Source organism: Flavobacterium sp. 1, assembly GCF_002797935.1.
In the GTDB taxonomy this organism is placed as follows: Bacteria; Bacteroidota; Bacteroidia; order Flavobacteriales; family Flavobacteriaceae; genus Flavobacterium.
In genome coordinates, this window is sequence record NZ_PGER01000001.1 from 4,094,664 (window position 1) to 4,152,334 (window position 57,671).

General features: G+C 37.0%; 30 protein-coding genes (2 of these 30 cut by a window edge). 18 read left to right on the plus strand and 12 right to left on the minus strand.

Annotated features, from left to right (window positions below; genetic code table 11):
* The 5 genes from CLU83_RS16535 to CLU83_RS16555 all read right to left on the minus strand — a co-directional run.
* Positions 1 to 23,659 carry the 5' portion of a T9SS type B sorting domain-containing protein gene (locus CLU83_RS16535; RefSeq protein WP_198512307.1) on the minus strand. Its footprint begins 9,770 nt before the window's first position, so 23,659 of the gene's 33,429 nt are visible here — the first part of the coding sequence; it begins with the start codon at positions 23,657 to 23,659; its stop codon lies beyond the left edge, outside the window.
* A gap of 400 nt (positions 23,660 to 24,059) precedes the next feature.
* The gene (locus CLU83_RS16540; RefSeq protein ID WP_100432621.1) at positions 24,060 to 27,686 is read right to left on the minus strand and encodes a type IX secretion system membrane protein PorP/SprF; all 3,627 of its coding nucleotides are present in this window, start codon (positions 27,684 to 27,686) and stop codon (positions 24,060 to 24,062) included.
* A gap of 1 nt (position 27,687) precedes the next feature.
* Positions 27,688 to 29,205, minus strand: coding sequence for a gliding motility-associated C-terminal domain-containing protein (locus tag CLU83_RS16545; protein WP_157802128.1), 1,518 nt, complete (start codon positions 29,203 to 29,205; stop codon positions 27,688 to 27,690).
* 207 nt (positions 29,206 to 29,412) lie between these two features.
* Entirely contained in the window at positions 29,413 to 30,702 is a 1,290-nt protein-coding gene (locus CLU83_RS16550) for a hypothetical protein (RefSeq protein ID WP_100433783.1), read from the minus strand.
* Positions 30,703 to 30,804: 102 nt separating this feature from the next.
* Positions 30,805 to 31,254, minus strand: coding sequence for a hypothetical protein (locus tag CLU83_RS16555; RefSeq protein WP_100432623.1), 450 nt, complete (start codon positions 31,252 to 31,254; stop codon positions 30,805 to 30,807).
* Positions 31,255 to 31,659: 405 nt separating this feature from the next.
* Here CLU83_RS16555 and CLU83_RS16560 point away from each other — a divergent pair, with 405 nt between their 5' ends.
* From CLU83_RS16560 to recA, 4 genes are all read left to right on the plus strand, one after another.
* The gene (locus CLU83_RS16560; protein ID WP_100432624.1) at positions 31,660 to 32,796 is read left to right on the plus strand and encodes a hypothetical protein; all 1,137 of its coding nucleotides are present in this window, start codon (positions 31,660 to 31,662) and stop codon (positions 32,794 to 32,796) included.
* A 6-nt stretch (positions 32,797 to 32,802) separates the two neighbouring features.
* Positions 32,803 to 33,186, plus strand: coding sequence for a DoxX family protein (locus CLU83_RS16565; protein WP_100432625.1), 384 nt, complete (start codon positions 32,803 to 32,805; stop codon positions 33,184 to 33,186).
* 104 nt (positions 33,187 to 33,290) lie between these two features.
* Positions 33,291 to 33,800 (plus strand): acyl-CoA thioesterase, encoded by a 510-nt coding sequence (locus CLU83_RS16570; RefSeq protein ID WP_100432626.1) that lies wholly within the window; start codon positions 33,291 to 33,293, stop codon positions 33,798 to 33,800.
* Positions 33,801 to 34,174: 374 nt separating this feature from the next.
* Positions 34,175 to 35,209: a recombinase RecA gene (gene recA / locus CLU83_RS16575; protein ID WP_100432627.1), complete on the plus strand. Its 1,035-nt coding sequence runs from the start codon at positions 34,175 to 34,177 to the stop codon at positions 35,207 to 35,209.
* A 152-nt stretch (positions 35,210 to 35,361) separates the two neighbouring features.
* Here recA and CLU83_RS16580 read toward each other — a convergent pair whose 3' ends face one another.
* Complete coding sequence (locus CLU83_RS16580) at positions 35,362 to 36,123, minus strand: 1-acyl-sn-glycerol-3-phosphate acyltransferase (protein WP_100432628.1); 762 nt, start codon at positions 36,121 to 36,123, stop codon at positions 35,362 to 35,364.
* Between the two features lie 192 nt (positions 36,124 to 36,315).
* Between CLU83_RS16580 and trpS the strand changes: the two genes are divergently transcribed.
* Positions 36,316 to 37,290 carry a tryptophan--tRNA ligase gene (gene trpS / locus CLU83_RS16585; protein WP_100432629.1) on the plus strand — a complete coding sequence of 325 codons (975 nt, stop codon included), beginning with the start codon at positions 36,316 to 36,318 and terminating at the stop codon, positions 37,288 to 37,290.
* 92 nt (positions 37,291 to 37,382) lie between these two features.
* Here the strand turns inward: trpS and CLU83_RS16590 are convergent, their stop codons facing one another.
* A complete protein-coding gene (locus CLU83_RS16590; protein ID WP_232727149.1) occupies positions 37,383 to 37,946 on the minus strand; it encodes an Lrp/AsnC family transcriptional regulator in 564 nt (187 codons plus the stop codon).
* A 97-nt stretch (positions 37,947 to 38,043) separates the two neighbouring features.
* Here CLU83_RS16590 and CLU83_RS16595 point away from each other — a divergent pair, with 97 nt between their 5' ends.
* The 7 genes from CLU83_RS16595 to CLU83_RS16625 all read left to right on the plus strand — a co-directional run bounded on the left by CLU83_RS16595 (position 38,044) and on the right by CLU83_RS16625 (position 46,892).
* Positions 38,044 to 38,853: a DUF1338 domain-containing protein gene (locus CLU83_RS16595; protein WP_100432630.1), complete on the plus strand. Its 810-nt coding sequence runs from the start codon at positions 38,044 to 38,046 to the stop codon at positions 38,851 to 38,853.
* A gap of 328 nt (positions 38,854 to 39,181) precedes the next feature.
* Entirely contained in the window at positions 39,182 to 41,077 is a 1,896-nt protein-coding gene (gene serA, locus CLU83_RS16600; RefSeq protein WP_100432631.1) for a phosphoglycerate dehydrogenase, read from the plus strand.
* A 94-nt stretch (positions 41,078 to 41,171) separates the two neighbouring features.
* Positions 41,172 to 44,090 (plus strand): FAD-binding and (Fe-S)-binding domain-containing protein, encoded by a 2,919-nt coding sequence (locus tag CLU83_RS16605; protein WP_100432632.1) that lies wholly within the window; start codon positions 41,172 to 41,174, stop codon positions 44,088 to 44,090.
* 205 nt (positions 44,091 to 44,295) lie between these two features.
* The gene (locus CLU83_RS16610; protein WP_100432633.1) at positions 44,296 to 45,729 is read left to right on the plus strand and encodes a hypothetical protein; all 1,434 of its coding nucleotides are present in this window, start codon (positions 44,296 to 44,298) and stop codon (positions 45,727 to 45,729) included.
* A 12-nt stretch (positions 45,730 to 45,741) separates the two neighbouring features.
* Positions 45,742 to 46,002: a hypothetical protein gene (locus CLU83_RS16615; protein ID WP_100432634.1), complete on the plus strand. Its 261-nt coding sequence runs from the start codon at positions 45,742 to 45,744 to the stop codon at positions 46,000 to 46,002.
* 32 nt (positions 46,003 to 46,034) lie between these two features.
* Positions 46,035 to 46,391, plus strand: coding sequence for an MmcQ/YjbR family DNA-binding protein (locus CLU83_RS16620; protein WP_100432635.1), 357 nt, complete (start codon positions 46,035 to 46,037; stop codon positions 46,389 to 46,391).
* A 27-nt stretch (positions 46,392 to 46,418) separates the two neighbouring features.
* Positions 46,419 to 46,892: a GyrI-like domain-containing protein gene (locus CLU83_RS16625; protein WP_100432636.1), complete on the plus strand. Its 474-nt coding sequence runs from the start codon at positions 46,419 to 46,421 to the stop codon at positions 46,890 to 46,892.
* Between the two features lie 32 nt (positions 46,893 to 46,924).
* Here the strand turns inward: CLU83_RS16625 and CLU83_RS16630 are convergent, their stop codons facing one another.
* Together CLU83_RS16630 and CLU83_RS16635 are read right to left on the minus strand one after the other, a co-directional pair.
* The gene (locus CLU83_RS16630) at positions 46,925 to 48,094 is read right to left on the minus strand and encodes a DUF1501 domain-containing protein (RefSeq protein WP_100432637.1); all 1,170 of its coding nucleotides are present in this window, start codon (positions 48,092 to 48,094) and stop codon (positions 46,925 to 46,927) included.
* A 78-nt stretch (positions 48,095 to 48,172) separates the two neighbouring features.
* Positions 48,173 to 49,567: a DUF1800 domain-containing protein gene (locus tag CLU83_RS16635; RefSeq protein WP_100432638.1), complete on the minus strand. Its 1,395-nt coding sequence runs from the start codon at positions 49,565 to 49,567 to the stop codon at positions 48,173 to 48,175.
* Positions 49,568 to 49,962: 395 nt separating this feature from the next.
* Between CLU83_RS16635 and CLU83_RS16640 the strand changes: the two genes are divergently transcribed.
* The gene (locus CLU83_RS16640) at positions 49,963 to 50,409 is read left to right on the plus strand and encodes a hypothetical protein (RefSeq protein WP_100432639.1); all 447 of its coding nucleotides are present in this window, start codon (positions 49,963 to 49,965) and stop codon (positions 50,407 to 50,409) included.
* Entirely contained in the window at positions 50,393 to 50,593 is a 201-nt protein-coding gene (locus tag CLU83_RS16645; protein WP_100432640.1) for a hypothetical protein, read from the plus strand. The genes CLU83_RS16640 and CLU83_RS16645 overlap by 17 nt, the downstream gene beginning before the upstream one ends.
* A gap of 68 nt (positions 50,594 to 50,661) precedes the next feature.
* On the opposite strand, the gene CLU83_RS16650 is transcribed toward CLU83_RS16645, so the two are convergent.
* Both CLU83_RS16650 and CLU83_RS16655 read right to left on the minus strand, forming a co-directional pair.
* Positions 50,662 to 51,495, minus strand: coding sequence for a hypothetical protein (locus tag CLU83_RS16650; RefSeq protein WP_100432641.1), 834 nt, complete (start codon positions 51,493 to 51,495; stop codon positions 50,662 to 50,664).
* A gap of 73 nt (positions 51,496 to 51,568) precedes the next feature.
* Positions 51,569 to 52,405, minus strand: a complete 837-nt coding sequence (locus CLU83_RS16655) for a hypothetical protein (RefSeq protein ID WP_100432642.1) — start codon at positions 52,403 to 52,405, stop codon at positions 51,569 to 51,571.
* Between the two features lie 103 nt (positions 52,406 to 52,508).
* Here CLU83_RS16655 and CLU83_RS16660 point away from each other — a divergent pair, with 103 nt between their 5' ends.
* The 3 genes from CLU83_RS16660 to CLU83_RS16670 all read left to right on the plus strand — a co-directional run bounded on the left by CLU83_RS16660 (position 52,509) and on the right by CLU83_RS16670 (position 55,494).
* Positions 52,509 to 52,796 (plus strand): hypothetical protein, encoded by a 288-nt coding sequence (locus CLU83_RS16660; RefSeq protein WP_100432643.1) that lies wholly within the window; start codon positions 52,509 to 52,511, stop codon positions 52,794 to 52,796.
* Positions 52,797 to 53,008: 212 nt separating this feature from the next.
* On the plus strand, positions 53,009 to 55,123 hold the full coding sequence (locus tag CLU83_RS16665; RefSeq protein ID WP_100432644.1) for an Hsp70 family protein: 2,115 nt from the start codon (positions 53,009 to 53,011) through the stop codon (positions 55,121 to 55,123).
* A complete protein-coding gene (locus CLU83_RS16670; protein ID WP_100432645.1) occupies positions 55,078 to 55,494 on the plus strand; it encodes a hypothetical protein in 417 nt (138 codons plus the stop codon). Before CLU83_RS16665 ends, CLU83_RS16670 begins: the two co-directional genes overlap by 46 nt.
* 88 nt (positions 55,495 to 55,582) lie before the next feature.
* Here CLU83_RS16670 and dprA read toward each other — a convergent pair whose 3' ends face one another.
* Entirely contained in the window at positions 55,583 to 56,683 is a 1,101-nt protein-coding gene (dprA, locus tag CLU83_RS16675) for a DNA-processing protein DprA (RefSeq protein WP_100432646.1), read from the minus strand.
* 213 nt (positions 56,684 to 56,896) lie between these two features.
* Here dprA and CLU83_RS16680 point away from each other — a divergent pair, with 213 nt between their 5' ends.
* Positions 56,897 to 57,671, plus strand: partial view of an SPOR domain-containing protein gene (locus CLU83_RS16680; protein ID WP_100432647.1) — the 5' portion only. It continues 209 nt past the right edge of the window; 775 of the gene's 984 nt are visible here — the first part of the coding sequence; it begins with the start codon at positions 56,897 to 56,899; its stop codon lies off the right edge, out of view.

Below are 57,671 nucleotides of genomic sequence, written 5' to 3' on the forward strand. Positions count from 1 at the left end.
TGAACACCGTTGTACTTCCTGTAACAATACAGCCGTTGCCGTCTTTAACAGAATAAGCAACTAACTGGTCGGATCCATTATCATTAACCGTAATGTTATCCGTTGTGCTGTAACCAGTGCCGAAATCATAATAATACGGTAAAGTACCGCCAGTGGCAAGAACTTTTACATCGGTAGCAACATCACAGTTGGTTTTTACTGCAAATCCAGCTACTGAGGCTGATAAAACTGCCGGATTAGAAATAACTATTGCCGCTGCTGCTAATGAAGTACATCCCTTAGCATCTGTAACTGTAACTGTATAAGAACCTATTGGCAATCCTGTATAGATTCCTGAAGCATCTCCTGTATGGTTCGTTCCTGATAATGCATAAGTATAAGGCGCAATTCCGTTAGAAGCTGTGATAGTCAAACTTGCATCTGTGCTTCCTATACAGCTTACATTAACTTGTGCCGTTGTGAAAGCTGGAACTGTTTTTGGCGTTACAATAACATCATTGGATTCCGCCTGACAGCCCTGACTGTCTGTTACCCTGAATTTATAAGTACCTGCCAAAGCATAAGTGTTTGGAGAACTTGCAGCAACATAAGGATTTCCATTGTAGGAAACCTCATAAGCCGTATAAGAACTGCTGCCGTCTTTAGCCGTAAAACTAATAACTGCATCTGCAATACATGTCAGATCGCTTACCAGAACAGCATCAATCTGAAGCTGTGGATTTACTGTATAAGGAGTCGTAACTGTACAGCCGTTGGCATCTCTTACTCCAAAAACATAAGTGCCAGAGGCATTTAATACTGCATTTGAACCTGCTATATCTGATCCGTTTACGGTATAAACGGCTCCGCCTGCCGGGATATCAAAATAAGGGGAAAGGTCAACTGTCAATGGAGAACCAACAAAACATTGTGTCGCTATTGGTAAAGCTTTAACCGCTGGTGCCAAATCAAATGGAACTGCAATCGTTTTTATCTCAATACATCCATTAGCATCTTTTACATAAACATCCCAAGATAAATCAGCAAGATTCGTATCTGCTGAAAGTACTGGATTGTTACTATAGGCGATTGGTGCTGGTGCTGCTGATTTTACAACTGCATAAGTATAAACTCCTGTGCCGCCGCTTACACCGCTTACAGTAATTTGTGAAATATCCTGTGTACAGTATACTTTGGATGCTCCAGCCGTATAAGCAATTGCTGCCGGTTCTGATAACGTCACCGAGGCAAAGCTGGTACAAAGCGTAGTTTCATCGGTAACAGTCACTACATAAGTGCCTGCTCCAAGTGATGATAAATTAATTGTAGAGGCTGTCTGTCCTGTCGTTACCGCTCCTCCATTAATATCATACTTATAGGTAGACGATGCAGATACTCCTGTAACTGTAAATGCTGCCGAACCATTAGTGTTGGTCCCATTAGATGCATTACATGAAATTGCATTGGTTACTCCGCCCACTATAGCAATAGGCGTCACCGCTTTCACTGTGTATAATTCTTGATATGAACAGCCATTAGCGTCCGTTACCTGGAAGGTGTAATCACCTACTGATAAGCCTGCAAACTGATTTCCTGTCTGTACAACTCCTGTTGGAACAGATGGCAGTATAGTATAAGTCAAAGTCCCTACTCCTGTACCTGCTGCTGCATTTACTGTTACTGTACTTGTGGTACTGGCCAATGGTGCACAATAAATCGGTGTAGCTGTCATACTGCCTGATGCTGGCGGATTTAATTTGAACACCGTTGTATTTCCTGTAACAATACAGCCGTTGCCGTCTTTAACAGAATAAGCAACTAACTGGTCGGATCCATTATCATTAACCGTAATACTATCAGCGGTGCTGTAACCAGTGCCGAAATCATAATAATACGGTAAAGTACCGCCAGTGGCAAGAACTTTTACATCCGTAGCAACATCACAGTTGGTTTTTACTGCAAATCCAGCTACTGAGGCTGATAAAACTGCCGGATTAGAAATAACTATTGCCGCTGCTGCTAATGAAGTACATCCCTTAGCATCTGTAACTGTAACTGTATAAGAACCTATTGGCAATCCTGTATAGATTCCTGAAGCATCTCCTGTATGGTTCGTTCCTGATAATGCATAAGTATAAGGCGCAATTCCGTTAGAAGCTGTGATAGTCAAACTTGCATCTGTGCTTCCTATACAGCTTACATTAACTTGTGCCGTTGTGAAAGCTGGAACTGTTTTTGGCGTTACAATAACATCATTGGATTCCGCCTGACAGCCCTGACTGTCTGTTACCCTGAATTTATAAGTACCTGCCAAAGCATAAGTGTTTGGAGAACTTGCAGCAACATAAGGATTTCCATTGTAGGAAACCTCATAAGCCGTATAAGAACTGCTGCCGTCTTTAGCCGTAAAACTAATAACTGCATCTGCAATACATGTCAGATCGCTTACCAGAACAGCATCAATCTGAAGCTGTGGATTTACTGTATAAGGAGTCGTAACTGTACAGCCGTTGGCATCTCTTACTCCAAAAACATAAGTGCCAGAGGCATTTAATACTGCATTTGAACCTGCTATATCTGATCCGTTTACGGTATAAACGGCTCCGCCTGCCGGGATATCAAAATAAGGGGAAAGGTCAACTGTCAATGGAGAACCAACAAAACATTGTGTCGCTATTGGTAAAGCTTTAACCGCTGGTGCCAAATCAAATGGAACTGCAATCGTTTTTATCTCAATACATCCATTAGCATCTTTTACATAAACATCCCAAGATAAATCAGCAAGATTCGTATCTGCTGAAAGTACTGGATTGTTACTATAGGCGATTGGTGCTGGTGCTGCTGATTTTACAACTGCATAAGTATAAACTCCTGTGCCGCCGCTTACACCGCTTACAGTAATTTGTGAAATATCCTGTGTACAGTATACTTTGGATGCTCCAGCCGTATAAGCAATTGCTGCCGGTTCTGATAACGTCACCGAGGCAAAGCTGGTACAAAGCGTAGTTTCATCGGTAACAGTCACTACATAAGTGCCTGCTCCAAGTGATGATAAATTAATTGTAGAGGCTGTCTGTCCTGTCGTTACCGCTCCTCCATTAATATCATACTTATAGGTAGACGATGCAGATACTCCTGTAACTGTAAATGCTGCCGAACCATTAGTGTTGGTCCCATTAGATGCATTACATGAAATTGCATTGGTTACTCCGCCCACTATAGCAATAGGCGTCACCGCTTTCACTGTGTATAATTCTTGATATGAACAGCCATTAGCGTCCGTTACCTGGAAGGTGTAATCACCTACTGATAAGCCTGCAAACTGATTTCCTGTCTGTACAACTCCTGTTGGAACAGATGGCAGTATAGTATAAGTCAAAGTCCCTACTCCTGTACCTGCTGCTGCATTTACTGTTACTGTACTTGTGGTACTGGCCAATGGTGCACAATAAATCGGTGTAGCCGTTATACTGCCTGATGCTGGAGGATTTAATTTGAACACCGTTGTACTTCCTGTAACAATACAGCCGTTGCCGTCTTTAACAGAATAAGCAACTAACTGGTCGGATCCATTATCATTAACCGTAATGTTATCCGTTGTGCTGTAACCAGTACCGAAATCATAATAATACGGTAAAGTACCGCCAGTGGCAAGAACTTTTACATCGGTAGCAACATCACAGTTGGTTTTTACTGCAAATCCAGCTACTGAGGCTGATAAAACTGCCGGCTCTGTTATTACTTTTGTAGCAATCGCAGAAATACATCCAATTGCATCTGCAATTTTAATATCATAAGAACCAGCAACTAATCCTGCGAATACATTATTTGAAACTTGTACTATCGGGATGCCAGCAATTGGTGCTGTTTGCGTAACTGTATAAGTATAGGGACCAACTCCTATCAATGAATTTATATTTACCTGCATCGTTGCACTTCCTCCTGTACACAATATTGGTAGAATAATTGGAGTTGAAACGATTACAGGCGGCAGTGGTGTTGATACATTAAACACTTCACTAGTTACACTACAAGTATTGCTATCAGTAACTTTGAAAACATACGTTCCAATAGTACTTGTTGTATAAGGTGAAGTAATTGGATTAAATCCTCCTCCATTAATATTTACTGCGTAAGTGTACGCTGGATTTCCATCAGCACCAGTCAAAGTAAATTGAGCACCTGTGATAGGCATAGCCGCACAAGTGATATCCTTATCTTGAACAACATTTAGAGTCAAAGGTTTATATACTGTAGTTGAAGTTGCACTTGTTGCTGTACAACCATTTCCATCTTTTATAGTAACAGTATAAACTTCTGAAGCCAATGTTGGTACTGGAACCGTAAATGTGTATGTTGTACCTGCGCTAGCAAAGAAATTAGTCCCATCAATGCTAAAACTTAATGGTGCTACTCCAGTTCCTGTAGCAGTAAAACTATAGTTTCCATTAGCTGTACATTGATTACTAGCCAAAGTTGGTATTGTTACTGTTGGAGTATCATCTTTGGTTATAGTAATTGTGGTCATCGCAGTACAATTATTTGCGTCTTTGATGTGTACATCAACCAACCAAGTCATTCCTAATCCTGCTACTACACCATTAGTTAAAGTGGTAGTGTCTATAGAGGCTACATTAGAATAAGTACCAACTCCAGTACCATTCTGAACAATAGAATATGTATAACTTGGTGTTCCTCCTACTGGAGACATAGTAAGTAGAGAAACGCCATCAATACAATTTACATTACTTGCTATAGCACTAATACCTAACGATGCTGGTTCAGTAATAGTGACCGATTTAGTTATCTCACAAAATGTTGTGTTATCAATAATTTTTACATCATATTGCCCTTTTACAAGACCTGTTAAGGTAACAACATCACCTGCAGTCGTTTTCGTGAATGGTAAAACTCCTGGACTTGTTGCAACAGTAGATGTAAATGCTCCCGAAGCAAATAAATCACTTACAGTAAATGTAGCACTACCATTTGTACCACCAATACAGCTTACGTTAGCAACAACTTGCTCAAGTAATTGTAAAGTTGGTAATTTTGGTACGGTATACAATTCTTCATCAATACAACCATTATTGTCAGTTATACTGAACACATAATCACCAGCAGATAATCCTGAATATACACCAGAAGTATCACCAGAAGTATTTATTGTAGGTCCAGACACAATTTTAAATGCTAATGGAGCAATACCATTAGTATGATTTACAGTTACATCGCTTAACAATGTAGGGCAAGTCATTTGCGTATGACTAAATCCAGTAATTACTGGTGGATCTAATGCATCAATAACTTTAGATTGCATTGGTGTTGCACAACCATTGGCATCTTTTACAATAATATTATAAGTAGCCGCGATTGTTGTAGTATAAATGTTGTTTGATGAATAGTTTGCACCATTATCAAAACTATACTCTAATGCTCCTGTGCCTCCACTTGCAGTAACCGTTATGGTAGCTGTATTTGGAATATTTCCTAAGCCACAAGACATTTGGACAGCAGCAATACCTGATATCACAATTGGAGCAGGATCATTTATATCAATATTTTTTGTAGCAGAGCAATTATTTGAATCCGTTACAGTAACATTATAATTACCGGCTGGTAAGGCAAGCGGTGTTGCAGAATAATCAACGGAAGTACCTGTATTTACAATTGTATAAGGATTATAAACCCCTGTTCCTCCAGTAGTTGACATAGTAACTGTTCCGTTTGAAGCGCCCACACATAAAGCATCGGTTGGAGTAACAGTTAAGTTAATAGGAACTAGAACATCAACATGCATAATTGTTGTAGCTGTACAAGTTCCATCAGTAACTTCAAAAGTATAATTTCCAGCATCTAACCCAGTAAAAATACCAGATGCTGCACCTGTTGTATTTATAGTTGTACCTGCTGTAATTGTGTAGGCGTAAGTAGCAGGAAGAACAGTATTACCACCCGTTGCTTTAACTGTAACTGCTGCATTAGGTGAAGCCGTGATACAATCAAGTCCTTTTGTTAATGTTGGAGTCAGAGTTAATTGATCTTTTACTATATATGGACTTGAAGCCGTACAACCATTACCGTCTTTAACATTCAAAGTATAAGAACCTGGAGTCAAAGCAAATGAAGCAGAATTACCATAAGATCCAATACTTGCGCCATTATCTACACTATACGTTACAGGACCCAAAATAGTAGGATTTGTTGCAATAGTTACAGTAATAGCTGTTCCTGTATAACATGCAGATGAAGGCGTCACAGATGTAATTGCAGGAACTACGTCTGAATCTAAAGTAATATCAAAATACTTAACACAACCATACGCATCTTTTGCATAAACAGTATAATTACCAGCATTTCTATTGAACGTGTTAGTAGTTAACCAGCCTCCAGAAAGTGCTGTTGGCACAGATGCAGGTGCTACTGGAGCTGATAATAATTGGTAAGTATATGGTCCTGTACCATCTTTGGCGGCTGCACTTATAACACCTGAAGCAGGATTACAATTTGCTTTTTTAACCACAGTGGCAGATACTGATAATAAATTTAATGATTCTGCAATACTAAATTTTGGAGTCGTTATACTACAACCTGCATTAGTTGCACCTGCAGCCTCTTTTATTAAAACATAATAAGTTCCTACAGGCAAATTACCAATATTATTTATTGGTAAATTGCCAGTTGCAGGCACAGTACCTGTCCCTGTAATTGCAGGAATAAGAGACTTTAAGGTAATAGCGTCAAATATCTCATAAGTAATATCTGTAGAAGCTGGATACGTGCTTGTTACAACAAACGAAACGGTTCCGTTAGTATCTCCTTTACACGGGATATTATTAGAGCTCGAAATACTGCTCGTTAAAGTTGAATTAGTTGGTATTAAAGAAGTTGAAGGACTTGTAAAATAACAACCTGTTAAACTATCATAAATAACGAAAGTATAAGAAACACCTGGTGTTAAATTAGTAAAAGTCGCTTTTTTACTTCCCGAAGAAGATTCTGGCAACCAACTTCCTGCAGGATAAACTTGAGGAGTACCTGTATATATTTGGAAAAAGAAAGGACCAGGACCAGTTAAATTGAGTGACGTAGCGCCAACTGCTACAGTTGCAGAACCACCCGTTGTACAATTTGCTGGTGGTGAGGTAACTGTAACATCCAAATCTTTAACGTCAGAAGCTACCAAAAGATCTGGCATAACAACAGCCGTACAACCTTTTGAATCTTTAACTATAACATGATAAAGTCCCGGATCTACTACATTAAAGACGACAGTTCCTCCAGTTTGACCAAGTGCAGATTTAGCATAAAACTTACCAGTGATAAAATAATCATATGGTCCAGTCCCGCCAGTAACCCCAACAATTGTAACAGAACCTTTGGATATTCCTCCACCTGCACACGTTATTGGATCGGCTTTAGAAATAATTGCAATAGGATTTGGCTCAGTAATAATAATATCTTCTGTATCTGTACAACCTTTAGCATCGGTAACTGTTACTCTATAAGTACCAGCAGTTAAACCAGAGGTTTGTGTACCATAATCAAAAATTGGTGTTGAAATCCTTTTTATGTTAAATACAAAAGGTGCTAATCCTTTTGAATTGTCCATGGTAATTTTTATAGCAGCAGTTGCTTCTCCATTACAATTAATCAATCCAGTTTGTGTTAAACCAACTGTTCCAGCTATTGCTGTATCGTCAATTTCAGGATTTACAGGTGTTGTTACTAATAATGCATTTGTTTTTACAGGACAATTTTTACTGTCTGTAACTTCAAAACTATAATTTCCTGCCACACTAAATGTTTCTGTAAAAGTAGAAGTCATAATACCTGTCACAACTGACCCAACTGCTACGGCACCATCATAAATTTGATACTTAAACGGCGCTGTCCCATTTGTTAAATTAACAGTAATTGAGGCATCTATTGTTGGAGTTGCAGTACAAGTAATGTCTTTATTCAAAATTGCAGTAGCTGATAATTGCTTATCAACAATATAATTTTTAAAATCAGTACAATTGTTAGCGTCTTTAATACCCAATACATAAGTTCCAGCAGCAGTAATACTATAAGTATTTCCAGCTATCGCAGCACCGTTGACAGAGTAAGTTAAAGCTCCTGTTCCGCTTCCCGTAAGAGTAATAGTGAACGGAGTTCCTGTAAAACATTGTTGAGCTGGTAAATTTATAACCCCTCCAGCATCTTTTACGATAGTTATAGGTGATGCTAATTGCGTAACACAACCATTAGCATCTTTTACCCAACCATACCAAGTAGGAGTTGCTGGATCTAAATCTGCAGTATTTTTATTTAAAATATAATCTCCTGTCAAAGGCGTTGTTGCAGTGCTTATAAAAGCATAACTATAAGGAGATTTTCCACCGCCAGCAGTTACAGCAACTTTTGATAAGAGTTGGATACAATTAGCATTTTTATTAGATGTTAATACTAAAGTTAAAGCTGGAGTCTCAGTTATAGTAAATGAAACATCATTAAAACAAGCAGTAGTATTATCAGTAACTCTTAGTGTGTATGAACCTTTAACTAATCCTGTTACATCAACTGTACTTCCTGTTTGAGTAACAGTTCCTGAACCAGCTGTCAATGTAGCCGTATATGTTCCTGTAAATCCAGAAACAGTGATTTTTGCTGAACCTGTGTTAGCTCCATTACATTTCACATCAACTTGAGACAATAAAGAAGCTGCAATGTTAACAACTGGTTTTACAGTATAAGACTGACTAGCAGTACAACCATTATTATCAGTAACTTTAAAAACATAAGTACCTGATATCAAGCCAGAATATACTCCATTAATATTACCCATATTACTAGCCATTGGACCAGAAACAAGCGTGTAAGTTAATGGAAGAACTCCAGTACCAGTAGTTGCTACAACAGTAACTGTACTAGTTGTTTTTGCTGCTGGAGCACAGAAAATTGTAGTTCCAGTAATAGGCTCTAATGTTGGTGGGTTTAATGGTGCAATAATTTGTGAGGTCAACGATTGTGTACAATTATTACTGTCTTTCATAACAACAGTTACCGTTCCAGCTATACTTGTAGTATAAGAAGCTGTACTAGAAAAAGCCCCTCCATTAAAACTGTATTGATAACCACCTGAACCACCAGTTGGCAAAGTAACCGAAACAGTTGCACCAACGGTTGTATTATTAACACCACATGCTAAAGAAGTCGTATTTACCGTAGCACTTAAAGCTGTTGGGTTTGCCAATGTAATAGCAATTGTAGCAGTACATCCTTTGCTGTCTGTTAAAAGAACATCATAAGTTCCTGCATTTAAACCACTCGCCGTTGCCGCAGTCGAAACTGTCGTAGCACCTTTTTTGATCAAATACGTAAATGGTGCTAATCCTGTAGGGCTTGTTATATTTATAACACCATTACTACCTCCAATACAACTAATTTGTGTTTCATTATGGCTGAAAGCTGGTGTAGTTTTTGGCGTTATAGTAATTATATTTGATACTGACTTACAGCCCGCATTATCAGTAACTCTAAATTGGTAATCGCCTGCCGTTGCTGTTGCAAAAGGAGAAGTTACTGCAGTCCATGCTCCTGCTCCATTAAATTGCATTTCATAAGCAGTATAAGGAGTTGTTCCTCCCAAAGCTACAAATGTAATTTGAGCACTACCAATACAATCTAAATCTTTTACTCTTGTTGCAGAGATAATCAATTCTGGTTTAACTAAATATGTTGCCGTTGCAACACAACCATTCGCATCTTTTGCAACAATTGTATATGTTCCACTACCAGTCACATTATAATTTGTTCCAGTTATTGCAGTTCCGTTTACGGTATACGTGTGAATTCCTGTACCAAGATTGAAGAATGTACTTAAATCTATCGCTGTAGATGATAAAGCTACAAAACACAATGCTGCCGGAGCTGGAGATTTTACACTTGGTGACGCATCTCTAATAATTCCTTTATTAAATGGTCCTGCAATACAACCATTTTGATCCATTACATACACATCCCACGATAAATCAGATTGTGTTGCACCAGTGTTAATTGTTGTATTTGATGTTGAAAAAGCAGCTGGAAGAGGCGTTCCACTTCCTGCAAGAACATACGCATATTTATAATTTAATACTCCACCAGTAGCAGTAACCACAATATCCGAAATAGATTGGTTACAGTTTACATTAGATGCTGTAACTCCAGTAATTAAAATAGCCGTTGCTGGATTTATCGTTACCGAAGCGGTATTAGAGATACAGTCTGTTGTTTTATCAGTAACTATAAAAGTATAAGCGCCAGATCCTAAGCCGGTTACTTTTACCACATCTCCTGTCTGTGTAACTGTCCCTGAATTTGGACTTAACGCATATGTGAAATTACCTGAACTGCTCGCGCCTGTTACTGTAAATGTTGCTGTGCCGTCTGTTGAACCAAAACATTTAACATCAGTCTTAACTCCTGAAACAGCTATAACCGCAGCTGGAGCTATCGACGTTGATGCCTGTTTGGTACATCCATTGGCATCTTTTATTTCAAATGTATAATTGCCTGATGTCAGTCCTGTAAATGTCCCGCTTGAAGCACCCGTAGTATTTATTGTCGGTCCTGAAACTATTGTATAAGTAAATGGTGCTGTCCCTGTTCCAACTGCTGGAGTAAGCGTAATGCTCGTTGTAGTAAATCCAGGCTTGCACGTAATGGCGGCCGGTGCTGAAAAATTAATCCCTGTCGGAGGATTTAATTTTTTAACGATAATGTCCTGTGAAACTGTTATACAGTCATTAGCGTCTTTTACTTGGTAAGCTATCGTTTGGTCTGAAATCCCGTTGTCATTTACAACATAAGTGTTAACTCCAGTAAATGCGCCTCCTTTGAAACTATAGGTATAAGGCCCTGTACCGTCATGTCCGGTAACAGTAACCGTAGTGGCGGCGCTGCAGGTTATCGTAGCCGGAGCAACTGCCGTAGCCGATAAGGCAACTGCAGGCTCTGTAATTGTAACTGCAGTGGATGCAGATGTACAGCCCAAGGCATCGGTAATCACAATATCATAAGTCCCCGCAGTTAAGTTTGTAGTCACTGCTGTTGTAGAAACTGGTGCGCCAGCTTTGGTTACGCTGTATGTATAAGGTGCTTTTCCTGATGTTGGCGTAATGCTGATGCTTCCTGTGGCATCATTTTTACATTTTACGTCTACTTTGGTAGTGCTTAAGGTTAAAACTGTCGCTTTTACTGTAACAATAACGTCTGTTGAAAAAGCCTGGCACGCTGGTACAGCTGAGTCAGTAACCCTGAATCTGTATGTTCCGGCTGTTGCCGTAACATAAGGGTTCGTTGTCGCTGCATAAGTAGCACCGCCATCGGATGAAACAGCATAAATATAAGCTCCCGTACCGCCGTTTGCCGACAGATTAATTGTCGTGTTTGGAGTACAAGTGGTGTCTGCAGCAGGTGAAGCAGTTAGGGTCAATTGCGGTGCAACTGTATAAGGCGTAGATGCCACACAGCCAAATCCGTCTTTTAAATATAAGGTATAGCTTCCCGGCGTTAAGCTGAATACTGCGCTTGCCTGGTAAGTTATGCCGTCTTTACTGTACGTTAATGAGCCTGTTCCGCTTCCTGTAACGGTAACCGAAATCGGAGTGCCTGTATAGCACTGTGATGCCGGAGTATTGATCGTCGGCATGCTCTCTGTACCAATTGTAACAGTCTGTTTAACCGTACAGTCATTAGCATCTTTAACATAAACGTCAATGCTGTGGGTTAAAACTGCCGTGTCCACTGTAATGCCTGTTCCATAGGCTGTACTTGGCCCTGCCGACGGACTTGACGCATAAGCATACGTATAGCCTGGTGATCCGCCTGTTATCACTGAAAAAGTTAAGGTCGAAACTGTCGTTTTACAATTCGTGTTTGATCCCGAAACTGTATAATTTATAGCCGTTGCTGGATTTATCGTTACCGAAGCAGTATTAGAGATACAGTCTGTTGTTTTATCAGTAACTATAAAAGTATAAGCGCCAGATCCTAAGCCGGTTACTTTTACCACATCTCCTGTCTGTGTAACTGTCCCTGAATTTGGACTTAACGCATATGTGAAATTACCTGAACTGCTCGCGCCTGTTACTGTAAATGTTGCTGTGCCGTCTGTTGAACCAAAACATTTAACATCAGTCTTAACTCCTGAAACAGCTATAACCGCAGCTGGAGCTATCGACGTTGATGCCTGTTTGGTACATCCATTGGCATCTTTTATTTCAAATGTATAATTCCCAGATAGCAAGCCTGAAAATGTCCCGCTTGAAGCACCCGTAGTATTTATTGTCGGTCCTGAAACTATTGTATAAGTAAATGGTGCTGTCCCTGTTCCAACTGCTGGAGTAAGCGTAATGCTCGTTGTAGTAAATCCAGGCTTGCACGTAATGGCGGCCGGTGCTGAAAAATTAATCCCTGTCGGAGGATTTAATTTTTTAACGATAATGTCCTGTGAAACTGTTATACAGTCATTAGCGTCTTTTACTTGGTAAGCTATCGTTTGGTCTGAAATCCCGTTGTCATTTACAACATAAGTGTTAACTCCAGTAAATGCGCCTCCTTTGAAACTATAGGTATAAGGCCCTGTACCGTCATGTCCGGTAACAGTAACCGTAGTGGCGGCGCTGCAGGTTATCGTAGCCGGAGCAACTGCCGTAGCCGATAAGGCAACTGCAGGCTCTGTAATTGTAACTGCAGTGGATGCAGATGTACAGCCCAAGGCATCGGTAATCACAATATCATAAGTCCCCGCAGTTAAGTTTGTAGTCACTGCTGTTGTAGAAACTGGTGCGCCAGCTTTGGTTACGCTGTATGTATAAGGTGCTTTTCCTGATGTTGGCGTAATGCTGATGCTTCCTGTGGCATCATTTTTACATTTTACGTCTACTTTGGTAGTGCTTAAGGTTAAAACTGTCGCTTTTACTGTAACAATAACGTCTGTTGAAAAAGCCTGGCACGCTGGTACAGCTGAGTCAGTAACCCTGAATCTGTATGTTCCGGCTGTTGCCGTAACATAAGGGTTCGTTGTCGCTGCATAAGTAGCACCGCCATCGGATGAAACAGCATAAATATAAGCTCCCGTACCGCCGTTTGCCGACAGATTAATTGTCGTGTTTGGAGTACAAGTGGTGTCTGCAGCAGGTGAAGCAGTTAGGGTCAATTGCGGTGCAACTGTATAAGGCGTAGATGCCACACAGCCAAATCCGTCTTTTAAATATAAGGTATAGCTTCCCGGCGTTAAGCTGAATACTGCGCTTGCCTGGTAAGTTATGCCGTCTTTACTGTACGTTAATGAGCCTGTTCCGCTTCCTGTAACGGTAACCGAAATCGGAGTGCCTGTATAGCACTGTGATGCCGGAGTATTGATCGTCGGCATGCTCTCTGTACCAATTGTAACAGTCTGTTTAACCGTACAGTCATTAGCATCTTTAACATAAACGTCAATGCTGTGGGTTAAAACTGCCGTGTCCACTGTAATGCCTGTTCCATAGGCTGTACTTGGCCCTGCCGACGGACTTGACGCATAAGCATACGTATAGCCTGGTGATCCGCCTGTTATCACTGAAAAAGTTAAGGTCGAAACTGTCGTTTTACAATTCGTGTTTGATCCCGAAACTGTATAATTTATAGCCGTTGCTGGATTTATCGTTACCGAAGCAGTATTAGAGATACAGTCTGTTGTTTTATCAGTAACTATAAAAGTATAAGCGCCAGATCCTAAGCCGGTTACTTTTACCACATCTCCTGTCTGTGTAACTGTCCCTGAATTTGGACTTAACGCATATGTGAAATTACCTGAACTGCTCGCGCCTGTTACTGTAAATGTTGCTGTGCCGTCTGTTGAACCAAAACATTTAACATCAGTCTTAACTCCTGAAACAGCTATAACCGCAGCTGGAGCTATCGACGTTGATGCCTGTTTGGTACATCCATTGGCATCTTTTATTTCAAATGTATAATTCCCAGATAGCAAGCCTGAAAATATACCGCTGTTCAATCCGCTAACGTTGGATGCAGCTGTACCCGGTCCTGAAACTATTGTATAAGTAAATGGTGCTGTCCCTGTTCCAACTGCTGGAGTAAGCGTAATGCTCGTTGTAGTAAATCCAGGCTTGCACGTAATGGCGGCCGGTGCTGAAAAATTAATCCCTGTCGGAGGATTTAATTTTTTAACGATAATGTCCTGTGAAACTGTTATACAGTCATTAGCGTCTTTTACTTGGTAAGCTATCGTTTGGTCTGAAATCCCGTTGTCATTTACAACATAAGTGTTAACTCCAGTAAATGCGCCTCCTTTGAAACTATAGGTATAAGGCCCTGTACCGTCATGTCCGGTAACAGTAACCGTAGTGGCGGCGCTGCAGGTTATCGTAGCCGGAGCAACTGCCGTAGCCGATAAGGCAACTGCAGGCTCTGTAATTGTAACTGCAGTGGATGCAGATGTACAGCCCAAGGCATCGGTAATCACAATATCATAAGTCCCCGCAGTTAAGTTTGTAGTCACTGCTGTTGTAGAAACTGGTGCGCCAGCTTTGGTTACGCTGTATGTATAAGGTGCTTTTCCTGATGTTGGCGTAATGCTGATGCTTCCTGTGGCATCATTTTTACATTTTACGTCTACTTTGGTAGTGCTTAAGGTTAAAACTGTCGCTTTTACTGTAACAATAACGTCTGTTGAAAAAGCCTGGCACGCTGGTACAGCTGAGTCAGTAACCCTGAATCTGTATGTTCCGGCTGTTGCCGTAACATAAGGGTTCGTTGTCGCTGCATAAGTAGCACCGCCATCGGATGAAACAGCATAAATATAAGCTCCCGTACCGCCGTTTGCCGACAGATTAATTGTCGTGTTTGGAGTACAAGTGGTGTCTGCAGCAGGTGAAGCAGTTAGGGTCAATTGCGGTGCAACTGTATAAGGCGTAGATGCCACACAGCCAAATCCGTCTTTTAAATATAAGGTATAGCTTCCCGGCGTTAAGCTGAATACTGCGCTTGCCTGGTAAGTTATGCCGTCTTTACTGTACGTTAATGAGCCTGTTCCGCTTCCTGTAACGGTAACCGAAATCGGAGTGCCTGTATAGCACTGTGATGCCGGAGTATTGATCGTCGGCATGCTCTCTGATGCAATACTAACCGTTTTCTTAACCAAACAGCCATTGGCATCTTTAACATAAACGTCAATGCTGTGGGTTAAAACTGCCGTGTCCACTGTAATGCCTGTTCCATAGGCTGTACTTGGCCCTGCCGACGGACTTGACGCATAAGCATACGTATAGCCTGGTGATCCGCCTGTTATCACTGAAAAAGTTAAGGTCGAAACTGTCGTTTTACAATTCGTGTTTGATCCCGAAACTGTATAATTTATAGCCGTTGCTGGATTTATCGTTACCGAAGCGGTATTAGAGATACAGTCTGTTGTTTTATCAGTAACTATAAAAGTATAAGCGCCAGATCCTAAGCCGGTTACTTTTACCACATCTCCTGTCTGTGTAACTGTCCCTGAATTTGGACTTAACGCATATGTGAAATTACCTGAACTGCTCGCGCCTGTTACTGTAAATGTTGCTGTGCCGTCTGTTGAACCAAAACATTTAACATCTGTCTTAACTCCTGAAACAGCTATAACCGCAGCTGGAGCTATCGACGTTGATGCCTGTTTGGTACATCCATTGGCATCTTTTATTTCAAATGTATAATTGCCTGATGTCAGTCCTGTAAATGTCCCGCTTGAAGCACCCGTAGTATTTATTGTCGGTCCTGAAACTATTGTATAAGTAAATGGTGCTGTCCCTGTTCCAACTGCTGGAGTAAGCGTAATGCTCGTTGTAGTAAATCCAGGCTTGCACGTAATGGCGGCCGGTGCTGAAAAATTAATCCCTGTCGGAGGATTTAATTTTTTAACGATAATGTCCTGTGAAACTGTTATACAGTCATTAGCGTCTTTTACTTGGTAAGCTATCGTTTGGTCTGAAATCCCGTTGTCATTTACAACATAAGTGTTAACTCCAGTAAATGCGCCTCCTTTGAAACTATAGGTATAAGGCCCTGTACCGTCATGTCCGGTAACAGTAACCGTAGTGGCGGCGCTGCAGGTTATCGTAGCCGGAGCAACTGCCGTAGCCGATAAGGCAACTGCAGGCTCTGTAATTGTAACTGCAGTGGATGCAGATGTACAGCCCAAGGCATCGGTAATCACAATATCATAAGTCCCCGCAGTTAAGTTTGTAGTCACTGCTGTTGTAGAAACTGGTGCGCCAGCTTTGGTTACGCTGTATGTATAAGGTGCTTTTCCTGATGTTGGCGTAATGCTGATGCTTCCTGTGGCATCATTTTTACATTTTACGTCTACTTTGGTAGTGCTTAAGGTTAAAACTGTCGCTTTTACTGTAACAATAACGTCTGTTGAAAAAGCCTGGCACGCTGGTACAGCTGAGTCAGTAACCCTGAATCTGTATGTTCCGGCTGTTGCCGTAACATAAGGGTTCGTTGTCGCTGCATAAGTAGCACCGCCATCGGATGAAACAGCATAAATATAAGCTCCCGTACCGCCGTTTGCCGACAGATTAATTGTCGTGTTTGGAGTACAAGTGGTGTCTGCAGCAGGTGAAGCAGTTAGGGTCAATTGCGGTGCAACTGTATAAGGCGTAGATGCCACACAGCCAAATCCGTCTTTTAAATATAAGGTATAGCTTCCCGGCGTTAAGCTGAATACTGCGCTTGCCTGGTAAGTTATGCCGTCTTTACTGTACGTTAATGAGCCTGTTCCGCTTCCTGTAACGGTAACCGAAATCGGAGTGCCTGTATAGCACTGTGATGCCGGAGTATTGATCGTCGGCATGCTCTCTGTACCAATTGTAACAGTCTGTTTAACCGTACAGTCATTAGCATCTTTAACATAAACGTCAATGCTGTGGGTTAAAACTGCCGTGTCCACTGTAATGCCTGTTCCATAGGCTGTACTTGGCCCTGCCGACGGACTTGACGCATAAGCATACGTATAGCCTGGTGATCCGCCTGTTATCACTGAAAAAGTTAAGGTCGAAACTGTCGTTTTACAATTCGTGTTTGATCCCGAAACTGTATAATTTATAGCCGTTGCTGGATTTATCGTTACCGAAGCAGTATTAGAGATACAGTCTGTTGTTTTATCAGTAACTATAAAAGTATAAGCGCCAGATCCTAAGCCGGTTACTTTTACCACATCTCCTGTCTGTGTAACTGTCCCTGAATTTGGACTTAACGCATATGTGAAATTACCTGAACTGCTCGCGCCTGTTACTGTAAATGTTGCTGTGCCGTCTGTTGAACCAAAACATTTAACATCAGTCTTAACTCCTGAAACAGCTATAACCGCAGCTGGAGCTATCGACGTTGATGCCTGTTTGGTACATCCATTGGCATCTTTTATTTCAAATGTATAATTGCCTGATGTCAGTCCTGTAAATGTCCCGCTTGAAGCACCCGTAGTATTTATTGTCGGTCCTGAAACTATTGTATAAGTAAATGGTGCTGTCCCTGTTCCAACTGCTGGAGTAAGCGTAATGCTCGTTGTAGTAAATCCAGGCTTGCACGTAATGGCGGCCGGTGCTGAAAAATTAATCCCTGTCGGAGGATTTAATTTTTTAACGATAATGTCCTGTGAAACTGTTATACAGTCATTAGCGTCTTTTACTTGGTAAGCTATCGTTTGGTCTGAAATCCCGTTGTCATTTACAACATAAGTGTTAACTCCAGTAAATGCGCCTCCTTTGAAACTATAGGTATAAGGCCCTGTACCGTCATGTCCGGTAACAGTAACCGTAGTGGCGGCGCTGCAGGTTATCGTAGCCGGAGCAACTGCCGTAGCCGATAAGGCAACTGCAGGCTCTGTAATTGTAACTGCAGTGGATGCAGATGTACAGCCCAAGGCATCGGTAATCACAATATCATAAGTCCCCGCAGTTAAGTTTGTAGTCACTGCTGTTGTAGAAACTGGTGCGCCAGCTTTGGTTACGCTGTATGTATAAGGTGCTTTTCCTGATGTTGGCGTAATGCTGATGCTTCCTGTGGCATCATTTTTACATTTTACGTCTACTTTGGTAGTGCTTAAGGTTAAAACTGTCGCTTTTACTGTAACAATAACGTCTGTTGAAAAAGCCTGGCACGCTGGTACAGCTGAGTCAGTAACCCTGAATCTGTATGTTCCGGCTGTTGCCGTAACATAAGGGTTCGTTGTCGCTGCATAAGTAGCACCGCCATCGGATGAAACAGCATAAATATAAGCTCCCGTACCGCCGTTTGCCGACAGATTAATTGTCGTGTTTGGAGTACAAGTGGTGTCTGCAGCAGGTGAAGCAGTTAGGGTCAATTGCGGTGCAACTGTATAAGGCGTAGATGCCACACAGCCAAATCCGTCTTTTAAATATAAGGTATAGCTTCCCGGCGTTAAGCTGAATACTGCGCTTGCCTGGTAAGTTATGCCGTCTTTACTGTACGTTAATGAGCCTGTTCCGCTTCCTGTAACGGTAACCGAAATCGGAGTGCCTGTATAGCACTGTGATGCCGGAGTATTGATCGTCGGCATGCTCTCTGATGCAATACTAACCGTTTTCTTAACCAAACAGTCATTAGCATCTTTAACATAAACATCCCAAACCAAATCTGCTCCCGAATTCGTATCTACAGTCTGAATAGCGCTAGAATCGTAAACAGATGTTGGAGCTGTAGATGGACTTTTGGCGTAAGCGTATGAATAATTAGTAGTTCCGCCCGTAGCAACAATTGTGATTTGCGAATTATCATTATTGCAATTTACTTTCGTTGGTATAGCACTTGTAATTGATAAAGCAACTGGCTGAGTTAAATTAACAGTATAAGTTGCGGGACAACCCGTAGTCCTGTCTTTAACTGCAATGGTATAGTTACTAGCTGTTAAATTACTTAAATTAATAGTCGCAGCTGATTGATTATTCTTGCTGTCAATAATTGTTCCCAAAGTATTGGTAACAACATAATCATATTTATGCGAATTCAATCCTCCTACAGTGAATTGAATTGCTCCAGTGCCACCAAAACATTTGATTGGAGTAATCACTGAACCTCCAGCAACAATATCCGGTACACTTTTTACATTATAATCTAAATCAAAACTACATCCATTTTTATCTGTAGCTCTAAAAATATAGTCCCCTGGATCAAGACTATATTGTCCAGATGCTTCAATTGGAATACTAATACCTGAAGGAACAGCAGTTACTTGGTAACGAATAGGAGATAATCCGCCTATTGCCTGAAATTTAACATGCGCTTTATATGCCGGACACTCTAAACCAGTTTCAAAAAACACATCAATACCGGTAATAAGCACTTTAGGACTAATTATTGCCGATAAAGGACCAAATTGACAGCCATTTTTATCTTTAATATAAGCAGTTACCGTGCTCGCAGTATTAGTAGAATAAGTATTGGAAGTAGTAAAATTAGTATTTCCATTAAAACTATATTCATACGGAGCGGTTCCTCCCGAAGGATTAAAAACAGTAACAACAGCATCTACAGTACCTGTAGCACTACAACCTAATTCGGTTGCATTAATTTCTCCAGTAACCAACGTTGGATTTACAATGACAACATCGTTAACCGCCGATTCACAGCCTTTAGTATCTATTACTTTAATATTGTAGGTACCAGCTGCTAAACCCGTAAATACATTTGTATTTTGAGTAGTATAAATTGCCGCAGAACTTAATTTAATAGCATATGTATAAGTAGTAGTAAAACCATTACTTGCTGTAACTGTAATAGTACCATCATTGTTATTATTACAAGTGATGTCTGTTTTTTTAATATTAGTTATTATTGGTGTTGTTTTTGCCGAAACAATAACAGCACTACTAGTTGCCTTACATCCTTTACTGTCCGTAATGGTAAAAACATAAGATCCATCATCAAAAACTGCATATGGAAAAGAAGTTACGGCTGTCGGTGCTCCTAAATTGCGGGAGACAGTATATGTATATGGCGCTATGTAGCCTCCTGTTATCACAGGATTACCAATAGAAGCATTTACCAAACAACTTAAATCCTGAATCAAAGAGAGACCAAGTGTTAACGGTTCTGCAACAGTAATACTTGCAATGGTTGATGTACAATTATTGCTATCGGTAACTAATATAGTGTGAGATCCTGGGGCAACATTAGCAAATGAAAAAGTAGTTAATGTCGAACTTACAGCAGCTGCTGCATCCAATTGATATGTAAACGTCGGTCCTACACCACCAGTCAAATTTACTGTAAGAGTAGCTGGATCCGCAACCGTATAACAATAATCTGTAGTCACCGTTAAACTGGCGGTAGGAGGTGTTGGTGTACTTACTGAAATAGGAAAACCAGCTGCGCTGGTACATAAATTAGCATCTTTGATAAATACAGTATAACTGCCAGCTGGTACATTTACAAACTGATCGCTTACTTGAAACGGTCTGTTTTTTGAACTATCATTATTATCTACTAATTGATATTGATACGCTGGAGTTCCTCCTCCGCCTACTGCAGTAATAGTAGCTCCTGTAGTACAAGTTGGAGCTGTTGTAATAGATGCTGAAGCTGTTACAGCTGTCGGCATTTTTATCTCTTGACTAAATGGAAAAGTACAGCTGCCAGCTGTATTATCATAACGGATGCTTATGTTATAAATTTTACCAGTTAAGTTTGTTAACGTTTTGCTGCCGCTTGTAGCTGCTGGAACTGGTATTACAGTTTGCCAAAGACCACCATCAACTGAATATTGAAATCCTTTAACTGCATCAAAATTTTTGGCCGATATAGTTATTTCTCCATTTTGATCCCCTTTACATTTTATATCTTTGTAACCTGTTATACCAGCGGAAAAAGCTTTACTTCCATCAACAATAATTGGAAAGTTAACAATTGAATTACAAGATTTTGGTATTTGACGCACCCAAATATCATCAATTAGAACATCATTTCCATTGAACTCATTACTATAAGATCTTACTACAAAACTCAAGTTCGTATAAGCTCCTGGGTTTAATGATAATTCTTTGTATTCCCACTTTTCTGTTTTAGGAATAACCCATGGATTTGTAGTATCAGTTGTAGCAACAATAGTTTCTGTCCCACCTACCCCATTTAGGTTATTTACCAATTGAATAGTCAATTTTGGATCATCATGGGTGGTAGAAGTCTTTACAATCAAATTTTCAGCCCATAATGAAATAATTACATCTTGATTTGCGATAACATCTTTAATAGGCTTACTATACAAAATCCCACCTATACCGGCTGTACCACCAACATTTACGCACAAAAATCTTCCTAATGGATCGTCTGGCAATGTATGATCATTAGCTGTAATCCAAGAACCCCCGAAAGTAGTTCTAATTTTACTTGCTACCGCATACTCTCCATCATTAATCCATTCATCTGTATTACATGTGTATCCTGGTAAATTATGAGTGGTTGCCTCATCTTCAAAACAATAGGCAGGATTAATACCCGGCGTGGTGGTAAATCCTCCTTTACCAAAATCTTCCTGTAATAAGTTACTATAAGTAGAAACACTTAATACATTATAATCAACAGTTATTGTATGATCCCCTTGAGTTACATTTTTAAAAATATTAGAAGGTGTACTCATATTAAGAACACCATCCATATAATATTTATAACTAAAATTTGGATCACCGCTTCCACTGTTAGTAACAGTTACTGTACTCGTTGCCGATCCGTCACAATTAAAAACAGGATTATCTACACTAATTGTTGGAGCATTTGGTTTTTTATCTATCGTAATCCCCCCCATTGCATACTCACATCCAGCGGCGTCTTGTATATAAACGGTATACGGTCCGCCATAATTCATATAAGCTTCGTTAGATGTTATCCAGGTTGTTTTATTATCAAAACTATATCTGTAAAGATTTGGTGCTGGATATGGTGTACCGCCTTGAGGATTCACAATCCTAACCTTTCCATAAAACTCCTTACCAACGGGACCGCAACCAGATAGTTCAGCTACACCGGCAGAAGCTGTCAAGGCAGTTGAAGCCCCAATTGTAATTATTTCTGCAGGATCTGAACAATTATTGCCATTATTGACACCGTTCTTTTTATATCTTACAACCAAGCTATAAATTCCCGGAGCGAGATTGTTATAAACAGTACTAGTTTGAGAAGTTCCTCCATTAAGTTTATAACTCATGGTGTAGCCGTTCGCATTGGAAACAATTATTTCAATTTTTCCTAATGCACCTTTACAATCTCCATCAACTTTCTTAATAGTATAAATTGGTTTATCGACTACAGGAACTGTAACAGATGCATTACTCGCAGAACAACCATTTACATCTTCAACACGAATAACATAATTTCCTGATTTATCAACAATAATAACTTTAGTTGGATTTTCTACAAATCCAGTTCCATTAATATCTACATAATATTTATAAGGTGCTGTCCCCCCCGTAGGAGTCACAGTAATTTGACCTGTGCCACAAGACGATAACGCAGTTGTTATACTAGCAACGGATGTTAATGCAGCAGGAGCATTACCAATAACAATATTTGTTTGGGTATCTACCATACAAGCCTGTCCAACTACTGACGTTTCTATTTTATAGGTTCCTGAGTTTAAACCTGTAAAAGTATAATCTGGATTTCCAGTAGGCCCAAAAGAATTCACTAATGTATTAGCACTATCATAAACTTTATAAACGTATTGTTGCTTAACATCATTTGTAAATACCTGAATACTTCCTTTACCACCATTACATTTCGGTGAAGTAATTGAAGTTGTAACTTTAAAATCTAAACTATTAATCTCAAGATTTATAACTTTGAATTCACAAGAGCCCACTACTCCTTTTATTCTAATAAATGCTGTGTAAATTCCTGCCGTACCCGTAGTAAACACATTGCTGTCTTGCCATGTGCCTGGTGTTGTGCCAGTAGTAAAACTATATTCGTACCCACTGCCAAATCCTGCTACGCTAATTTTACCATCAACCTTACAAGCAGCGCCATATTTAACAATATTGCTTTTGACTGTAGCAGTAGGAATTAAGGTATTTTGATATACATTGAAATAAAAAACATTTGGAGTCCCGTTACTTTCAACAATTTTTACTCTAAACTGCCCTGCTGAATTTGCCAAATAATCTTTTCCAGTTGCAATTTGAACCCAGCAAGATGGTGCTGCGGTTTCATTGGCACAATCACTATTAGAAACAGCAGCACAACTCCCGCCCGAAACAAATTTTTCCCAAGTAATAGATATTGCATCAGTTATTCCTGTGTCAATAAGCCGAGAATCATTCCCCCCGCATAAGAATAATTTCGGAAGTTTTTTTCCATCATTTGGACATTCTGAAATTTGTCCTGCATAAGGCAATTGCGCATATTTAAATACTGGATTCACTAATGGAGCAACAGTATTATCTTTAAGCGCAAAGGACTTATTTTTTAAAGAATCCTTATCTATCAATAAGACATTTTCCTTTATCCCGTTGCTTTTGGAATCAATTAAAGACGATTTCCCGGTATTAGAAAAACTTGAAAGAGTAGTTATTAAAAAGAAAGCCAAAACGGCAGTTCTGTTTTGAATTACTGAAAAAGTTTTTTTCTGAAAAATAAGGTTTTTCAAATTCTGCAATTTCATTGTAACAGAAATTTTGTTAACCAAATTTGTTCGGACTTGTCCAAACAAAAATAATAACCAAGAAGGAAATATAGAAAAAGTAGGTTTTTTCATATTTATATATGTTTATCTCCAAACATCATTTTTTATTCAATAGGGCATCCGAATAAGAAACGACGCAAAGAAAATTTTAATTAAATGCTTTTTTTTAACAATAAATTTATGTCATTACAAGGTTTTGTAGTAAAAACACTGGCAAAATCATTAATTTAAAGAAATTTATATTTTTTTATATTTTCTTTAAGACAGTTTTTTTATGATTTGTATTACAAAACTGTCTTAAAAAAAATAAAAATAAACATTTTAAAATAAAATCAAATAGAAATGTAAATTATTTTTCACTAAATAAATCTAAATCAAATTATTTTTCAATTTTAACAATAACCATCTTTCCATTATATGGCTTATTCCCTTTTTCCCCTAATGCATCTGCAGCTTCCTGTAAATTATCAAACTTATCTGTATAAATAAAATACCTGCTTGTATTTACATCATAGAAGAAATTCACATTTGACTGTCCGGCAGCTACTGTTTTAGTGACAAATGCATCTCTTTTTGATATATCACCGTGTACTGCCAATATCATATAATAGCCGCTTTCCAGATTTTTATTGTTTTTAATAATCTGCATATTCGCCTGATTATCTCCAAAATCAAAATCTTCCTTATTCAATGGAACACTACTCACTTTAGTAGTTGCTTTTATTTGTTTTAAAGTAGCCATATCCTGTGCTAAACGATCTTGATCATTTGAAGAAACAGCACGCTTGATTCTACGTTTTTTCTCAATTTCAGTTTCAACTTTAATTTTCTCCAAAGTGGTAATTAAAGCAGTATTAGATTGTTCCGCTTTAGTCTGTTCTGCTTTTAAGTTTTCTATAGTCTTTAAATAATTCTGATTGATAAGATCATTCTTAGAGGTCTTTTTAAGTCTCTCATTGTAAAGCATATTAAACTCCGCCAAGTTATCAGCTTGTGTTTTATTTATTTCGGCAATCTGCGTTCTAATAGATTCTAACTCGGCATTCTCTCCAGCTGTGCTTTTAAACTCTACTGTAGCATTTTTCACTATCCCTTTATCACTTAAATCATTCTCTTCTCTCATCTCTTTCAATGCCTTTTCTTTATTAGCCACAGATGCATCCAAACGGCTCAGCAATTGCTGCTGTCTTCTTTTTGAAGATTCAAGAACGCTTGTCAGGTTGTCCATTGATTTACCATATTCATCTTTAGGCGTAGCATCTGCTTTAGCTTTTGCTAATGCTTCAATCGCAAGCTTCGCAGCTGCGGCAGCTTCTATTTTTTCCTGCTCTGCCTGAGCATCTGCTTTGGCTTTGGCATCAGCGGCTAATTTAGCGGTGGCGGCATCAGCAATCGCTTTAGCCTTAGCATCGGCTGCAAGTTTCGCTGCAGCTGCTTCAGCATCTGCTTTCGCTTTCGCGGCGGCAGCTAATTTGGCGGCAGCCTCAGACTTAGCTTTCGCTTCTGCATCTGCTTTCGCCTTAGTCTCTGCTGCAAGTTTGGCAGCAGCTTCTGCATCTGCCTTAGCTTTAGCATCGGCAACTAATTTAGCGGCAGCCTCAGACTTAGCTTTCGTTTCTGCATCTGCTTTCGCCTTAGTCTCTGCTACAAGTTTGGCAGCAACTTCTGCATCTGCCTTAGCTTTAGCATCGGCAGCTAATTTGGCGACAGCCTCAGACTTAGCTTTCGCTTCTGCATCTGCTTTCGCCTTAGTCTCTGCTGCAAGTTTGGCAGCAGCTTCTGCATCTGCCTTGGCTTTCGCATCGGCAGCTAATTTGGCGGTGGCTTCAGACTTAGCCTTCGCTTCTGCATCTGCTTTCGCCTTAGTCTCTGCTGCAAGTTTGGCAGCAGCTTCTGCATCTGCCTTAGCTTTAGCATCGGCAGCTAATTTGGCGACAGCCTCAGACTTAGCTTTCGTTTCTGCATCTGCTTTCGCCTTAGTCTCTGCTGCAAGTTTGGCAGCAGCTTCTGCATCTGCCTTAGCTTTAGCATCGGCAGCTAATTTAGCGGTAGCCTCAGACTTAGCTTTCGCTTCTGCATCTGCTTTCGCCTTAGTCTCTGCTGCAAGTTTGGCAGCAGCTTCTGCATCTGCCTTGGCTTTCGCATCGGCAGCTAATTTAGCGGCAGCCTCAGACTTAGCTTTCGCTTCTGCATCTGCTTTCGCCTTAGTCTCTGCTGCAAGTTTGGCGGTGGCTTCTGCATCTGCCTTGGCTTTCGCATCGGCAGCTAATTTAGCGGCAGCCTCAAACTTAGCTTTCGCTTCTGCATCTGCTTTTGCCTTAATCTCTCCTTCTGCATCTGCTTTGGCTTTCGAGTCGGCAGCTAATTTAGCGGCTACTGTCTCTTTGGCTTTTGCCTCAGCAGCTTGTTTTGCTGCTTCTGCATCTGCTTTAGCTTTGGCATCTGCAACTAATTTGGCTGCAACTGCTTCCTTGGTTTTTGTTTCAACTGCTTTTTTTGCTGCTTCTGCATCTGATTTAGCTTTCGCTTCAGCAGCTAATTTGGCTGCTGCTGCATCAGCATCAGCTTTTACTTTAGTATCGGCAGCTAATTTAGCCGTGGCCGCTGCTTTAGCTTTATTTTCAGCAATCAGTTTTGCATTGGCATCCGCATCTGCTTTCGCTTTAGTGTCTGTAGCTAATTTAGCGGCTACGTCCGCTTTAGCTTTATTTGCAGCAGCCAATTTTGCAGCAGCATCTGCATCCGCTTTTACTTTAGTTTCGGCAGCTAATTTGGCTGCAGCTGTAGGTACTGGTTTTTTAACTGCTAAGGCAGCTGTAGCATCCGCTTTTGCTTTAGCATCCGCTTCGAGTTTCTTTTTACGTTCAATAACTAAGGCATCAGACTTCGCTTTTGCTAAAGCAACTGCATCAGCTTTAGCTTTATTAGCGGCATCTAACTTAGCCTTATTTGCTTCAGCAATTTTAGCTTGTTGTGTGGTTTTGGCATCAGCAACTGCTTTCGTATTTGTTTTTGGAACAGCAACAGCTGCAACTTTCTTTTGTACTGGAGCAGGTTCAATTAAAGCCCCTTCTTCTTCATCGTCTCCATAATCAAATTTCTGATTCTTGAATTTATAAGCCAAAACAATTATATGGGAACCTCCTAATTGTGAAATATCTCCCAAGCCCATACCATAGGAATATTCAAGCGCTATTTTAGGAGTAATATTAAGGCCGAAACCAGCTGTGGCTCCTAACACAGAATTATAACCAGCTTGTGCCCAAATTCCTTTTGGAATAGTAAACATGGCAGATCCTGAAAAGACTGTTTTGTCTTTATTAACTTCCGTTTTGATTATACCTGAAAACTTACTTTTATCAAAAAAACCATAAGTATCAATAAATCCAGTGTACATTATATGTCCTTCAATGCCTTGATTCGGATCATCTTTCATAATTCCTGAATTAAAATTATAAGTAACCAAATTAGTTAAGGAAAGTCCAAAATCTAAAAATGCAGAGCCATAATTAATCCCGGGATTAATGGTCAGTAAAGTATTGGATGGGATATTATCTAAAGAAGGATCTGGAAAATTAGAAATGACTTTACCTTTATCTAAACCACTTTTATAAGCACTTAGATTAATACCAAAAGTCAAATTACTATCTTCCTGCAAAACGATATTGTGAGCAAAATTGGCAACAAGACCAAAAGTACTAAGTACTCCTTGTGTTTGTTGAAAAACACCTAATCCCACTCCTTCATTCTCTCTAAAACGCCCTGAATAACTTAACAGATTGGTTTTTGGTGCGTTTTCAAATCCTGCCCATTGGGTTTTGTTAAACAAAGTAAGATAAGTGCTTTGCTGTCTCACAAAACTGAACGTTGGATTAATTATAAATGAATTAAATTTCAAAGAGTTTCCTGGTGGGATAACATAAGATACAACACCGTCTTCTTGTTGTGCATAGAAAACATGAACAGAACAGCAAAAAAAGAAAACGCTTAATAAAATTTTTTTCATATTATTTCAGAAGAGTTATCGAACCTTTTTTGGCTGATTCGCCATTTGGAGCAATTATATAATAGTAAATAGGGTTGAAATTTTTGAATTCAATATTGGATTGTGGCCATCCATTATAATTATCGTAGTTATCAGTTTCGAAGACGATTTCACCCAAAGAACTTAAAATTGTTACATGGGTATTTGTATTGCTATATATGTCTGGAATAATCCAAGAATCATTAGTGCCGTCGTTATTCGGTGTAATGATATTAGGAATTTTAGGTACATTATAATTTATTACAGTACTGTATTTTACTTTAAATGAAAACGCACAACCGGAAATAATCACTTTATAATTTCCGGCAAGAGTTATATCCAAAGCACTTTGCGTAGCACTTGCAACAGGACTATTATTGAAATACCATTGATAAGTCGGATTTGAAACATTAGTTGTACTTGTCACTGTTAATGTATTACCCTGTTCAAAAGGCAATGTCACATCTTCAGCAACAATATTCCCATTAGAGCTAATGGTAGCGGTATTTTTCAAATCAATTGTCGCAGTTGCACTACAACTGCCAAAATCAACATTACAAGTATATGTTCCTGGAACATTTGTGAGATATGTTTGAGCAGTAGCACCGCTAATAACATTACCATCTTTTCTCCAAATATAAGAATTGCCAGCAGGAGCAGTTAAAGTAGTGTTTTCAGAACCTGGACAAAAAGGATTACCTAAACTTGAAGTAATTATAGCTCCGCCGCCACTACCTGAAAAGCTCGTTGCAGTAACTGTTTGTGAACTAAAACTATCTTCGGTACAAGGACCATAATTCAACTTTGCATAATAAACTCCTGGAGTATTTATCACTAATGAACTAGATGATTCACCAGCAATTAAAACATCATCTTTATACCAATAGTACTTCAATTTCGGAAAATTAGCCGGAGAAGAATTTGCATCAGATGGAGTTGGATTGTATACAGCTAATGTTACGCTATTACCACTACAAAAACTAACCAAAGGTTTTTTTTCATTGATAAAGAACGATTTATTGTAAGACTTAAAATAAGCAGGAAAAGATTTAGTGCTAGGTGTGCCAAAAATTGTAAAACTACCACTTGTCTGACCAGTGGTAGTGCATTTAACCCTCAATTGATATTTATCTGAACCAACAATATCAGTAGGTATGGCAAATCTTAATGTTTTTTCTGTTGAAGTATCAGGAGGGGTATCGGTTAAAGGTCCCAAGGGAATTGTAGCTGTAGGGGTTACAAATAAACCTGTTGGATCTGATAACTCAACAACAAAAGTAGCACTCGGATCAAAATCTAAAATTTTGAATTGCGCCTGATATTCATTAAATACTTGATTCGGATCTGTAGGATGAGGACCTCCTGCACAAATTTTATCAAACGGTAATTTTTGAGGTGTAATTGTTTGTGCAAATAACCCCAGTGTTGAAGGAAGAACCAACAACATTAAAAAAAACAAAAATGTACAAGAAGAAAATAAAAAAGTAGGTTTTCTATTCATAGGTCGATATTTATTGCATTTCATTGGGGATAAAATCCAATTTCTACTCGTTCATAAAGAATTCAACCAATTTGTTCATTCTATATAATAATAATAGAATTTTCAAAACAATTGAAATGATTTATTTAAGTAATAAAATGAAAGCTAAACCTGTAATTCTTAAGGTCTAACTTTCATTTTATTATATTTAATATAAAAGTTTGTTTTTTATTTTGTAGAAGCGGTAAACTTAGTAAGAGCGAGTCTAAAATCAGGTCTTCTAGGATTTGCAAAATCATTGAATGTTTCAATATTAGAAGTTTTCGAATACAAATTAAAGAAAACATTAGTTCCATAATAACTTTCCAAATCTTCATTATTTAAAGAACCTGCTGAAAATATATTTCCGCTGCAAAAATTAAAATACATTTCTTCAATTCTAATCCTTTGAAGATTTTTATTATTAATATCGATTTTGGAATCCAATATTACAGCTGGCTTGAAACCAGATATTACGCTTTTTCTTAAAACCAATGTAGTGTTCTCTGCTACTAAAACTGCTTCTTTTACCAATCCTGCTTTGACATCTGTATCAATATCATCACTATCATTTGCTAAAGTAAGATTCGTTGCAGTTACCGATGTTTGCTTTTTAGTAAAATCCATATCCTCTTTTTTTACATAAGAAGAAATATCTAAACAACGGGAGCCACTGCTATTACTTACATAAGAAGACCTAATTGCTAACGAATTATCAATTTTAGCCTGTGTTCCTAATGTAAATTTGAAATCAATTCCGTTACATCTGTATGAAACAATTTTGCTCATTACAGGTTCACCGCCTAGTACCTCAAAAGCTTCACCAGCAGCATAACTTACCATAATGTTTTCTAAGATCGTTTTATTTCCAATCCCACCAAGTAAAATCGCATCAAAATTATCAGCTCCTCTAGCCTTTTTTCCTGCATACTCTACTCTGACAAATCTCAATACGCCAGACGAACTTGCAACATTACTGCCACCATAAGTTGTCAATGCAGGATCTAAATCATCATAATTAACAGAAGAATAAAGCCCAAATTTATTAATAGGAGCATCACCAAGAATTACGATACCTCCCCAGTCCCCAGCTTTTTTAGTAGTTTTATTAGATGTAAAAACTATAGGATCAGTTTCTAAACCTTCTGCAACAATTTGAGCACCTTTAGTTATTATTAAAGTGCCTCTTGAATCAGAATCTCCAATAATTATAGTTCCTGGATCGATAGTAAGTACAGCATTATTAGTAACATATACATTACCTTGGATAATGTATACATCCTTCTTTGTTAATCTTGTATTTACGGTGATATTACCAGCGAGGATTTGTGTTGCCTCACCATAATCAGCTTTAGCTGGTTTGAACTCAGTCCAATTATTTAACCAATTGCTTGGTCCAAAAATTCCTTTTTCTTGTTGAGCACTTACATTGCTAACAACTGCAAAAAAAACCCAAATAAGTAAAAATTTAGTTTTCATAAGCTTGGGGCTATTAATATTTTTCTCTGTAGGAGAGATTTCATTACTCATAAAGAGTTTAAGATCGAACTTAGAAAAGATTAATTTTCTAAAAATATATTTTTATTGAGCTTCTAACTCACGTAATGACTTTAATGTCTGCTCATAAAACAAAATAGCACCTACAAGCTGCCCTTTATCACAAAAAGGCAACATTTTTCTTAGATAATCAACTGAAATATCTAAATATGTTTGAGTTGCTTCTTTGTCCAAATCCAGAGCTTTTTTATTATCAGCTGTATCAGGAATACCTAAATCTGTCATAGTTACACCTGGCTTAGTCGCCAATCCAATTTTAGGCAGTATTCTTACAATCACCTTCATGCGCTCGATGTATAATTCTACCAATTCTCCTTTTGACATAGCTTTCAATGTTTTATCATCATTGTAAGTACGAATCGATGCACTTGTACTAATAATACTCTGCGGCATATTAGGTTTCGCCTGTGCAATACATTTTGATGAGCTTAATGCTAACATAAAAATACTGAAAAAAATAACTTTCCCTTTCATATCTTGGTTTTTTAATTAATAAAACAAAAATATACAATTAAATTGAATTTGCAAGTTCTAGAAAATAAAATATAGAACACTTTAATGTAAAATTACCTGTTTTTTTACATTATATCCTATATAATCAGCACTTTATCGAAATTAATTGCATATTAAAAAAATATATAAATAGTAAAATTTAACGCAAAAAGAAAGTTTTTACCTGTTAAACATACCGGACTAAACTCAAAAATAATAGTTGCAGACACAAGTAATACAAAAGTTATTAACAGACAATGGTTGAAAAAACATTTAGACAATGCTGTCAATAATAAAATATTTAAAACAGACTCTATTAAATAAATGGAGCTTTAAAGTTTATAATAGAAAATTTTCGAAACTATCATTTTCTTATATCTTTGCCACATGCAATTCTCAAAAATTTTAGGACAGGAATACATTAAAAATCACTTAACAAAAAGTGTCGATTTAGGCAGAATCCCTCATGCTCAATTATTTGTGGGACCGGAAGGAAGCGGGACTTTACCAATGGCGGTTGCTTATGCACAATATGTTTTGTGTAATTCCCAACAAAATCCAAACGAATCCTGCATGCTTAAATTTGAAAAAATTTCCCATCCTGATTTACATTTTATATATCCGACAGTAACAACTGAAGAGGTAAAACAAAAACCAAAAAGCATCGATTTCATTTCTGACTGGAGACAATTTATTTTAGAAAAACCTTACGGAGGTTTATTTGATTGGTATGCCAAATTGGGAGTGCAGAATAAACAAGGTGAAATTCGTGTAGACGATGCTCAAGAAATTTTAAAATCCCTCTCTTTAAAATCATATGAAGGCGGTCATAAAATTATGATTATTTGGATGGCCGATAAAATGAATGTCGCTGCATCCAACAAGCTTCTAAAACTGCTTGAAGAGCCACCAGAAAAAACGGTATTTATTCTTATTTCAGAAAACGAGGAAGACATCATCCAAACAATTCGGTCACGATGTCAGATTACACATTTTAACGGATTAAGCGAAAAGACAATAGCTGATGCCCTTATTGTAAAAGAACAAATAGAACCTAAAACTGCCTTGAAAATTGCTCATCAGGCACAAGGAAATTATAATAAAGCTCTCCATTTATTAAATACTGATGATGAAGCTTCTCCTTTTGAGCTGTGGTTTGTAACTTGGGTTAGAGCTGCATTTAAAGCTAAAGGAAACGCGGCAGCCATACAAGACTTAATTGAATGGAGTGAACAGATAGCGGCATTAGGAAGAGAGACCCAAAAGAAGTTCCTTCAGTTTTGCATTGAAATGTTCCGTCAGGCTTTACTGCTCAATTATGAAGCAAAAGAGCTTGTTTACATTGAAACAAAAGTAGAAAAATTTAAACTCGAGAATTTTGCTCCTTTTATAAACGGCAAAAACATTAATGACATCTTTAAAGAATTATCGGAGGCGATGTATCATATCGAACGCAATGGAAATGCCAAAATAATTTTAACAGATTTATCTATAAAACTTACACGTTTAATTCATAAAAAATAAAACCCCATGAATAATATTTCTTCAATTTTATTATTAGTTTTTTTAGCTATCACTTTTTTACAATCATCCCAAGATAAATTATTCCATTGGAAAGATAACTTAGATTGGCTTAGAGAACATTTTGCTCAAACTCCATTACGGAATCAAGTACCTCTTGCTTTGCTAAATGTTCTAATATTAGAATTGATTTCGGGCGTCTTATGTACAGTAGGAGCCATAGAGCTTGCCTTGAACAGTGGCAGAGTATATGGCTTATATGGAGCCATTTTTTCCAGCATAACTCTTATCATGCTGCTTTTTGGACAGCGATTGGCAAAAGATTATGATGGCGCCAGAACCATTGTTCTGTATTTTATCCCATCGGTAATGGCGGTGTATTGGCTTAACTAAAAAATCAATGGAAATGGCAATATTAATGCGAATGTCAAAACAATAACTCAAAAAAGAGAAATACAATAATAAATTAAAACATTACTAATTATCTAATACAAAATATGACGGCAAAACACCCTTCAGAATCCTTAACTATATTGACCGATTTGGTTTTACCGAGCGAAACCAATCCTTTGAATAACTTATTTGGAGGGGAACTATTGGCCAGAATGGATCGTGCAGCGAGTATTGCCGCGGGAAGACATTCACGCCGTATAGGAGTAACCGCATCTGTAAATCATGTTGCTTTCAACAAATCTATTCCGCTTGGAAGTGTCGTAATTATAGAAGCAAAAGTATCTAGAGCTTTTAAGAGTTCGATGGAAATTTATTTGGACGTTTGGGTCGAAGACCGTCAGTCTGGAAACAGGACTAAAGCCAATGAAGCGATCTACACTTTCGTAGCTGTTGATGATACCGGAAGACCTGTTGAAGTTCCGCCAATCGAGCCTGAAACGGAATTAGAAAAACTGCGCTTCGATGCTGCTTTGAGAAGAAAGCAATTGAGTTTAGTATTGGCAGGAAAAATGAACCCGCATGATGCAACGGAACTAAAAGCGTTATTTGTTTAGAAATTTTAGATTGTCTCCAAATTAAATCAAAATTTAGAAAAAGTACATCTATACTATTAAACTGGAGTTAAAAATAATGCTGTTTATAATCTGAAAGCCTTTTCGCATGAGGGATGGAAGCAATCAGCCACTGCAAAGCGTACAGCCCGACAGCCTCCAGATGAAAGTGCGAATATGCGCAAAGAAAAGCAGCCCTTTTATCTGGATGGTGGCACTCCCACACGAGCTATGGCGAACTGACTGAGTAAATACTATTTTGTTAAAAAGTCGCCTATTGTGACTTCAAAAAAAAGAAGTATTTTTACGAGCATTAAATAAAATCTACACCAAATATTTAATTACAAAACTTGGTAAATCATATAAAACAGAAGAAAATGAAAGAAAAAGTTGGTTCAGAAAAAGTCAGTTCAGAAAAAGAAGCAAAGTTAAAAGCCTTACAGCTTACTCTTGACAAATTAGACAAAACCTACGGAAAAGGAACTGTAATGAAAATGGGCGATAAAGCCATTGTGGAAGTAGAAACAATTTCATCTGGTTCATTGGGAGTTGATTTAGCTTTGGGAGTTGGAGGTTATCCAAGAGGAAGAATTATTGAGATATACGGACCGGAATCATCTGGTAAAACGACTTTGACTTTACACGCAATTGCCGAAGCGCAAAAAGCTGGAGGTATTGCCGCTTTTATAGATGCGGAGCATGCTTTTGACAGAAACTATGCTGAAAAATTAGGTGTTGATATCGAAAACCTGATCATTTCACAACCGGATAACGGAGAGCAAGCTTTGGAAATTGCTGAGAACTTAATTCGTTCTGGAGCAATAGATATTGTGGTTATTGACTCGGTTGCCGCTTTGACGCCAAAAAGTGAAATTGAAGGTGAAATGGGAGATTCTAAAATGGGTCTTCATGCACGATTAATGTCTCAAGCTTTGCGTAAATTAACAGGAACGATCAGCAAAACTAATTGCACTGTGTTTTTCATCAACCAGCTGAGAGAGAAAATTGGAGTAATGTTTGGAAATCCTGAAACGACTACTGGAGGAAATGCCTTGAAATTTTACGCTTCGGTACGTTTGGATATTCGTCGTTCTACTCAAATTAAAGATGGCGAAAATGTATTAGGTAACCGAACTAAAGTAAAAGTCGTTAAAAACAAAGTAGCACCGCCATTTAAAGTTGCTGAATTTGACATCATGTATGGTGAAGGAATTTCGAAAACTGGAGAGATATTAGATCTTGCCGTAGAATTTGAAATTATCAAAAAAGCGGGTTCTTGGTTCAGTTATGGTGAAACCAAACTTGGACAAGGACGTGATGCTGTAAAATCTTTGATTAAAGACAATCCAGAATTGGCAGATGAACTGGAAGTGAAAATCAAAAGTCACATTAAGGAATTAGCAGAAGCATAAAACATAGAAGACCGTCTCATTCCAAAAAACGAGACGGTCTTTTTTTATATCAAGAATTCAAATAAAATTTGAACCATTAAGACACTAAGTTATGTTTTTTCTAAATGAAACTTATTTTCTTAATGGTTTAAAAGTTAGTGTAAAACCAATTACTATTTTACACTGTCCTTTTTTTGAAACTCCATTAATTCATTCAATATTAAATTACGAACCTGTTCACGCAGTTCTTTTCGGTCGATTGGTTCGCCAGCTGCAGAAACAGTTTCTACAGGAGACAACATTTTTGCTCGCATCAATCCAGGACTTCCACTATAAAAGGTATAAGACAATCTTTTTTTATTGTCAGGAAAAACAAGAGGCACTATTGGCAAATGATGTTCGGCTGCCAAACGAAAGGCTCCGTCTTTAAAAGCATCTAATATAAGAGTCTCATCATGAGGAACACCTCCTTCAGGAAAAATACAGATACTAAGGCCGCGGTCTATTCTTTTTTGTGCTTCATTAAAAACTTCCATTCTGCTTTTGGAACAACTTCTGTCCACAAGAATACTTGTTCTCTTGTAGAAAAAACCAAATAAGGGAATTTTTGCCAGCGACATTTTCCCAACAAAAACAAAAGGATTATCTACGACAGAAAGCATCAGCATAATATCTGACATAGAAGTATGATTGGCAACAAACATGTAGCTTTTTTTTCGGTCTAATTTTTGAACTTTTTCAACTTTGTAATAAAAGCCCATTCCAAGAAGAACACATTTTGCCCAGATACGGGACATTTTAAAAAAATAAGGATAGCCGCTTTCCGTCAATATCGAAATCACCAAGAAGGGAAGCATAATTAGGATGGGAATGAGCATTACCACATAAAACCAAACTCTCCAAACAGTCCACAATATTTTTTTTATACTTTTCATTTGTTGATACTAATTGTTCTAAATGGTCAAATCTAATAAGCAAATCAACAATAGTTTTGCGACTAATTTAAAATTATGCTCATTTCTTAAAGCCAAAAATAGGCAAACTTGTGGAAAATTTAGCAAAAGAATTAACTTTGCGAAAAAAATAACTTACTTCATCATAATCATACAAGATTTAAAAAAATAAAAATGGCAAAAATACTTACAGGCGTTCAAAGTACGGGTACTCCGCATTTGGGTAACTTATTAGGCGCAATTATACCTGCGATCGAACTATCTAATAAACCAGAAAACGAATCTTTTCTTTTTATAGCCGATTTGCATTCGATTACCCAAATCAAAAACGGCGAAACTTTAAGAGACAACACTTACAGCACTGCCTGCGCTTGGTTGGCTTGCGGTTTGGATATCGAAAAAGTAGTTTTCTACCGCCAGTCTGATGTGGCACAAACGGCGGAACTGTCATGGTATTTAAGCTGTTTCTTCCCGTTTCAACGTTTAACATTGGCACATTCATTCAAAGACAAATCCGATCGTTTGGAAGATGTTAATGCTGGATTGTTTTCATATCCAATGCTTATGGCTGCAGATATTTTATTATATGATGCCCAATTTGTTCCAGTAGGAAAAGATCAATTGCAGCATTTAGAAATTACCCGTGACGTAGCTTCCCGTTTCAACCACCAAATGGGAGAAACCTTTGTCATTCCAGAAGCCAAAATTCAAGAAGACAGCATGCTGATTCCTGGAACAAATGGCGGAAAAATGAGTAAATCAGCCAATAATTACATCAATATTTTCTTGGATGATAAAGCATTGCGCAAACAGATCATGAGTATTGAAACCGACAGCACACCTCTTGAAGAACCAAAAAACCCAGATACCTGCAATTGTTTTACTCTTTATAAACTGTTGGCTGACGAAAACCAAATTGAAGCGATGAGAGCTAACTATTTAGGAGGCAATTACGGATACGGACATGCCAAACAAGCTTTGTTTGAATTGATTTTGGAAAAATTTAAAACCGAAAGAGAAAAATACAATTACTATATCAACAATCTTCCAGAGGTAGATGCTTTATTGAAAAAAGGGGCAAAAAAAGCAAGTATTGTTGCTAATGGAGTTTTAGCAAGAGTTAGAGAGAAATTGGGATTTGAGGTTTAATTGACCACTAACACAATTTTCAACCGCAAAGGCACAAAGTCGCAAAGAAAAATTTCAGGACTTTATTTTGCGACTTTGTGCCTTTGCGGTTATTACTGTATCGGCAAGTTTTTCTCAAAAGCAGACCCGAAAGAAATAAACGAATCCGTTCCTCCCACTCCTTCTATAATATGTATCTGTTCGTAGATTATTTTACGCAGTTCTTCGTTATTGGCGGCAACGATCTTGATAAACAAAGCATATTTCCCAGAAACCCAATGGCATTCTACAATTTCTGGAATCAGTTTTAATTGCTCGGCTATCGAATAAGCAAAACGGGCTTCTTTGGTGGTAATTCCAGTGTAGGTAATCGTTTCAAAACCATTTGCTTTGGCATTCAATTTTACCGAAAAGCCTGCAATCACACCCGATTCCTGTAATTTTTTTACACGCAAATGCACCAAAGAATTCGATACTTTCAATTCTTTTGCCAATTCAGAATAAGGAATTCTGCCATTCTCACTCAGCTTTCTGATTATTTCTTGGTCTAAATAATCAGTATTTTCATTGTTTTTGGAGTTTAACATCACTTGACTGTTTGGTTCAAAATATAACATTGACAATTCTAAAGCAGAAAACGCTTTTAAAACTGTCAAAATTACATAATTATTATTCAAAAATATTGATTTATAAATAATCGAAACACAAATGTGTTAGTTCAACAGATTTCTATATAGTTTTGTGTCATTCTTACAATTCAAAACACAAACAGAAATGGACAAAAATCAACTGCTTTCGAAATTATGGGAACAATATGCTTCAATAACCCCATCTGCTAAAAAAATACATACTTTACTGGAAGAAAAAGGAGAGATGATTCAAAACGATCACATTGCGATTCGTACTTTCAATGACCCAAGAATCAACATTACTGTATTGGAAAAACCATTTTTGGCCGTTGGCTATGAAGCCCGTGGTGAATATGTTTTTGAATCCAAAAAACTGTATGCTCAACATTATGAACATACAACAGATACTAATGCACCTAGAATTTTCATCTCCGAATTAGAGTTGGAAAAATGTTCTTCAAGCTTACAAGAAACTGTAAAAACTATCTTGGACAATTGCAACCAAAACGATTTTATGCATCCAGAATTAGTATTAAACGGCGTGGTTTGGAAATCCAATTCACAAGAGATTTACAAAGCATTATTAGAAGAATCGGAATATGCTGCTTGGATGTATGTTTATGGTTTCCGTGCAAATCACTTTACAATTAATGTCAATGCATTAAACCATTTTGAAAAACTGGAAGAACTGAACAATTTCTTGGAAGAAAACGGATGGAAATTGAATGCTTCCGGCGGAAAAATTAAAGGAACTCCTGAGCAGTTATTGGAACAGTCCAGCACTTTGGCCGATTTATATACCATCAACTTTGAAGAAGGTTCTTTTGAAATCCCATCCTGCTATTATGAATTTGCTTTGCGTTATATAATGCCTGACGGTAATTTGTACCAAGGATTTGTGGCTTCATCTGCTGATAAAATTTTTGAAAGTACTGACGTAAAATTACAAAACTAGAACACAAAAAATTTCCATTAACTTGTCAAATTCACCGTTTTATGGGTTGGATTTTGGCAAGTTATTGTCGTTTTAAAAGTATATCGTTCTCAAATTGCGAAAATCCCTGTTGAAAAACACTTTTTTAAATCAATAAAACAAAATTTAAATATGCTTTTCTAAGTTTAAATTTAATAATGTCTGCACAAAAAGACTATTTATAACAATAACCTCAATTATCGTTAAACTAGCTAGTATTATACCAATATATTTTCAGAATAGCAATCGAGGGTTTATCTTTGTGCAAAAAATTTACAAATAATTTTTATTTGTGACAAACACTAAAAAGATGACAGAAAATCAGGAAACATTTATATTCGATTTTGACAGTACTTTTATGAAAGTCGAAGCACTAGATGTATTATGCGAAGTAATTTACCAGGATAGTGCTGCAGGGGTTCAAATATTAAGCGAAATTCAACGATTAACCGATCTGGGAATGGAAGGCAAATTGTCCTTGAAAGAATCTTTGACCCAAAGAATCCAATTATTGCAGGCCAATAGAGACCACATCGGCAGTGTAATTGAAGAACTAAAAAAGAAAGTGACCGCATCTGTAATACGAAATAGAGCATTTTTCAAACAGCATTCGGATAACATTTATATCATTTCAAACGGTTTTAAGGAAATCATTATCCCAATCGTTCAGGAATACGGCATCAAACCAGAACACGTTTTGGCCAATACTTTCAAATTTGACCATGATGGAAAAATAATTGGTTTTGACGAAAAAGATGAATTGTGTGAAAACCAAGGAAAAGTAAAAAAAATCAAATCCTTAAATCTTCAGGGCGAAGCAATAATGATTGGTGACGGTTATACTGATTATGAAACCCTTGAAGGCGGAGCGGTAAGCAAGTTTTTTGCATTTACTGAAAATGTAACAAGAAAAATTGTGGTAGAAAAAGCCAGTCAGATAGCTCCATCATTGGACGAAATTCTTTATGAACTTTCGTATAAAGCTTCAGTTTCTTATCCAAAGAACAGAATTAATGTTTTATTGTTAGAAAACATTCATCAAGACGCCGTTAAAATCTTTGAACACGAAGGTTACAATGTGGAAACCTTAAAAGGATCTTTGTCTGAAGACGAATTGATCGAAAAAATAAAAGGCGTTTCCATACTTGGAATCCGTTCAAAAACAAATGTTACTGCAAAAGTTTTGGAACATGCCAATAAACTGCACGCAGTTGGAACTTTCTGTATTGGAACCAATCAGGTAGATTTGAACGCCTGCAGCATGAAAGGAATCTCTGTTTTCAATGCTCCATACAGCAACACCAGATCTGTTGTGGAATTGGCTTTGGGACAAATCATTATGCTAGTTCGTAATACTTTCGAAAAAAGCAAATTAATGCACGAAGGCGTTTGGGACAAATCGGCCACAAACAGTGTTGAAATTCGCGGTAAAAAATTAGGTTTAGTTGGATACGGAAGCATTGGGTCACAGCTTTCTATCATAGCCGAAGCATTAGGAATGAAAGTGTATTTCTATGACGCGATTGACAGACTGGCTCTTGGAAATGCTAAAAAATGTTCTTCTTTAAAAGAATTATTGGCGCTTTCGGATGTTGTTTCTTTACACGTGGACGGGCGCGCCAGCAACAAAAATATAATTGATGCCGATGCTTTTGAAAGCATGAAACCCGGGGTTATCTTTTTAAATCTTTCCAGAGGCCATGTAGTTGATATTGAAGCATTGGTTGCCAACTTAAAAAACGGTAAAATTCACGGAGCCGCAGTCGATGTTTTCCCATACGAGCCAAAAAACAATGACGAGCCGTTTGTATCTGAATTGCAGGGATTGTCAAATGTGATATTGACTCCACATATTGGAGGAAGTACCGAAGAAGCTCAAGAAGACATTGGACATTATGTTGCCAACAAAATAATTAATTACATCAATACAGGAACTACTTACGGAAGCGTTAACCTTCCTGAAATTCAGCTTCCTGAACTTCAAAGTGCGCACCGTATCATGCATATTCATGAAAACGTAAAAGGTATTTTGGCACAAATCAATAATATTCTTTTGGAATATGATAACAATATTTTGGGTCAATATTTAAAAACCAACGAAACTTTGGGTTACGTAATTACCGATATTGATAATTTCCATAACAAAGATTTGGAGAAAAAATTAAAAAAGATTCCGAATACCATTCGATATAGAATTTTATACTAAAGATTTCAGATTGCTGATTAACGATTTTTGATTGCAGATTTCGTCGTAATAAAAATCAAAAATCAGCAATCGTTAATCCTCAATCAAAAATAAAATGAACCTTCAAAATCTTGAAAAGCAATTAGATGGAAAACTACTGTACGACCATACTATGCGTACACTTTATGCCACTGATGCTAGTGCTTACAAAGAAATGCCCTTGGCAGTAGCAATTCCAAAAACGAAGGAAGATATTCAAAAAATCATCGCTTTTGCCAGAGAAAACAAAAGCAGCGTAATTCCTCGTGCGGCCGGAACATCTCTTGCCGGACAGGTTGTTGGAAATGGAATCGTGGTTGATATTTCTCAGGAATTCACCAAAATCCTTTCGGTAGATCCTGTCGAAAAATCGGCTTGGGTAGAACCTGGAGTGATTCGTGATGAATTAAATATCCATTTAAAACCCTATAAATTATTTTTTGGCCCCGAAACCTCAACGAGTAATCGTTGTATGATTGGCGGCATGGTGGGGAACAACGCCTGTGGTGCAAGATCCGTAATTTATGGTTCTACCCGCGAGCATTTACTTGAAATTAAAGGTTTCTTGGCAGATGGAAATGAAGTCACTTTTGGTGCTTTAACCAATGCCGAATTTGAAGACAAATGCAGCGGAATAAATGTGGTAAGCCCTTTGGAACAAAACATTTATGTTCAAACCAAAGAGCTATTGTCTTCGCCAGCCAACAGAGCCTTATTCAACGAAAATTATCCAAAAAAATCAATTCCAAGAAGAAATACAGGTTACGCTTTAGATTTATTGGCCGACAGCCAGCCTTTTGGCGATCCGACAGAAAAATTTAATTTTTGCAAATTAATCGCAGGTTCTGAAGGAACATTGTTCTTCTCGACAGCGATTAAATTGAATTTAGTAGATGCTTTAAAACCATTTGCTGCCTTAGTTTGCGTGCATTGCAACAGTATCAACGAATCGCTGAAAGCTAATTTGGAAGCGTTGAAATTCAACCCGGACAGTGTTGAATTAATCGACCATTATATCTTAGAATGCACCAAAGAGAATATTGAGCAAAGCAAAAACAGATTCTTTGTTGAAGGTGATCCGCAAGCTATTCTTGTTGTTGAATTTTTAAGAGATACGCAAGAAGAAATTCTTCAAATCGCCAAAGAAATGGAGGATTTGATGCGTTCCAAAAATTTAGGCTATCATTTCCCAATCGTTTATGGAGAAGACACTAACAAAGTTTGGAATCTGCGAAAAGCAGGATTGGGATTATTGTCTAATATTCCCGGTGATGCCAAAGCAGTTGCCGTTATTGAAGATACTGCCGTTGATGTTAATGACTTACCTGATTTTATCGAAGATTTTAATGCTATTCTAAAAGAGCGAAATCTAAGCTGTGTGCATTATGCCCACGCCGCGACAGGAGAATTACACCTTCGCCCAATTATTGATCTAAAAACCAAAGAAGGCACTGCGCTTTTTAGAACTATCGCTACCGATATTGCTCATTTAGTTAAAAAATACAAAGGCTCACTAAGCGGGGAACATGGCGACGGAAGACTTCGCGGTGAATTTATTCCGCTGATGTTGGGAGAAGAAATCTACCAAATGTTTATCCAAGTGAAAAATACATGGGATCCTTGGGGCATTTTTAATCCAGGCAAAGTGGTCAATACGCCTCCTATGGATAACAGTCTAAGGTACAACCCTGGACAGGAAACTCCAATGCCGGAAACGTATTTTGATTTCTCCGAGCACAACGGAATCGTACGTGCTGCCGAGATGTGCAACGGATCGGGAGATTGCAGAAAAACCGAAAAAAGCGGTGGTACAATGTGCCCAAGTTATATGGCAACCCGCGATGAAAAACACACTACTCGTGCTAGAGCCAACATATTGAGGGAAACCATCACCAATTCTACCAAAGAAAATAAATTTGACGATGAAGGTTTACTCGAAGTGCTTGATTTATGTTTGAGCTGTAAAGGATGTAAATCCGAATGTCCGTCCAATGTGGATATGGCGAAGCTAAAAGCTGAAACCTTACAGCAATACCATGATAAAAACGGAGTGAAATTCCGTTCGAAGTTAATTGGCAATACGCCAAAAATTAATCAATTATTTGCTTCTTTACCATGGTTGTATAATTTTGGTTCCAAAGGAATTATCGGTAACATTATGAAACGTTCTACCGGTTTTGCAACCGAAAGATCGTTGCCGTTAATGCACAAGATTACCTTTGCCAAATGGATCAAAAGCTATAGACAAACGGGGAATTTCATTCAAGGGAAAGTCTATTTATACAATGATGAATTCCTGAATTTCTATGATGTCGAAATAGGGCAAACTGCAGTGAAGCTCTTTAACCGTTTGGGTTATGAAGTTGTGATTCCAGAAATCGGTATCAGCGGAAGAACCTATCTTTCGAAAGGAATGCTGAAAGAAGCTCGTGAATTGGCAGAAAAAAACATACAGGCTTTCGCCAAAGAAATGCCGGAAAACGCAATTTTGATTGGAATAGAACCTTCGGCTATATTATCGTTCCGCGATGAATATCCAGATTTATGCCGTGGCGATTTGAAAGAAAAAGCCAAAGCGTTTTCAAGCAGAGCAATGCTAATCGAAGAATTTTTGGCCAAAGAATTAGATGAAGGCCGAATCACATCTGCTTCATTTACTGATAACCAAGAAAGAGTCCGTATGCACGGTCACTGTTTCCAAAAAGCGTTGTCTTCATTGGTACCGCTTAAAAAAATCTTGATGTTGCCAGAAAATTATACGGTACTCAATATCCCAAGTGGCTGTTGCGGTATGGCGGGATCTTTTGGATATGAAAAAGAGCATTACGACATTTCGATGAAAATTGGAGAATTGGTTTTATTCCCAACCATCCGTTCAGAAGAGCAAGCCACGTTAATTTCTGCCTCAGGAACTAGCTGCAGACACCAAATAAGCGACGGAACAAGCCGAAAAGCATTTCACCCTGTTGAGATACTTTTTAAGGCTTTAAAATAAGCACAATTAGTTTTTTATAAAAAATGCAGCTGTTTTAGAATAGCTGCATTTTTTTATTTAAATATTTCTTTCAAAACATTTAGTAGTGAAATTCTGTTTAATTGCTTATGAGAATATTTTAGTATCTTTCGACAAACAAATTTATTAAATTGTATTACAGAATTACATCATAAAAATCAATTCCTAACTTCTTAAATTAAAAATTATGAGTAAAGATTTTACTAAAGGTAACATTGACTATTTAGATTCTGAAAGGATAAAACTTTGGGAAAGAGTAACTCAATTAGAAATAGATGTTAGTAAAAAAACTTCTGATTTTGAAAAAGAAGCTAAACAATCATCTAAAATGGCTTCTGAATATAAAAACAGAAGTCTCGAAGCGAAAGAACAAGCCACATCTAATGCTGAGCTTTCTCTTGCAAGAACTGAAGATGCTAAACAATGTTTAACTGACATAAAATTAATTAAAACAAAATCGGAACAAAGTTTCAAAAATATAGATGATTTTGATAAGAATCTAAAAGCAAGAACTGAGCATATAGAAGATACCCTTACTACGTTAGAAGAAAACTTTGAAAATAACGAATCACTCCTAGAAAAACTAGAAACCTTACAAGAACATTTCGATAAAGGAGATGAAATAAGTGGAAAAATAGATACTTTATATAAATCACTTCAGTCGAAAAAAAGAGAAATTGACAACTTACATCGTGAAATTTTTGGATACACAGAAAGCGAAATAAATGAAGAAGGAAATGAAATTGAAACAAAAGTTGAAGGCTTAAAAGATGAACTTGAAAACACATATGAATCCTTACAGGTTGATCTTAATGAATTACAAGAAGAAGTTGAAACAGTAAAAAAAGATACAATTGATGGTTACAATACTTTTCTAAAAGAAAAAACAAATGATTATAATGAGACATTATCTGGTTGGAATTTAGAGCATAATGCCGTCTTAGACAAAATTAATAAATTACTTCCAAATGCACTAACTGCGGGTTTGTCTTCGGCCTATTCAGAGAAAAAAGATAGTGAAGTAAACGACAGCAAAAAATTTACTTTTACTTTTAGGTTTGCGGCTTTAGGATTAGCAATGGTTTCATTGATTCCATTTGGACTAAGCATATATTTTATATTACAGAAAAGGACTATAATTGAAGTAATAGAATATAGCCCACGTTTTGTTTTGGCTATTATTCCTTTGTATATTCCTATTTTATGGATTGCATATTCTGCAAATAAAAAATTGAATCTTTCTAAACGATTAATAGAAGAATACACGCACAAAGAAGTATTGAGCAAAACATTTGAAGGTTTATCACATCAAATAAATTCGATTGAAGATAAAGAAATTTCAAGTGATTTAAGAATTAAATTGCTTTACAATATTTTAAGCGTCAGTTCAGAAAATCCAGGTAAACTAATTAGCGATTACAATAAGTCAGATCATCCATTAATGGATGCATTGGAAAAAAGCGCGAACCTTTCTGATGCAGTTGAAAAACTTGAAAACATTCCAGGATTGTCCAAAATAGCTCGAATATTGGACAATAAATCTAAAGAAATTTTAAAAGAACAGGCTAAAAAAGTTGACTCAACTTTAGGGCAAATTGTAGAAGAAGTCATTGAACCATAAAATTATTTAAATATGGCTAAAATATCATTTAATTACGAAAAACCTTTTAATAAGTTATTGGATAAATTACAAATTCTACTGAAAAATGAAGATGGATATCTAACTGGAGATGAATCATCAGGAAGTTTTCAAATAAAAAGTGCAATTGGAACTTTTAAAGGAAAATATAAATACCTAAATAAAGTAATTACTGTAGAAATTGAAAAAAAACCATTTTTTATAAGCTCTAAAATAATTGAAAGTGAAGTAAAAAAATATTTATTTAGTAATTAAGTTTAAGCGAGTAACATTTCAAAAGTGGAACAATGGTAACAATTGATACCCTCCGACAATTAGCTCTTTCATTCCCCGAAGCAACGGAAGAACCGCACTTTGAAAAAATATCTTTCAGGGTAAAGAAAAAAATATTTGCCACTTATGACGATAAACTCAAAAGAGCCTGCATAAAATTATCAGAAATTGACCAAGACGTTTTTTCTGCAGCAGATAAAACCATTATTTATCCCCTTGATAATAAATGGGGGAAACAAGGCTGGACTTTAATTGAGATGGAAAAAGTGCACAATGACTTATTTGCAGATGCTCTGACAACAGCGTATTATGAAATGGCTCCAAAAAAACTTGCCGAAAAATTGCGCCCAAATAAGGATGACAATAGTTGATAGTTAATCACATAATTTAAAAAAAAAATGAAACCAAGAATACTAACAGCAAGCGAGAAAAAATTAATTGGAAAACGGCTTGTAATGAGTTTTGCAGATTACAAAGTGGGCGAACTTTGGAAGAATTTTATGCCAAGACGAAAAGAAATAAACAACAGCCTGTCCCCCGATTTAATTTCGATGACGGTTTATAAGCCAACTCATTTTTTGAATTTTACTCCATCAAATGAATTTGAAAAATGGGCATCAGCAGAAGTTTCAGACTTTGACAATGTTCCTTCCGGGATGGAAACATTCACTTTGGCTGGAGGACTTTATGCGGTTTTTGATTATAAAGGCTTAAATACTGATGATTCCATTTTCCGTTATATCTATGGGGAATGGATACCTAATTCGGATTATGATTTAGACAACAGGCCGCATTTTGAAATTTTAAGCGAAAAATACAAAAACAATGATCCAGAATCTGAAGAGGAAATTTGGATACCCATAAAACGGTAACTATAAAATAGTATGTGTTTTTTAAAAATACTTTAAAACAAACCTTCCAATGCTTTATTTTGTATTCCAATTTTGGTGAAATCAAAATTCAATTTGTTTTTTAAAATTGACGCATAAACACTTCTAAAATCGATCTCATGTTTTAAATCGCCATTATCTAAATCGGCTAAATTGGGGTTTCGTCCAATAATTTGACCAAGGTTATTGCCGCCAATAACAAACATTGGAGCTGCTGTACCGTGATCAGTTCCTCGTCCATTGTCTTTTACGCGACGGCCAAATTCTGAAAAAACAACGATGGTCACATTCTGTAATTGCTGCGATTTTTTTAAATCTTCATAGAAACTAAAAACAGCATCATTGAGTTCGGTCAACCTGTTTTTGTGAATGGAAAGCTGGTTGTCATGAGTATCAAAACCGCCCAGCGAAGTATAATACACCTTAGAATTTAGGTTTCCTTTTATCAGTTTCGAAATCCATTCTAGGTTTTTAGCTAGGCCTGTTTTTGGATAAATAACATCTGATGCTGCTGATTTTGCTAAAGCTTTCTGAATATCATCCGAACCTTCTACTACAGAATTAGCAACTTTTCGAACAAAATCCAATTGCGGATTACCCGATAATTGCCCTTCGTTTTCTTGTTTGTTTTTAGTCTTAAATCTGTCTGGATCTTTTACAGTAATGGAATTCGGTTCATCGCCTTTCAATGCCAAGTTATCAATGTTATCAATGTTTATTCCAGCAGTTGGCTGGTGTTCCTTGCATTGCAAATCGAGATAACGCCCAAGCCAGCCATCATTAAGATATTCCTGATGGGTTGGTGCCGTCTGCCAAATTTCCTGACTTCTAAAATGAGAACGCACAGGATTTGGATAACCCACGTTTTGGATAACCGACAAATCACCATTTTGCTGCATACTGGCAAATCCTTTCAAAGCAGGATGAAACGCCATTCCTTTTGCTGCATTTAAAACCTCGGTTTTTGAGATGGCGATCGTTGGACGCGAATCATAATAAAGTGCATCTTCAAACGGGATAAAAGTGTTTAGCCCATCATTTCCTCCGTTTAATTGGACAAAAACCACACATTGTTCACCCAAAACCAAATTAGTTTGTGAGCCAAAAGAATATAAAAAATCAGGCAATAGAAGCGATCCTCCCGTAAATGTTCCTGTAAGCGCTAAAAATTTTCTTCTGTCCATAATGAATAAGTCTTAAAGTTGAAAGTCCATAAAGTCAAAAGTCATAATTTCATTCAACTTTATGACTTTCGGCAGCTATTATATTAATTGAAATTCAGGGGTTTTTACCATAAAATTGAATAATCGCAATACAGCGTTTTCCGAACCTTCGGTTTTACTGTCGAAATCGTATTTTAATAGCTGCTCGAAATCCTGCCGATCGGTTGCATCAGTTTTAAACAACAAACGATTTTCGAGCTCGGCAATGATTTCCTTGTTATTTCCATCTTTATCCCAATCCAGCCTCACCGTAAACTGCCTGTTTGGATTTTGCGTCATCATCGAATTTTCAACATTTTGTTTGTTCCCCCGAGTCAAATTTTTACCGTTGCAAAGTAAATCTGCAACATTATTTCGCTGTAAAAAGACTTGTGAAGTAAGCCAAGAATTACCGCCGTCCCAACCTTTTACGTTAGGCTGGTTGAACAAATCCATTCCTTGATCTTTTAGAAATTTGGTAATCAATCTTTCATTAGGGTTTTCAATATTGAGTTCGTTCATCAATTGCAAAATATACTCCAAAGGGCTTTTAATCTTAGAGCCACCATTCTTTTTAGCAAACTCTTCGGTGAATATTTTAACCAATAAAGGTTTGATTTCAAAATTCTTTTTCCTCAAATAATCCCCATAATAACGAACTAATTCTTCCTTTGGATTATCATAAATGAACCATTTTAATATTTTTCGGGTAACCAAATAAGGAATATTCGGCTGTTCAAAAATAATATCAATCATTTCATCAATTTTAAAACTGCCTTTTTTCCCAAAATAAATAAAGCTTTCATTGTCTTCAAATTTGGATCTGTAAACAGCGCTTTCTTCCCCAAGACCAAGTCCGGCGAGACCTTTGGCTCCGTTTTTTATATCTTGCTCGGAGTAATTCCCGATGCCAAGGGTAAAAAGTTCAAGCAACTCCCGACTTAAATTTTCGTTGAGTTTATCTTTTCGGTTGTCCGTATTATCAAGATAACGCACCATGGCATTGCTTTTAACAATCTCTTTGGTCAGTGTTTTGAAATTTCCAAAAGCATTTTTTCTTAAAATTTGATTGTGCTGAAAAATCCAGAAATTCACTTTCACTTTTGGGAAGGTTGACACATAATGATTGTGCCAGAAACAGGTCATTTTTTCGCGGAGCGGAAATTCAGAAACAGTCATTTTATCTATCCACCAGGTTTTCATTTCTTCCGAAGTCTGCCTCTCTTTTTTCTGCTTTTCCTGTTTTTGTTCCTTTGTAGCATTTTTATAAAATTCCCGTTGTTGCTGTAATTCTACTCTTGTTTTTGGGCTGTTTTCTAAAAAAGAAGGAATAGTCGAATCAACAGAAGCCATAAATGAGTTTTCAAGAAAAAATGTTAATCCGTTTTGAGTAATTTTTGAAGCTTCTTTATTTGTGAAACCCAACCGAAGTGACCAAAGCACATTTTGATCCATAATAAAAGTGTTTAAATGAATTCGAAATCGTTTTAGTATGACCAATATTCATGAAAAAGGTTTAATTATAATCTTAAAAAAAACACTCATTTCTTTACTAATAACGAGGATATTAAAAATAAATTTGATGAATGTCCGCAAAGAGTACCATATATGTTTTGCCACTGATTACACAGATTCTCACAGATTTCATTACACTTTTTTAAAAATCTGTGTAAATCTTTTTAATCTGTGGCTAATTCTATCTGCTTGGTATTAGTTACAGATAGTCATAATAAATTTTATGCTGGAAATCTCAAAAATTACCAGCTTTTTAAATTTAGCGACTAAAACCGCATAGGTTTACAAATTTTAATATATTTGAGATTACAACATCACCTAAACTAATTTGACAATTGAACACTATTCAATCATTACCTCTGGATTTAAAATCGGTTATTGGAACAGAAAAAGTTGATTTTTCAATCCTAGCCAAACGAAAACAGCCTTTAAATAAATCCTTGGGAATTATCGCTTTTGGAATTATATGGTCGGCCTTTATCAGCATTTTTGTAATTGCTTTTTTGGGACCTCTTTTTAAAGGAGAAGAGGTTCATTTTAAAGTAAACGATGAACCGACTACAGCCAGTTGGGATAATTTTGAACCGATGCTTGTCCCAACTTTAATTATTGGTCTTTTTGTAGTAGTAGGGATTGCCATTTTGTGTGGCGGATTTTACGCCTTATTTCAAAAAGGCGGGTATTTTGTAGGCACAGAAAACAGACTAATTCACTATCGCAAAGGAACAATTACCACTTATGACTGGGAACAATTTTCGGGAAATTATGGAAATAAACAGTAAAAAGGAAGACCTTTCGATGGAACTGAGAACAGGTAAAATGGTAAGCCAAAAAGACAAATCCGACAAATATGTACCCGATATTCTCTATATCTCTGGAGTTCCTGATATTTTGGAAATCGAAAAAATATGCAGAAACAGAATTAAGGAAAATGACCCTACTCCTGCTGTTCTTCAAAATATATAATCAAAATGCCTAATTTGAATATCCAAATTAGGCATTTTTTAATCGTATTATTTAAAAATCTATCTAGATCAATTGTTGGAGCATTTAGAAAAAAGAACCAGTATTTTTATAATGGCAATGACTAAAAAAATAATGGTTCTGGCAGACAAGCCTGATGAACCTGATGATTCCCGATTTGTACTATTGGCAAAAACAGTTTCCTTATTTCCAACCAAAACCTGGGTCAGACTTGGATCATAGGCAACATAACCTGACATTGCGGAAATGCAGATCATAAAAAAATCTGAGAGTTTATTGGCATTATAGTGGTCAGTCACAATGTTAACCAAACTTCGGATTTTACTGTCCATTTCTATAGAACTGAAAGAAGACAATAAAACATAAAAACTGCGGTGCTGTACATACATAATAGCCTCGAAGTTGTTTTGACTCAAATTCGTCAGCAGAAAATCAATTTTGCCAATGAGTTTCTTATTCAATTGAAACAGTGCGTCTTCGGGAAAACAATCTTTAAAGTCAAAAATATCGCTAATGATATCGAATTTATTTTGAGATAAATTCTGGTCAAAAAACAGCACTAAATCATCATTAAGAAACTGACTGATAAAATCCTGAATTTTTTCGGCATCATGCTCTCTTTGCGGAGACGGAAAATTGTGTCTGGAATAATTTTTTTTTGCAAAAAGATTGTACAAAACCCTATTGGAAACCACAAAATAAAGCTCTTGAGGATATTCTTTTAAAGCCAAAATCAAGCTGTTGGCAACATTGACATCAATATCAGGGTTAATTCTTTTCTCGACATTAACCTGCTTTTCTATTCGGATAACATCTTCGGAGGAAAATAATAAAATATTGCTTTTATCTATCTTTAATTCTTCAAACAGCTCTATTATGTTCATACTTTTCGCAAATTTTAAAGCACAAACATACTCTTTTTAACTCTTTTTCAAAAGACTAAACAAAAAATTTAGCTCAGGAACATTTGGTCGCCAAAAAAGGTATAACGGCACAAATCAAACCAATTAATATACTAACCAAAACCGGCTTTTTAGTCGGGTCGCCATCACTGGTAAATACAGTTACACTTGCTCTGTTTTTAATAAGAGTCTCATTTACGTTTTCATCAAAAGCTTTATAGAATGCCATAGACTGTATAACAGCTGTGAAAAACGAATCATCTATTTTCTTTTGATAAAACACGATTACCAAAGACAATAAATCAGAAATTTTCTGGTCTGTTTCAAATGTTCTAAAATGAGTTAACAGCCCGTAAAAAGTTGTGTATCTGATGAAAATGATATTTGAAAAATCATTGGAATACGTAACGCACAATTGGTTTATCGAAAAATCCAATTTAGAAAAAACAAGCGAAGCCATTTTGTAAATTATCTCTTCTGGCAAATAATTCTTTGCATCCAAAAGATAATCAAGCTCTTCCAAATCATTATATGTATTTGTCGAAAGTTTCAGGCTGAAAAAAGAAAGCAGATCATCAGCCAAAAAAACAGCGATAAAACCTTTAACCTTTTCGTCTGAAACAAAACCGTTGGAAACAGGAAAATTGTTTTTGGATAAATTGTTTTTTGACAAAAAATTAAACAGTGTACGATTCGACATTAAAAACAAAAAGACTTCTTTATATTCTTTGAGGGCACGAATTAAATTTTCGCCCGCTTTGGAATCTATTTCGGGATTAATTTTCTTTTCGAAATTGATTTTTTTCTCTATTCGGATAAAATCCTCAGAGTCAAAATCCAGAATCTGATCTCTTTTTAAATCCAGTAAAGCAAACAATTGAATGATATTCATCCTTTTACGAAAACATTAAGTGTGACAATAAAAAATAACGCGGGTAAATAACAACCTACTAAATAAATTGTAAATTGCTCATTCATAAAAATCCAATTTTAAAATGAATGCAATAATAAACCAACTATTTGAGATTGAAAAAAAAGCGCTTGAACAAAACATTGATGGTTTTGAGCGCAATCTAAAAAGAATTTACCACGAATTAGAAGAAAAAGGATATAAAATAGTAAATCCTTTGGGTACAAATTATGATGAAAGAGACAGTTCCATAGAGGCAAATATTCTTAATTCGAACTCAAAAAAAATTACCAAAGTCATTAGGCCCACAATTTATAAATCAGAAAACAATACGTTTCAACTGATTCAAAAAGCAGTAGTTATCGTAGAATAATAAGCTATTAGGTGTAATTTATAAAATTTTTATTTAACACATAGAAACATAGATTTTATTTAAAAAAAGAATGCAAAAAAGAAATACATTTCTTTCACATAGTGAGCTATGAGTGTTTTAAATAAGTGAAACGCCTACATTAGAAGTTGCAAAATCTATGTTTCTATGTGTTGAAAATAGTTACACCAATAGGGAAATAATAATACCATTTTATGAAGAATATAAACATCGGAATTGATTTAGGAACGACGAATTCGGGAATAGCAAAATATGAAAACGGAAAAATCAGCATTTATAAAAATCCTGTTGGTTTCAAAGACACCATTCCCTCAGTGGTTTCATTCCGAAAAGGACGCATACAAATAGGCGAAAAAGCGAGAGAACACAGCGCTACCAACGCCGAAAATGTATTCTCCTCTTTTAAACGAAAAATGGGATCGGATGAAGTGTATTACATCAAAGATTTGGATAAAAACTGCAGTCCGATAGAGCTTTCTTCGATGGTTTTGAATGAGCTGGTTAATTTCGCTCAAGGCGAAAGCTTGAAATCTGCGGTAATTACGATTCCGGCTTCGTTTGATACGATTCAGTCAAATGCTACCAAAAAAGCAGGCTATCAAGCGGGTTTTGAAGAAATTGTTTTGCTCCAAGAACCCATTGCCGCTTGTTTGGCGTATTCCAACTCCTTAAATCTTGAAATCACTTCAGATAAAAAATGGCTGGTATACGATTTTGGAGGAGGAACTTTTGACATTGCATTAATAAACATCAATGAGCGCGACCTCAAAGTATATGATCATAAGGGCAATAATTTTTTGGGCGGTGTTGATTTGGACACTTTGTTTGTTGAGAAAATAATCTGTCCGAAAATCGAAAAGGAAACCCACGAAAGTAATCTCTGGGAGAAGCTGATTTCTAAAGAAAACGCCGCCTACAACAAACTGTTTTTTGAACTGCTGTACAAAGCAGAAGAAGCCAAAAAAGAACTTTCGATAAAAGAAACATCAAACATTGAAATTGACTCTGATGAACTTTCCATCTCCTTGGACATCGAGATCAGCCGAAAAGAATTTGAAACAATCATCCAATCCAAATTTGAGGAATCCTTTCATTTAGTCGAAAAACTGATCAAAGACAATCACTTAAACTTTTCGGATATTGAGCGCATCATCCTTGTTGGCGGTACCACATACATTCCGTACATACGCCAGCAGTTACAGCAAAGAACACAAATTCAGGTAGAAACCACTTTGGATCCTACAACTGCTGTAATCATTGGCGCGGCGTATTATGCGGGTTCAAAACCTTCGGAATTAATTGAGCAAGAAATCTTAAACGAACCTAAAATTGAACAAAACAACATTCAGGTTGAAACAATCTATGAACCCCATTCTAAAGATTCCGAAGAACTGATTGTAATTCTTTTGGAAGAATCATTCGACGGTTATTATAGAATTACCCGAGCCGACGGCGGTTTTGACACCGGTCTCTTAAAAGCAAGTAAAAAAATAGCCGAGTTTGTTCCTTTGCTGGAAAAAACAACCAATCAGTTTACGCTGTTTTTATACGATCAGCAGCAAAAACAAGTGTTTAGCAATGCTAATATCCAGATTACAAATGGCTTATATAGTATTTTGGGCCAGCCAATTCCGAATGATATCTGTTTAGAATTAGACGAAGAAACGGGTAAAAGCCACATGGAAATTATCTTTAAGAAAAATGATATTCTGCCTTTAAAGAAAACCATTTACAAAACCTGTTCGAAAAACATACTAAAAAACTCCGACCAAAAACTAATCATAAACGTAGTTGAAGGCAATGCAGGAAGTATGGTGGGCAGTAACCTTTCCATTGGTTATATCGAAATCTGCGGCAGTAATTTTGAGCAGGATCTGCTGAAAGGAATGGATATTGAGCTTAATTTTAAGGTTTCGGAGTCGCGGGATTTAAGTATTGATGTTTATATCAGCGCATTGGATTTGGAAATAAGCGAAGTCTTCAATCCGCATCAAAGAAAAATTTCGATTGATAAATTATCATTGGAAATCAAAAATGCTTTAGACACTGTTTTAGAAGAAATCAGGAATGAAGAGCCAAATGAGAATTATGAATATCTGGCCAAATTAAAAAGATCCCAAGAATCGTTAACCGTTCTTTATAACGAGGCATTGGAGAATAAAAATGATGCCATAACCGATAAAAAATATCAGATTGACGAACTGAAAAAATCTACATTCAGGAATTTGACGATATTATTCGGCACAAACACGTATTGTCAGAGATGGAAGAGTACAGCAAAATCAAGGACAGCCTTTACTTTTATCTAGAAAAAGCCAGCCCAAGACAAAAAGAAGAGTATGAAAAAATCATAAGAAATGAAAAAGAAGTTCTTCAATCCAACAACAAATATTTAATCCGCAAAAAAAATAAAGAGCTTGAAAGCCTGCTGGATAACATTTATCAAAATCAAGATGAAAGCTACATAGACTATTTTTATTATTTGCGTTTTGAAGATCCGAGTGCTTTCAAAGACAGATCCAAACACAGTAAACTGATGCAGTTGGGAGAAAAAGCAATTGACAACTCCAACCTAATCGAATTAAAATCGATATGCCATCAGCTGTATCATTTATTGATTGTTAAGCCCAAAAGGAGAGACGATTTCAACACATTTGACGGGAATCTTGGGATAAAATAAACATTCCCCACGGTTGAAATCGTGGGCTACAATGATAATAACGAAACACAATCAATTTTTATAGATCCCAAATTTCTGAAATCAAAAATCAAATCGCTTCAAACATTTTCCCAGGCAAAGGCCGTATCACGCCTTTTAATTCCATATTCAAAAGTAATCCCGAAATTCTATAAATCGGAAAATCACAATGCAGGGCAATGATGTCCATTAATTCTTTCCCAGTTTTCAGGAGATAATCGTACACTTTCTGCTCGTCATCATCCAGCGTGACAAACAGCTGTTTTTGAACTGCTTTGGTTTCCTGCACAATATCCCAATTCAGGTTGTAAATCAAGTCGGCTGCACTGGTGAGTAAATTTGCTTTTTGAGTTTTAATCAAATTATTGCAGCCTTGACTGTATTTGTCGGTGGTTCGTCCTGGAACAGCAAAGACATCGCGGTTGTAATCATTGGCCATATTCGCAGTGATGAGCGAGCCGCCTCTATCTGCAGATTCGATAACAATTGTAGCTTCACTAATTCCGGCTACAATTCTGTTTCGGCGGACAAAATTCTCTTTGTCTGGATTTGAGGAGCTCCAAAATTCAGTCATAAAACCGCCGTTTTGCTCCATTTTGGCCATATACTTCTTATGTGGTTTGGGATAAATTTGATTCAAACCATGCGCCACAACTCCAATAGTCTGCAAATTATTCTCCATTGCCAATTGATGTGCCACAATATCCACGCCATAAGCAAAACCGCTGACGATTATCGGATCCAAAGGCGCTAAATCTTCTATTAATTTTCGGCAGAATTCAGTTCCATACGAAGTGATTTGACGCGTACCGACAATGCTGATTATTTTTCGGTTTTTGAGATTAATGTTTCCAGCCGAAAACAACAGAACCGGCCCGTCGATACAGTGCTTCAACCGATCAGGGTAGTTGTGATCCTGAAAACTAAGAACTTCAATATTGTTCTTTTGAATGAAATCCAATTCTTGTTTTGCTTTTTCAAAAACGCTTTTATCCTTAAAATTTTTAAGCAAAACAGTTCCTACCCCATCAATGGAGGCAAGCTGCTGTGATTTGGCATTCAAAACATTTTCGGCAGTTCCAAAGTGAGTAAGCAGTTTTTTGGCCATTATATCGCCCACGCCTTCAACACGCAGTAAAGCCAACAGGTAAAATATATTTTCTTCTGACATATCTTACAATTATACGATAAATATTTAAAAAAAAACTACTTACAGGTTCACAGTTCTATCAATTTATAAAAAAATGAACCAAAAAAAGAGTTGCTAAATAAAAATTCGTCAAAAACAAAACAGTAATCTACTGATAGTGCATTACTTGCAAATTGTTAATAAAAATTGTGAATAAAATTTTGATAACTATTCACGTTGCATAACTTTGTTAACATGAAAATAGAACTTTACATCGCGCAGCTTTTATACCGTTATCAATGTGTAACCGTTCCAGGTTTTGGAGCTTTCTTGGCCGAAATTCAATCGGCTCAACTGCTTGAAAACTCTCATTCTTTTTTTCCGCCAAAAAAAATGATTTCTTTTAATTCCAACATCAAAAATAATGATGGATTATTAGCCAATCATATTGCCCAAGCGGAAAAGACTTCCTATGATTATTCCTTGAGTGCTATTGAATACGAGGTGCTAAACTGGAAAAAATCGTTACAGGAAGACCGTTCGTTAACCATAAAAAATATTGGTGTCCTTAGTTTGAATGCCGAAAATAATATTCTTTTTGCGCCAAACGAGCAAACCAATTACAATGCAAAATCTTTCGGGCTTACATCTTTTGTTTCGCCAGCCGTAAAAAGAGAATTGGAACTTATTAAACCTGAAGCAGTAACTGAAATCCAAAAAACAGTAATCGAAGAAGAAAAACCTATTTTCAATTTTATTCCTGAAACTGAAGCCAGAAAAAGCAATCCTTACCTAAAATATGCCGCAGTATTCGTAATTGGATTGGCTGTTGCCGGATCTGTAGGATATCCAATATATCAAAACCAAATTGCCACTGAAACTCTTTTGGTAGAAACAGCAGTGCAAAAAAAGGTGCAAAATAAAATACAGGAAGCTACTTTCTTTATCCAGACACCAATTCCAGCCGTTACGCTGTCTTTAAAATCGGACAAGAAAGAAGCAGTAAAACTACCTTATCACATTATGGCCG

What these genes read in the sequence shown, in the direction of transcription:
- CLU83_RS16540 (WP_100432621.1), bottom strand. Translation starts at nt 27,686, where the DNA reads ATGAAAAAAATTTTATTAAGCGTTTTCTTTTTTTGCTGTTCTGTTCAT.
- CLU83_RS16545 (WP_157802128.1), bottom strand. Translation starts at nt 29,205, where the DNA reads ATGAATAGAAAACCTACTTTTTTATTTTCTTCTTGTACATTTTTGTTT.
- CLU83_RS16550 (WP_100433783.1), bottom strand. Translation starts at nt 30,702, where the DNA reads ATGAAAACTAAATTTTTACTTATTTGGGTTTTTTTTGCAGTTGTTAGC.
- CLU83_RS16555 (WP_100432623.1), bottom strand. Translation starts at nt 31,254, where the DNA reads ATGAAAGGGAAAGTTATTTTTTTCAGTATTTTTATGTTAGCATTAAGC.
- CLU83_RS16560 (WP_100432624.1), top strand. Translation starts at nt 31,660, where the DNA reads ATGCAATTCTCAAAAATTTTAGGACAGGAATACATTAAAAATCACTTA.
- CLU83_RS16565 (WP_100432625.1), top strand. Translation starts at nt 32,803, where the DNA reads ATGAATAATATTTCTTCAATTTTATTATTAGTTTTTTTAGCTATCACT.
- CLU83_RS16570 (WP_100432626.1), top strand. Translation starts at nt 33,291, where the DNA reads ATGACGGCAAAACACCCTTCAGAATCCTTAACTATATTGACCGATTTG.
- recA (WP_100432627.1), top strand. Translation starts at nt 34,175, where the DNA reads ATGAAAGAAAAAGTTGGTTCAGAAAAAGTCAGTTCAGAAAAAGAAGCA.
- CLU83_RS16580 (WP_100432628.1), bottom strand. Translation starts at nt 36,123, where the DNA reads ATGAAAAGTATAAAAAAAATATTGTGGACTGTTTGGAGAGTTTGGTTT.
- trpS (WP_100432629.1), top strand. Translation starts at nt 36,316, where the DNA reads ATGGCAAAAATACTTACAGGCGTTCAAAGTACGGGTACTCCGCATTTG.
- CLU83_RS16595 (WP_100432630.1), top strand. Translation starts at nt 38,044, where the DNA reads ATGGACAAAAATCAACTGCTTTCGAAATTATGGGAACAATATGCTTCA.
- serA (WP_100432631.1), top strand. Translation starts at nt 39,182, where the DNA reads ATGACAGAAAATCAGGAAACATTTATATTCGATTTTGACAGTACTTTT.
- CLU83_RS16605 (WP_100432632.1), top strand. Translation starts at nt 41,172, where the DNA reads ATGAACCTTCAAAATCTTGAAAAGCAATTAGATGGAAAACTACTGTAC.
- CLU83_RS16610 (WP_100432633.1), top strand. Translation starts at nt 44,296, where the DNA reads ATGAGTAAAGATTTTACTAAAGGTAACATTGACTATTTAGATTCTGAA.
- CLU83_RS16615 (WP_100432634.1), top strand. Translation starts at nt 45,742, where the DNA reads ATGGCTAAAATATCATTTAATTACGAAAAACCTTTTAATAAGTTATTG.
- CLU83_RS16620 (WP_100432635.1), top strand. Translation starts at nt 46,035, where the DNA reads ATGGTAACAATTGATACCCTCCGACAATTAGCTCTTTCATTCCCCGAA.
- CLU83_RS16625 (WP_100432636.1), top strand. Translation starts at nt 46,419, where the DNA reads ATGAAACCAAGAATACTAACAGCAAGCGAGAAAAAATTAATTGGAAAA.
- CLU83_RS16630 (WP_100432637.1), bottom strand. Translation starts at nt 48,094, where the DNA reads ATGGACAGAAGAAAATTTTTAGCGCTTACAGGAACATTTACGGGAGGA.
- CLU83_RS16635 (WP_100432638.1), bottom strand. Translation starts at nt 49,567, where the DNA reads ATGGATCAAAATGTGCTTTGGTCACTTCGGTTGGGTTTCACAAATAAA.
- CLU83_RS16645 (WP_100432640.1), top strand. Translation starts at nt 50,393, where the DNA reads ATGGAAATAAACAGTAAAAAGGAAGACCTTTCGATGGAACTGAGAACA.
- CLU83_RS16650 (WP_100432641.1), bottom strand. Translation starts at nt 51,495, where the DNA reads ATGAACATAATAGAGCTGTTTGAAGAATTAAAGATAGATAAAAGCAAT.
- CLU83_RS16655 (WP_100432642.1), bottom strand. Translation starts at nt 52,405, where the DNA reads ATGAATATCATTCAATTGTTTGCTTTACTGGATTTAAAAAGAGATCAG.
- CLU83_RS16660 (WP_100432643.1), top strand. Translation starts at nt 52,509, where the DNA reads ATGAATGCAATAATAAACCAACTATTTGAGATTGAAAAAAAAGCGCTT.
- CLU83_RS16665 (WP_100432644.1), top strand. Translation starts at nt 53,009, where the DNA reads ATGAAGAATATAAACATCGGAATTGATTTAGGAACGACGAATTCGGGA.
- CLU83_RS16670 (WP_100432645.1), top strand. Translation starts at nt 55,078, where the DNA reads ATGGAAGAGTACAGCAAAATCAAGGACAGCCTTTACTTTTATCTAGAA.
- dprA (WP_100432646.1), bottom strand. Translation starts at nt 56,683, where the DNA reads ATGTCAGAAGAAAATATATTTTACCTGTTGGCTTTACTGCGTGTTGAA.